The following is a 53394-nucleotide window of genomic DNA, read 5'->3' as shown; positions in this document are numbered from 1 at the left end:
GCGGTCGACTGGTCGCGCTTCGCCACCGTCGCCGTCGTCCTCCTCGTCGTCGTGTCGCTGGTCGTCGCCGTGGTGTCGCCACCGGACCCGTACACGCAGCTTCGCGGCCTGCTTCCGGGCGCCGCCGCGGCGCTTCTCGTCGCCCTCTTGGTCGCCCTCGGCGGCGGAGAATAGGGCCACTCCCGACAGTCTTACTTCGGGTCGGGCCACAGTCCGACCATGCGAATCGCGCTACTCGGCGGGACTGGCGACGTCGGCGAAGGCCTCGCGCTCCGGTGGGCGTATCACACCGACCACGAAGTCGTGATCGGCTCTCGCGACCCCGACAAGGCCCGCACGAAAGCCGAGGAGTACGAGACGGAACTGTCGAGTCGCGGCGTCGACTGCAAGATCAACGGCTTCGAAAACGAGATGGCGGCCGACCGAGCGCGCATCATCGTCCTCGCCGTGCCGGCCTATCACGCCAGCGACACGGTCGAGGCCATCGCCGACTCCCTCGACGACGACGATATTCTCGTCACGCCCGCGACGGGGATGCAACGCGACGACGACGGCTTCCACTACCACCGCCCCGGCGCCGGCAGCGTCACCCAACTCGTCGCCGACGCTGCCCCCGAGAACGTGCCCGTCGTCGGCGCGTTCCACAACCTCGCGGCCGGCCGGTTGGCCGACTTGGACGCCGACCTCGGCATCGACACCCTCCTCGTCGCCGACGACGACGACGCCAAGGACATCGTGCGCCTCCTCGCCGACGGCATCGACGGCCTGCGGCCCCTCGACGCCGGCGGCCTCGCCAACGCGCCCGAAATCGAGGCGTTGACGCCGCTGCTCGTCAACGTCGCCATGCACAACGACGGCCTCCACGACCTCGGCGTCCGGTTCGACTAGAAGCGGTCTTCGAGCTCGTCGCGCAGGTCCTCGACCGTCGCGTCGTTCATCGCGAGGACGACGAGCAAGTGATAGACCAAGTCGCCCGACTCCGCGAGCAGTTCCTCTCGGTCGTCGTCTTTCGCCGCGAGAATCACTTCCGTCGCCTCCTCGCCGACCTTCTCCAGCGCCGCGTTCTCGCCTTTCTCGTGGGTGAACAGCGAGGCCGTGTAGGAGTCGTCGGGGAGTCGGTCCCGCCGGTCCTCGATGGTGGCAAAGAGGGAGTCGAGAACGGCGTCCGTGTCGTCGTCGGTCATGGCCGAGTCGACGGCCGGCGGGACAAAGGGCCTGTCGTTACGCTTCGACCGGGAGGCGGTCGAACAGCGCGAGGCGGTGGAGTCGGTAGTCGTCGGTGAGTTCAGGGTGGAACGCCGTGGCGAGGACGGGGCCGTCCCGCACCGCGACGGGGCGGTCGTCCCACGACGCCAGCACCTCGACGCCGTCGCCCACGTCGTCGACGGCGGGGGCGCGGATGAACACTGCGTGGAAGGGATCATCCAGGCCGCGAACGTCGAGGCCTGCCTCGAAACTGTCAACCTGTCGGCCGAAGGCGTTGCGGTCGACGGCTACGTCGAGGATGTCGAGGGTCTCCACTCGGTCGTCTTGGGCGTCACGGGACGCGACTATCAGGCCCGCACACGTCGCGAGAATCGGCTTGCCCGCCTCGGCGTGGGCGACGATTTCCTCGTCGATGCCCTCCCGTGCCAGCAGCTGGGAGATGGTCGTCGACTCGCCGCCGGGAAGCGCGAGGGCGTCGCACTCGGGGACGGTGCCGGATTCGCGAATTTCGACGACGTCGGCGTCGTAGCCTGTCGCCGCCGCTGCGCGTTCGATTGCCGTCACGTGCTCGCTCACGTTGCCCTGGACGGCGACGACGCCGATCCGAACGGCCGACATTACAGCGAGACGACGTTCAGAATCTGCACCAGCACGCCGAAGAGCACGCCGAACGCGACCACGGTCTTGGGGTCGATGCGGATGGCGTTGCGGTCCTCAGCGTCGAAGTAGCGAACCAGCCCCGCACTCGACATCAGACCGCCGCTTTGACTGCCACTCATAGGCGTACGTGGTCGCCTCGCGCGCCTAAACGTTTCGGCTCGCCGATTGGCAAACCCTTATGCACGCCGCTCCGGTATCGAGTTGACGAATCATGACCGTTCGACTGCTCGATTTCTACGCCGACTGGTGTGGACCGTGCGACGCACAGGAGCCGATTCTCGAAGAAATTCTCGATGACTACGGGAGTGTCGAGTTCGAGAAAATCGACGTCGAACAGGACCAGGACACCGCCAACGCCTACCAGGTGCAGTCGCTGCCGACAGTCGTCGTTGAGAACGACGACGGCGTCGTCGAGCAGTTCGTCGGCGTCACTCAGCGTCCCGACATCGAGGACGCCCTCCAGCGCGCCGGCGCCTAGGAATCCCCATCGTTATGCCCGTCGAATCCTAATCCGGGTTTAAATGGGCATCCTCGAAGACAAGTCGCGGGCGCGGCTGTTCTACAAGTACCTCTCGAAGGTGTACGACCAGGTCAACCCCTTCATCTGGAACGAGGAGATGCGAGCCGAGGCGCTCGAACTCCTCGCACTCGACCCGGACGACCGGGTGCTTGACGTGGGTTGTGGCACCGGGTTCGGCACCGAGGGACTCCTCCAGTACAGCGACGACGTCCACGGACTCGACCAGAGCATCCACCAGATGGAGAAGGCGTTCGAGAAGTTCGGCAAGACTGACGAGGTGAACTTCTACCGCGGCGACGCGGAGCGACTCCCCTTCGCCGACGACAGCTTCGACGCCGTCTGGTCGTCCGGGTCCATCGAATACTGGCCTAACCCCGTCGACGCCCTCGCCGAGTTCCGCCGCGTCGTCAAACCCGGCGGCTCGGTGCTCGTCGTCGGCCCGAACTACCCCAGCAGCTCGCTGTTCCAGCGGCTCGCGGACGCCATCATGCTCTTCTACGACGAGGCGGAGGCCGACCGGATGTTCGCCGAGGCGGGCTTCGACGACGTCCAACACGTGACGATGGGCCCGTCGTACAACCCGGAAATCGCCATCACGACGCTGGCTCGCGTCCCCGACGCGTAGTCACGCCGTCGCCGACGCCGTCGTCAGGCGGTGCCCGTCGTACTTGAGGACGACAGTCACGCGAGCGCCGGGGTTGAGCTGTGGCCGGTTCGTCGCCGCCACGCGCACCGTCGCCGTCTCACCCACGCTCCACGTCGGATCGGTCGCCGGGTTGAACGGCCCCGTCGGCCCGCCCCGGAAACCGCGTGCGGCGAAGAACGGAACCGGTGGCTGGTGTCGGAGCGGCGTGCCGTCGACTCGAACCGTCACGTCGAGTCGGCGCACGTCGACGTCCTCGCCCGCGCGGTGGGTCAGAACCAGTCGGTCCCCGTTGACGGTCAGCGTCGCGGCGACCGTAGGTGACGAAGCGGGCGTGGCGGTGAGACACACCGCCGCGACGCTGACCCCGAGGACGACGGCGACGACGAGGCCGAGCGCCGACCCGGTGGTGACCGCGCGCGTCGCCATGTGGCCGCTGGCGTCGCTATCGGTGATAAGTTACAGTCTCGGTTCGAGTTCGGGTTGGGCACTCGAAACCTGCCCCGTCTCGTCCTTATTCGAACACCGCGGGGGTCGGAGTCGGCGTCGGGGTCGCCGTCGTCTCGTTGTCTTCCGTCTCGTTGTCGTCTCTCGTCGTCGGCTGCACTCGCGGCGGCGCGCCGGGTTCGATGGTCGCCTCGACCGTGTCGCCCTGTCGTTCTGCCGTGATGGTGTAGGGGCGGTACGGCGAGAGCGTCCAGAGCGTGCCGTCGTCGCCGGTTGGGTCGAGCGGGCGCTCGGCTCCCGTCTCGATGGTCATCGAGACGTTCGCGTCGACGGGACTTCCGGTCTGGGCGTCGACAACGGTCACTTCGACCGGGCCACCCGGATACGTGTGGTTGACGTGGAGGCGGAGTCCCTCGGCAGTCTGGTCCGCGCGCCGGTCGGCGACGAGCGAGGAGAGCGGGCGGCGCTGGTGTTCGGCGTAGACCACTCGGGCGTCGCTGTCGACGAAGGCCGTCAGGTCGCCGCGACTGTGGGCGATGCGGACGGGGTAGGTCTCGCCACCGCCGAACACCTGTGTCTGCTCGCGCGTGGTGTTCCAGATGACGGGGTAGCTCGTGGCCACGATGTCGAGGGCGACTTCGAGTTCGATGGCGTCCCCCTCACCGTTCCGCAGGTCGCCGCGGTACGCCTCGCGGTAGTAGGTGTCGTCGACGATGGTGGAGACGGTCACGCTCTGTGCTCCAGTCGCCAGGTAGTATCGGTGTGGCGCGGCGTCGCCTCGAATCACCTGCTCGGCGTGGGCGCGTACCGGACCGGTGAACGCCGAGAGGCGGTTGCCGATGGAGGCCATGCGCCCGCGGTCGATGGTGAACCCGGGCGTCTCGTCGGCCAGCGTTTCGAGGCGGCTCCGGCGGTCGCTCAGTTCCTCCGCGACGATGCTGACTCGGACGAGTTCCACGAGCAAGTCCTGTGAGCTGAGTTCGCCGCGACCGTAGGCCGCCACCGCGTCGGTCTGTTGCTGGTCGAGTTCGTTGGTCCGGGATTCGAGGTTTTGGAGCGCCGTCTGAATGCGCTCCGCGCGTTGGTCGCTCGTGTTCGATGCCTCGATACGCTCGGCCATCTCGATGGTTCGCAGGCGGTCGGTGGTCGCGTTCGTCGACAGCGCGACTGCGGGACCGAGGTCGACGTACTGCCGATTCACGTCCCACCGTTCGACCGACGTGGGCGGGATATCGAGTACGTTGACCTGCTGGAGGGATTCGTTGTCGGTTTGGGAGACGGTCGACCCGTCGACGGCTCGGGGCGCGTCGGTCGTCGAAGAGACGCCGGCGAGGCTGCCCGTCGCCCCGACCACGGCAGAGCAGACGAGAAGGGCGACCGCGAGGACGGGGAGGGCTCTCATCGCGCGATGGTACAGCCGCCTGCTACTAAAACACCTGCTTTCCGTCTCACGTCTGACAGACGCACCCTCCGTGAGAGGGCCGCTGTGCCGATGGAAAGCATTTTCCCGTCTCATTGCGACCCTCGAAATAATGCGGATCGCCGCGTCCTTCCTCGCCCTCCTCGTCCTCCTCGCCGGGACGGCCCCCGCGGTGGCACTCGCCGACGCCGGCTCCTCGCCGTCGTCCGGCGCCGACCAGCCAGCGCTCTCGGAATCGACGCCCGCTCGCATCGATGCGCCGACGCTTACCGAACTCTACATCGTGCCCGACCCGAGCGGCGACGCTCGCTGGACCGTCTCCGTCCGCTACGCGCTCGAATCGTCGTCCGACCGCGACGCCTTCCGCGAGTACGGCCGGTCGTTCGAAGCCGGCGACGCCGAGGCCGGTCCCGGAATCGACTTCTTCCGGATGCTCGCCAGCGAGGCCAGCGGGACGACCGACCGCGAGATGGCCATCCAGAACCCGACCCGCAACGCGACCGTCCAGAACGGGACGGGCGTGCTTCGCCTCTCGTTTACGTGGACGAACTTCGTCACCGACACCGACCGCGGCTTCGTGATTCGGGAGGCGGTGTTGATGCCTGGCAATCGAACGTGGCTGTCCTCTATCGGCCCCTCGCAGCGACTGGTCGTGGAGACGCCGGACGGCTACCAAGTGACTGATTCGCGGTTCGGCCTCGACAACGGTTCTGTCGTCGTCGACGGCCCGCACCGCTTCCGTGAACCGCTCACTATCTCCTACGAGCAGACGGAAGAGCCCGACCCGTCGTCCATCCCCTGGGAACTCCTCGTCGGGGCCGCTCTCCTCCTCGGCGGCGGCGCCATCGCGGCCGCGTACGCCCGCTCCCGCGGATTCGACGCCGATTCGTTGCCCACGACTGGCGACGATGGGCGGCCGCCGAGCACACCGGTCGACCCTGAGACGGACGCGGCGCCGTCCGACGGAGACGGTGACACGGACGACGCCGACGGGGACGACGCCGACGATGGCGACGAAGCGGCCGGGGTCGACCCCGAACTGCTCTCGGACGAGGAGCGCGTCGAACACCTCCTCGACCAGAACGGCGGCCGGATGAAGCAGGCCCAAATCGTCAAGGAGACGGGCTGGTCCGACGCCAAGGTGTCACAGTTGCTCTCGACCATGGCCGACGAGGGCAGGGTCGAGAAGCTCCGACTCGGCCGGGAGAACCTCATCTCCCTACCCGACGACGAGTCGTAAGTGGGTCTCGTCACCGGAGAGCGTCACGTACTTGCCGGGCCCGCCCCTCGTGTGGGGCGATGGAGTATCTGAATCGCCGCGTGGGGCTGGTGAACGACCGGCTGGAGTCCATCGTCGAGGCGGTCGAACCCCCCGAACTCGCGGCGGAACTCGACCACGTCGCCCTCGCGGGCGGGAAGCGCGTCCGCCCGGCGGTGACGGTGCTCGCGTGCGAGGCGGTCGGTGGCGCGCCGGAGGATGCAGTCGATTTCGCCGTCGGTATCGAACTCGTCCACAACGCGTCGCTGGTCATCGACGACATCATCGACCGGTCCGAGGTCCGACGCGGCACGCCGAGTGCGTGGGCCGAGTTCGGCTACGGCCCCGCCATCCTCGCCAGCGACGGCTTGCTCGGTGAGGCCTTCGCCCTCTTCTCGCAGAACGAGCGTGCGATGCGAATCGTCGCCGAGGCGATGGTGGAACTCGGCGAGGGCGAGGCGACGGAACTCGTCGCCCGCCCCGAGAACGAGGCGGAGTACATGGAGCTCGCGCGGCGCAAGACGGGCGTACTCTTCCGGGCCGCGGCGGAACTCGGCGCGGTGGCCGGCGGCGCCGACGCCGTCACCGTCGAATCTCTCGGCGACTACGCCGAACGCGTCGGCGTCGCGTTCCAGATTCGTGACGACGTGCTCGACGCCACCGCCGACGCCACTGACCTCGGCAAGCCGACGGGGCAGGACGCCGAGATGGACCGCCCATCGCTGGTGCAGGTGACGGGGCTGTCGCCGGAGGAGGCGAATCAGCGCGCACAGGCAACCTCCGACCGGGCGCTCGACGCCCTCGCGACGGCCGAGACGCGCGAAGTCGACGCCGTGGAGTATCTGCAAGACCTCGCGGAGTTCGTCGTCGTCCGCGAGCGCTAAGCGGGGTCGGCGGTGGGATACCGCGACTCCGCGATGGCGAACGCGAGCGTGCTCAACACGCCCAAGAGCGTCCCCGCCGTGAGCGCCACGGCGAGGTCGGTGAGGGTGAACGACGTTATTCCCGTGGCCGGCGGGAGGAGGAACCCCGAGACGGCGTAGAGGACGATGGCGATGGCGACGACGTAGAACGGCGCGTTCAGGTAGCGCCACTTGAACTCGTCGGCGAGACACTCGTCGGTCACCTGCCCGAGGCTACTGGTGATGCCGGCGGCCGCGAACCAGCGAATCGAGCCGTTGACCAGCGCCGCGAGCACCGTCACGGCGGAAGGTGGACCGGAGACTCCCGACTCGACGGTACGCAGTGTCTCGACGCCCTCGGCGCCGCCGACGATGAGTAGCGCCGCCGCGACGACGTAGGTGATGATGGTCACTCGGCCGGTGTAGAGGACGCTCCGGACGCGTTCGGCCACCTCGTCGACCGTCGACTCCAAGCCGAGGCCCCGGAACAGGGTGTAGAGGCCGAGCAGCGCGGAGATGAGGCCGATGACCGCCGCGCCCGGCACCTCGAAGAACGTCGCGATGGTGACGAAGGGATAGATGAGCAGGAGAATGCCGAGCGGCACCAAAAGCGTCCCCCGCGTCTCGGGGTCGTCGAGCACCTGCTTGACGGTGTAGTACATTGATTCGAGGTTCTGAGCCTGCCGGACGACGACGCGGCGGACGCTGTCGATGGGGACGCGAGAGCGGATGACGGGCAGCACCGACTCGTCCTGTGCGCCGTCGGTGATGACGATGGCGCGGACGGACTCGCCGGTCGAGAGTCCCGCGAGCACCGTATCGACCTCCTCGCCCACTTCGCGGGTCGCCCGCACCTCGCTCCCCTGCACGCCGGTGACGGCGGCTACCTCGACCTCCTCGGACTCGCTGGCGCGGAGTTCGTCGACGACGTGGACGCCCTGGAACATGACGTTCACGTCCGAGTCCTCGGGGTCCGCGGTGGCGAGGGCGACGGCCGCGTCGCTGACGGCGTCTCGGCCCACGACCGGCGTGTCGATGCCGGTCTTGCGACCGAGGTCGTCGTCGAGGTCCACACAGAGCACCAGGAGCACGAGTCACGGTACGCCGGCCGGCTATTTCTGCTTTCGGGGACTACGTCAGGAAGAAGATGAGGACGCTGACCGCCATCGCGACGAGGATGATGACTGCGGCGAGCGCGCCGCCCATCGAGACGACGGCGTTTGCGTGACTGGCCAGCGTCTCCGTCCGGTCGTTCCCGAACACGGTCACTGTCGCTCGCTCGGTCGCCAAGCCGGCCTCGACCGGTTCGAGGTCGTCGACCGCCTCGTCGACGAGTCGCTCGATGAGCGCGACGAACTGCGCGTGGTCGATGGCCGCGCCGACCTGATTGTCCGCCTCGACCGTGTTGACGATGTGCGTGTCCGTCGTCATCACCTCCGTCGCGTCGATGGCGTCCCGCGCCGTCACGGCGTCGACGACCCGGTCGCGAAGGCCGGGCACCATGTTGTTGCCGTCGACGAGGACGTACGCCGTGTGCTGGTCCTCGACTTCGACGACGGCGACGCGGACCCCGAGGGGACCGATGCCGTCGATGGGTTCCCACTCGGTGCGGTCCCAAGCGATGCCGAGACGGATTGGGCCGCTCGGTGCCTCCTGTAACTGCTGGCCCGTCCGCTTGGCGGCCGCCATCATGTCGAACGCGCGCTGACTGCCGGGCGTGACGTGGCCGAGGTCCTCGCCCTGCAGTCCGTTGTTGGAGTTGTGGGCGTCGACGAGGAGCACGTCGTCGAGCCCCGTCGTTCGCGCCTCCGTCGCCGCCGAGAGGCCGACGCCGTACTCCACGTCGTCGGCGAAGCCGGGCGCGTAGCTGGCGACGAGGAGTGCGTCGTCGCCGAACGCCTGCCCGAGCATCGTCGCCTCACCCGACTGCGTGCGGACGCTCCGGGTCGCCTCGGCGTCGTAGATGAGTTTCGACTGCGCCGCGTCGATGGCGTCGAGGACGTGGTCCACCTCGCGTTCGGTGACGAGGTTGAAGTCGTGGCCGGCGGTGGCGTGGGGTGGGAACACGAGGCCGTCGGTGTGTTCGGCGACCCGGACGGGGAAGTTCCCGCCGCCGATTTCGCCCATCGGTCCCGGGTGAATCATCGGGAGGACGAACCGCGCCTTCTGCGTGCCGTCCGGGCGCTGGAAGGCGAGGACCGTGACGGGGACTACCGCCTCCTCGCCCAGCTTCTCGAAGAACGTCTCGAGTTCTCGTGACCCCTCCGCGACGTGGCCGATGAACCCGCGGATGAAATCGAGGACGGAGACGCCGAGGCTTCGCTGCCACGGTCGGTCGATGACGCGGACGAACGTGTAGACGGCGCCGGCGTAGATGACGCAGGTAACCGCGAGCAGCTGGAAGTGGTGGGCGTCGATGACCCAGAGTTCGGGCGGCGCCTCCGACGCCCGAGAGAGGTAGGGCATCAGGTAGGCGTCGACGAGGGGGTCGCCGAGTTCGAAGTAGCGGACGGTCCCGCTGTAGACGAACAGGAAGAGCGCGGAGACGGCCGTCTGGAGGCTAGCCGGCACCGCGGCGATGAGGAGCGACGACTGCGAGACGGCCATGACGACCAACAGGCGGAAGGCGAAGATAGACGCGAGCGCGATGACCAGCGCGTCGTAGACGAACGTCTGCCCGAGCGGCGTCACCAGGCTGACGATGCCCGCGATGGTCACGATGACGACGAGGATAACCTCACAGAGCAGCGCCAAGAGCGACGACCGGTTGGGCGTGAGTTTCCCGCCCACGAAGTGGTCGACGCCCGTCGTCCCGACAGACGCGATGACGGTCGGCAGGCCGATGAAGAAGATGCCCTGCCACGCGTCTCGGCCGAGGATGAGCAGGTTGCGCCACGTCGGTTCCGTGTTCCCCGAGTCGAAGGCCGCGATGCCCGCCATGGCCGCGATGACGATGGCGAACCCGAGGCTGGCGTACCAACTGGGGGCCGTGAAGATGTACCGCGAGAGCCCCGCGAGGTCGGACTGGGTCGCCGTCATTCAGTCGCCCCGACGGCACGGGGCGTCGTAAATCTCTCCCTTCGGCTCGCAGTCGGCAACACCCGCCGGAACCGGCGGGTACGCCCCGAATTCACCGACAGCGCTCGATGAAGTTCGCGAACACTTCCTCGCCCTCCTCGGTGTGTGCCACCTCGGGGTGCCACTGGACGCCGTAGAGGTCACGGTCCGTGTCGCTCATCGCCTCGATGTCACACACGTCGCTCGTCGCCGTGTGGGTAAAGCCCGTAGGGAGCTCGGTCACCTCGTCGGCGTGACTCGCCCACACGCGCGTCTCGGGGGCGAGCGACCCGACGAGCGGGTCGTCCTCGTCGACGATTTCGACGTCCACGTCGGCGTAGCCGCCGTAGTCGCCGGCGTCGACGGTGCCGTCCAGTTTCGTCGCCATGATCTGCATCCCGAGACAGATGCCGAGAACGGGCACGTCCAGCTCCAGATACTCGTCACAGCGGCCGATGCGGTCCATGTCCGGGCCGCCCGAGAGCACGAGGCCGTCCACGTCGAGGTCCTCGGGCGGCGTGGTGTTGTCGACGATGTCGGTGTCCACGCCCGCGTCGCGGAGCGCTCGCTGCTCCAAGTGCGTGAACTGACCGTGGTTGTCGACGACGACGATGCGGGTCATTACGGCGTGATTGTCAGGTTGCGCCTAAAAACGGCTCGGATGTGGCTCATACGGAGTACTGTACCTGTTTTCCGGTGGTTCGCCGACCTGTCCCGGCGAATCATCGGTACTGACGTACAATACCCCGTCTCACTCCCGGTCGTCGCGTTCGGCCGCCGTCTGGAATCCGAACTCCGACTGCTCCTTGCTCCGGCGGGCCTCTCGCGCCGCCATCGCCTCGGCGTCGGGGCTCGCGTCGTCGTCGACCCGCGCCCACCCCTCGTGGACCTTCGCGTGACACCACCGACACAGGGCGACGGTGATTTCGTGGTCGGCGTCGTCGCCGCTCGACCCGTAGGAGAGGTGGTGTTCCTCCAGGAGTGGGCGGGCGTTCTCGTGGGCCATTCGTACCTCCTCCAGTCCGCATCGCCGACACTCCCGGCCGTCGGTCGTCGAGCGATAGTGCGGGCAGTCACACCAGTCGGCATCGCCGGCGACGACGCAGGCGTAGTCGTCGGCCCGGCGTGCGGCCGCGAACTCCGGGTCGTCGCCGGCGCGTTCGAGGGCGAACCGACACCGGCCGTCGTCGGTCAGGTGGTCGCACCGGTCCGCGTGCTCGTAGGGGTCGTCGACCCCGACTGGCGTCCCCGTCGGCGTCCGCTCCATGCCCGCTCTCGGGTCGTCTGGGGGTATGAATCCCTCGCCGACTGCGCTACCCCTCGTAGCCCGCGTACTGCATCAGCTGCGAGAACACGTCGGAATCCATCGCCGACTCGTAGACGATGCCGCCGACCATCCCGCCGGGGTAGGCGTCGCCGTTCATCGCGTGGCTGACCTTGTGACAGTGCATGAGGTAGATGCCGGGGTCGGCGTCCGCCTCGAATTCGATGGTCTTGCGCTCCGCGGGCGCCATGTCGAGGATGTCCTGTTCGTACTGCGCCGCCTCGGGAATCTGTGCCCCGTCCTTCTCGATCACCCGGAACCGGTGGTTGTGGGTGTGAATCGGGTGGTTCATGTAGCCGTTGTTGGCGAAGTGGACGCGGACGGTGTCGCCTTGCGAGACGAGGACCGGCGACCCGTCTTCGGGGTGGAGCGTCCGCGGCGCCGACCGGCCGTTGATGGTGAACACGTCGGGCTTGCGGTCACGGGGGCTGTAACTCACGTCTTCGCCCGCCATCTGCCGGTTGAGACGGGAGTCCCAGTCTTTCACCGTCATGAACAGTTCCTGGTCGGCCTGTTCGTACCCCTCCGGGTCGACGCGGAAGATGCCGTACATCCCCATGTCGATGTGCCGGTGGGTCTGGTAGTGACAGTGATAGAGGTGGGTCCCGGGGACGTTCGCCGGGATTTCGTAGGTGTGTTTCTCGCCGGGCATCACGGTGATGCCCGTCGTCGTCGGCACGCCGTCGTTCTCCCACGTCTTCCGCACGCCGTGGAAGTGGACGGTGTGGGGCATGTCGGCGTTCGTGTTGTCGAGGGTCACCTCGATGTCCTCGCCCTCCGTCGTCCGGATGATGGGGCCGGGGACGCTGGGTTCGCGGTCGTCGGCCTGCCACGCCCAGACCTTGGGCAACTCGACGGGACCCCCCATCGAATCGCCGGGGTGGGCGGGCAGCGTCGAGTTGACGGCCCGGAGCGTCACCTGATTGTTCTGCTCGGGCACGTCGACGACCTGTGGCTTGGCCGCGGCCGGGAGCGACGACGCCGACTGCTGGGCCGCCGTTGCCGCCTCGGCCTGTGACGGGTCCGTGTTGGTCGGGGCGGTACAGCCAGCGAGGCCGAGGACGCCCGCCGTCCCGGTCGCCTTCATGAACTGCCGACGCGAGAGGTCCGTACCGGGGGCGCCAACTTGCTTCGTCATAACAACTAGTCGTCTGGGGGGAAAGGGCAAACCACCCTCGCTGATTCTCACCGGCCGGCAACGACGGACCGAAACCCCGAACCTGTTCGGGTGTGATAAACGTATATCCGTCAGCGCCGGCCGCGCTCGTCGTCGGGAACGTCGCGACGAGCGGCGCGTTCGGCCTCTGAACGGCTCATCTCCTCGCGACGATCATGTTCGGCTCGAACCAGCCAGTAGAGGACGAGTGGGGCGCCGACGCCGAGGCAGAGAAAGAGGACGAGGACGCCCGCACCGCTCATCCGAGGAACACGTCGACGATGTCGCTCCCCCGCGACCCCGTGTCGCGGTAGAACTCCGAATATCCGCAGTTGGTACAGGAGACCACCTGGAAGGAGTTGGTCTGGATGTCGAACATCTTGCTCAGGCCGCCACCAGTCGTCGAAATCGTGCCCACGTCAGTCTCGGTGTGCCCGCACTTCGGACAGCCGCGTTCGTCGTCGTTCATACGCGACCTATCCGGGGCTATCGGCCAAAAGTTACCGAAGGCTGAGACGCGCGTTTGTGTGATTTGTTCACACGGCAGCGCGATTAGGCGTTCTGTTCGTAGATGGTCTCGGCTTCGTTGGCGCGGTTCGACGCGAGGCTGAGCAGATCGTCGCCGATGTCTTCGAAGGCGTCCGCGGCGTCCGAGAGGTCGGACAGTTGCCTGTCGAGCTGGTACTCGACGTCGCGCAGGAGGTCGAACGCCTGATTCGCGGTGCTCGCGGCGTCGTCCGTTCGGTCGTCGTCGAGCTGGTCACGGGCGTCGCTGATCAGACTCGAGCCTTCGTGGATGTCGCTGGCGGCGCTATTGAGGTCGCTCAGCACGCTCGTCTCCTCGCTCAGCTGCGTCACCTTCTGCTCGTACTCGTCGCTGCTGACGGCGTCGGTGACGGACGCGCTCTCGGGGTTCAGCTCCTCTTCGATGGTCGTGGTCGGTGTCGATACCTCGTCGACGGCGGCTTCGACGTCGTCGAGTTCGTTCGCGGCGTCGTCGAGTTCGAACTCGTCCAGTCGATTGTACGCGGCGGTGAGAGCGTCGTGCCCGTCGATGAGCCACGACTGCGCGTCGGTCGCGTGCGTGAGGAACCGCTGCATCGTGTCGAGGTTATCGACGGTCGCGCGCTGTTCGTCCGTCGTCGCCGCTGCCTCGGCGGCGTGGATGGACTGCTGGACGCGGTCGAGTCTGAGCAGTACGTCGCGCGCCTGAAACGACTCCGTCCCGGCCGTCACCGAGAGGAGGTCGTCGCTGACGCCGCCGGTGAAGACGTACACCGCCTCGGTGAAGCGGTCCTGTGCTTCGTCGATGTGCTGGGCCGCCTCGGGCGATGCCTCGGGCGTCGGCGTCGATGTCGGTTCGGGTGTCTCGGTCGCGGTCGGTTCGGGCGTCTCGGTCGCGGTCGACGTCGCCGTCGGGGTCGGCTCGCTCGGTTGGCCGCCGAAACAGCCAGCCGCGAGAGGGGTCAGGGCGACGAGGAACGTGCGGCGATCCATACCCACCCCAAACGTGTGGATTGGGTAAAACGTATCGATACTGTCAGACGTACGTTAGACGGCAGCGAGCCGGAAATGGCCATTTTGAGGGTGCTGTGCGACGTGCGTCAGACACATGTAAACTTCTGATAAAAAGGTATAGGTCGTCACCGACACACACCAGCTGACGATGACTCTCCTCGGAACGTCTGACGCCGCTCGGTCCCGAGCGGCCGCGCTCGTGGCGGCCTTGCTCGTCGCCGTCGCTACGTGGAACGTCCTGCTCAACACCCTCGTCGCCCGGACGGGGATCGCGTCGTCGATGCAGATCGTCTACGACCTGGTCGTGCCGCTCTCGAGGACCGGTGCAGCCGGTGGCCTCCTCGCCGCGACGGTCGCTATCGCCGTCCTCCTCGCGGCGTTGGCGCGGACGGTCGCCCCCGACGTCGACGCCCTCGGCGCCGGCGAGACGCCACTCGAGACGGCCCTCGCCTACGGCCGTGCCGTCGTCGTCGCCCTCGCCGGCACGCTCGCCGCCGGCCTCGGCCTCGCGCTCCTCGTCGTCCCCGGGCTCGTCGTCCTCGTCCACCTGCCGCTGGTGTTCGTGGCTGTCGCCACCGACGGTACTTCGATTCTACAGGCGGTCGAACGGACGCGGGCGCGCGCCCGCGGCTCTCGCCCCCGCATCGCGGCCGTCTGCCTCGCCGTCGTCGCCGTGCCGCTGGCGCTCGCGGTCATCGCCACGCTGACCGCGCTGGTCGCGCCGGTGGTCGAACTCGCACTCGGCGTCCTCGTCACCACCGCCGCCGCGGCCGCCGGCATCGTCGCGTTCACCGCGCTCGCCAACTCGCTCGGTGAGACGACGCCCGGCGGCTCTCGGACCGACCGCGTCGCTCCGGGTTCCTCCCGACAGCTCTGAGCGCCGACTGCGACGGCCACGCTCTTGGTCCCCGCGCCCGACGGACCGCTATGACGCGCCTCGTCCACCGACACGACGGCAACGAGTCCGTCCTCGCCACCGACGTGACGGTCGCCGACTCGTTTCTCCAGCAGGCTCGCGGGCTGATGTTTCGCTCGTCGTTTCCGGGCGGGTCCGCACTCGTCTTTCCCTTCGACCACGCTGCGAAGCGGACGCTCCACATGGTCGCCGTTCCCTTCGACATCGACGCGCTCTGGATTCGAGACGACCGCGTCGAACACGTCGCTCGCCTGTCGGCGTGGACCGGCATCGGCCGCGGTGTGGCCGATACTGTCGTCGAACTCCCCGCCGGCGCCGCCGACAGCGTCAGCGAGGGCGACGTGGTTCGTCTCGACGACTGATGCGGTTTTGTAGTCAGCACCGGTGGTTCGCTGCCCCGCCTCGGCGACACGAGTTTTATGTCCGTGCCCGCGTCGGATAGCGTATGGACATCCGTTCGAGCGAGGACGAGACGGCAGTCGAAGCGGTCCCGGACGTCTTCCTGTCGCAACTGGCCAGCGGTGACGAGATGAGCGTCCAGCAGTTCGTCATCGACCCCGGCGCGGCGGTGCCCGAACACAGCCACCCGCACGAACAGGCGGGGTTCGTGACCCAAGGCGAGGGCGTCTTCGTCATCGACGGCGAGGAACGCGTCGTCAGCGCCGGTGATTCCTACGTCGTCCCCGGCGGCGAATCACACCGCGTCGAGAACCGGGGCGACGTGCCCTTCGAGGGCGTCGACATCTTCAGCCCGCCCCGCGACGACCCCGCCTGGCGCGACTAATCCTCGCGGCGCAGGCGCTTGACGACGAACGCGTCGTCGAGTTCGCCGAGGAACTCCCCCAGTCGTGGGCCTTCGGTGTCGTCGAAGAAGAGCCGGTAGCCCGCGGCGAAGAAGTCGCCCACCTCGACGCCGTGGTCGCGCGCTGTCTCGTACATCTGGCCCTGAATCGCCTCGCCGTCGTGGCCCTCGGCCACGAAGTCGGCGAGGTCGTTGAGCGCCGCGACCACGTCGTCGTCGAAGTCGGTCTCCGGAAGCTCCGCCTGCAGGCGGTAGTTGTAGGCGTTGTCCATGCGCTCGGCCCACGTCCGCGCGCGTTCGACACGCTCCAAGGCTTCCTCGACGGCCCACTCGGGCGTGTCGTCGTCGATGAAGCCCTGATTGCGCGCCATCCGCACCCACAGGTCCCGGTCGTCCGTCATGCCGAGGACGGCCGCGAAGGTGTAGGGGAGGCGGACCCGCGCCTCCTGTACCTCGTCGACGAGGAACGGGTAGGCGCGCTCCGCGATGGGTTCGATGTCCTCGTCTTCCTCCTCGCCGAAGTAGACGCGTTCGAAGCGGTCGAACTCGTCGACCAGCAGGTCGATTCGCTCCACGTCGAAGTCTTTCGCGCGCTTCGGGTTGCGGACGAAGAAGTAGCGCAACACTTCGGGTTCGAGGAGTGCGAGCACTTCGTCCACGGTGACGACGTTACCCGACGACGACGAGAGGGGTTCGCCGTTGAGCGTGAACCACTCGTAGGTCATGGGGACGGGCGGTTCGATATCGAGGACACGCCGCGCGATGTCCTGCCCGCTCGGCCACGAGCCCTCGGCGTGGTCCTTGCCGAAGGGTTCGAAGTCGACACCGAGGACCGCCCACTGCGCGGGCCACTCGAAGCGCCACGGGAGCTTCCCCTCGCGGAACGTGGCGGTGCCCTCGTGGCCACAGCCGTCGATGTGGTCGCCGCCCGCGTCGAGGCCCGAACACCGGTAGTCGACGGTTTCGGAGTCGAGGTCGACCTCGCCCACGTCCTGCGTGAGGCGGCCACACTCCGAGCACCGGGGCATGAAGGGGACGTACGACTCGTCGATGCCCGCCTGATACTCGGCGAGCACTTCGCGTGCGAGGTCGGTTTTCTCCAGAACCTCACGCGTGACCGCCTCGAACTCGCCCGATTCGTAGAGGTCGGTGTTCGACACCAGCTCGATATCGACGCCCACCGCCTCGGCGCTCCGGGCGAGGAGGTCGGTGAAGTGAGCGCCGTAGGAGTCCGTCTCGCCGAAGGGGTCGGGGATGTCCGTGTACGGCTTGCCCAAATTCCGGCCCAGCGCGCCCGCGTCCACCTCGCCGAGGCCGACGAGGTTCCAGTCCGAGTCCGCGAGTGTCTGGGGGACGCCCCGGAGAGCGTCGCGGTCGTCACTCGTGAACACCTGGCGGACTTCGTGGCCGCGGTCGCGGAGGACACGCGCGACGAAGTAGCCGCGCATGATTTCGTTGAAGTGGCCGAGGTGGGGCACGCCCGAGGGGGAGACACCGCCCTTGATGACGATGGGGTCTTCGGGGTCACGTGCCTCGATTTCGTCCGCGATGTCGTCGGCCCAGAAGGCGTTGTGTCTGTCGCTCATAGGTCCGTGTCACAGCCGACGGGCACCACGTCGGTCCCCGTGTGGTCGCCGTCGAGGACGGCCCGCGCGATTCGGTCCGGGTCGGTGCCGTCGAGGACGATGGTCCGCATCGTCGAGCGCTCGATGAGTTTCGCCGCCAGCAGGTCGACGGGCGCCGACGCGCCGGCGCCGCGACTCATCGGCGCGACTAGGTCGACCAGTTCCGCCCCCGTGAGTCGCCCGTACTGCTCCGCGTCGGGGTCGTCGTCGGGGTCGGCGCTGAAGACGCCGTCGACGCTCGTAGCGTAGACGAGGAGGTCCGCGTCGACGTACTCCGCGAGCGCCGCCGCGACGGCGTCGGTCGTCTGGCCGGGCATCACGCCACCCATCACGGGCACGTCGCCGCGGCGGAGCGCCTCGCCCGCCTCCTCGTACTCGCGGGCCGGCGACGGCGCGGCCCGGTCGTCGAGTGCGGCGATCAACAGGCGCGCGTTGACTCGCGTCACGTCGATGCCGATCTGGTCCAGCTGTACCTCGTTGGCGCCGAGGCTTCGCGCCGCCCCGATGTAGTCACGGGCGGCTCCGCCGCCGCCGACGACTGCGCCGACCTCACACCCCTCGTCGACGAGGCGTTCGACCGCCGCCGCGTGACCCGCGACGCGGTCGGCGTCGAGGTCGGGCGCGAGAACACTCCCGCCGATAGAGATTACGACTCGCATTACTCGACGCGTAGCCACGAAGCACGCTTAAGGGTTGTTAAGCCGCCAGCACCGCACGCTCACAGCGCGCGGCGTGCGCGTCGAGACACAATTAAGGGTTCGCGTCCGCGTCGTACATCCATGAAGACGCTCAATCTCGTCGGCCCGAACGCGGTCGATCTGGCCGACCGGCTCGTTCCCCGTCTCGACGGGCGCGTGGCCACGGTGGAGACGCTCCCCGAGACGGCGGCCCGCGACACCGACGCCGGCGCGGCGTACGGCCTCTCGAACGACGGCTCGTGGATTGGTGCGGGCGACGGCGAGACGCTCTCCGGCCTCCTTGACTCGCTCGTCCCCGACTACGACATCACGCTCACCATCGGCTTCGACGCGCATCTCCCGACCGTCGCCATCGGCGACGCCGACCCCGTCGGCGACGTGGTCGCCACCATCTCCGACGCCGAGAGCGACCTTGACCCAGTCCTCGACACGATTCCGTCGCTCGACGACCGCGTGACCCTCGAATCGCTCGTCCAGGAGGCGAAGGCCTCGCCGCTGGCCGAACGCTCCGGTGCTATCGCCACCTTCACCGGGCGCGTCCGCGTCAAGGACTCGGCAGACGACACGCGGACCACCCACCTAGAGTTCGAGAAGTACGAGGGCGTCGCCGCCGACCGCATGCAGGCGATTCGGGAGGAGCTCGAGGCGCGCGACGGCGTCTTCGAGGTGCTCATGCACCACCGAACCGGCGTCATTCGCGAGGGTGAGGACATCGTCTTCGTCGTCGTCCTCGCCGGCCACCGCGAGGAGGCGTTCAGCACCGTCGAGGACGGCATCAACCGCCTCAAAGACGAGGTGCCCATCTTCAAGAAGGAGTCGACGACCGACGAGGAATTCTGGATTCACGAGCAGGCCTGACCCCCGAATCCACCCGTCGAACCGGGAGCCCGGGCCGTATTTAATTCTCTATAATATAAACGAAAGAATCTCTCAAAAGCGCGTATAAAATATCTCGCGGCTTCGTAAAACGTCCTGAAGGTTTCACAAACCCGGGTAAATTGATGAAACCGCCCGAACTGCTCCGAACGTTCTCTCCTTTATATAATCCTCCGGCTTGTACGGTGAATTGAGGCGACAACAAATGAGCGCAACCGCAGACCCCTCCACCGAAGCCGACGACAGTGTGTCCAAAGAGGAACGCCTGAAGCAGTTCCTGGTCTCGAAGGCACAGGACGGCGAGATGTACTTCAAGAGCAAGTTCATCGCCGACGAAGTCGGCCTGTCCCCCAAAGAAATCGGCGCCCTGATGGTCAAGCTCCGCGACTCCGCGTCCGACCTTGAGGTCGAGAAGTGGTCGTACACGAGCGCGACCACGTGGCGAATCGAGACGGCGTAGTCGGTCGCTACTGGTCCCCGCCACGCGCGCCGCCGCCTGCTTCACGGGTTTTATACCGCTGAGCGACGTACCCAGAATCGATGGACGGAGTCGACCGACCGCCGTCTGACGCCCTCAATTCCGTCTTTTACGTCCGCGACGTGGAACGAGACGGCGACCGGGTTCGATACTACGGCGAACCGCTCGTTCCCCGCGGCCAACTCGCCGACGAACTCCGCGACTCGTTCCGCCGCGCCGGCTACCGCATCGACCTCGAAGCGGGGCGAGAACCCTACGAAACCACCGTCGTCGCCACCCCGGCCGACGGCCGGATTCACGGCATCCCGTGGACGAACCTCGTTCTCTTCGGCGCGACGATGCTGTCGACACTCTTCGTCGGCGCACTCGTCTGGTACTACATCCCCTACAGCGACATCGCCGCCAATCCCTTGGTCGCCCTGCGCGCGTGGCCGTTTACCGCCGCCGTCCTCGGCGTGTTGACCGCGCACGAACTCGGCCACTACATCGCCGGCCGATACCACGGCGTCGACGTCTCGCTCCCCTACCTCATTCCCTTCGTCTTCCCCTTCGGGACGCTCGGGGCCATCATCCGCATGCGCGGGCGGATGCCGGACCGAAAGGCGCTGTTCGACATCGGCGTCGCCGGGCCGCTGACCGGTCTCGTTGCGACTGTCGTCGTGACCGCCATCGGCCTCTCGCTGGAGCCGATGACCCTCCCACAGCGCGTCGTCGAATCGTCCGGTCAGGTCATCATCTTCAACGACCCACTGTTGCTCGACCTCATCGCGACGGCGCTCGGCCAGCCGACGAGCTACGCCGACCCGACCAAGACCGTCCACCCCGTCATCATCGGCGGCTGGGTGGGGATGTTCTTCACCGTCCTCAACCTGCTTCCGGTCGGCCAACTCGACGGCGGCCACATGGTGCGAGCCATGCTCGGCCGGCGACAGGAGACGCTGGCCTCGTTCGTACCGCTCGCGCTCTTCTCGCTCGCGGGCTATCTCTACTACGTCCGTGACCTCGCCATCAACGAGTCCGTCGGGCTGTGGGCGCTCTGGGGCGTGTTCGCCATCGTCATCGCGTACAACGGCCCGGCCCACCCCGCCGACGAGACACCGCTCGGCTGGAAGCGCCAGCTCGTCGGCCTCCTCACCTTCGGCTTGGGCGCGCTCTGTTTCCTCCTCGTTCCCGTGCAGCTGCTGGGTTAGTGGGTGTACCCCCGGTCCGGGAGCGAGTCACCGTCGGCGACGACTCCAGCGGCTGTCACGTCGCCGATGCGCGTGACTGGCGTCGAGAGGTCGACCGACTCAAGCGCCGATGGCGGCGCGGTGAACACGAGTTCGAAGTCCTCGCCGAAGAAGGCCGCGAGCTCGCGGCGGTCCGCCGCGTCGGTAGCCACGTCCTCGACGCTCGAATCGACCGGGAGGCGGTCCCACGAGATATCGAACCCGCAGTCGCTCGCCTCGGCGAGCTGGTGGAGTGAGCGCGCGAGGCCGTCCGAGGAGTCCATCATCGCGGTGGCGACCGGTGCCAGTGCTTGTCCGGCGTCGACGCGCGGTTCGAACCGAAAGAGGGCGTTGCCCTGCTCGTCGTCGCCGCGCTCGAACGCGCGAATCGCGGCGCCGGTCCGCCCGAGCGTTCCGGTGACGTACACCGCCTCGCCGGGCGACGCGCCCGACCGGGGGACGGGGTCGTCGGTCCGGCCGACGACGGTGCTGGCGACGGTGAACTCGTCGTGACTGTCGAGGTCACCGCCGACGTAGCGGGCGCCGGTCAGGTCGCACACGTCGTTCGCGCCGTCGACGAACGCCCGCACTTCGTCGGCGTCGAACGTTGGCGCCCCGTAGGCGGCGACGGCCGCCGTCGCGTCCGCGCCCATGGCCGCCACGTCCGACAGCGAGGCGCCGACTGCCCGCCAGCCCGCCGTGTATCGCGTCGTCCCCGGGGGGAAGTCCGTCCGCTCGTGGAGCATGTCCGTCGTCACGACCAACCCGTCGACTACCGCGGCGTCGTCGCCCGCCGCCCCGACGGCGTCGGCGAGCATCCCCAACGCGCTCCGTTCGTCCATGGACGGCGTTCTCGGTGTCGGCATAAAAAATCCCGAGCACGTCGCTTCCGGTGGGTTAATGCCTCGGCTCCCCTTCGCCCGTCGTATGGCCGGCGGTCGTACGCGTGCGACGATACTCGGGTTCGTCGGCGCACTCGTCGTGTTCGCGGTGCTCTTCACCTTCGCCGGCGTCGACAAACTCGTCGCGCAGCTCCGCGCCGCCGACGTTCGTCTCGTGGCGCTGGTCGTCCTCGTCACCCTCGGGTGGCTCGCGGCGTGGGCGTTCTCGCTCCGCGTCGTCCTCGACGTCCTCGGCGTTTCGCTCTCCGTCCCGCAGGCGTTCCTGGTCTTCACCGGCGCCATGTTCGCCAACAACGTCACGCCGTTCGGACAGGCGGGCGGGGAACCCATCACTGCCCTCCTCATCTCGCGCGTGACCGACACCGAGTACGAGACGGGCCTCGCCGCCATCGCCAGCGTCGACACGCTCAACTTCGTCCCCTCCATCACCATCGCCCTCGTCGGCGCCGGCTACTTCGTCACCGAGACGGCCTTTGGGGCGAATCGCCGCCTCGAATTCGCCCTCGCCGCGGTGGCGGTGCTCGCCATCGGCGTCCCGTCGCTGGTCTATCTCGGCTGGCGCCGACGCTATCAGGTCGAAGCCCGCGTCGTCGGCGTCCTAACGCCGGCCATTCGAGCGATTGCGACCCGCCTGCCGCGCGTGCCTGTTCCGACTGTGGGCGGTATCGAACGCCGCATCAACGGCTTCTTCCGCGCCATCGAACGCGTCGCCACCAACCCGCGGGGCCTCGCACTCGCGCTCGGGCTGTCGGCTATCGGCTGGTTCTTCCAGATGGTCGGCCTGTGGCTCGCCTTCCGCGCCATCGGCACGCCCATCCCGCTCTCCATCGCGCTCTTCGTCGTCCCCATCGGCGCCATCGCGGGCGTGACGCCCCTGCCCGGCGGCGCCGGCGGCATCGAGACGGTGCTGGTCGTCCTGCTGGTCGCGGCGCCGCTGCCCGCCGTCACCGAACCCATCGCCCTCGCCGCCGTCGTCGTGTTCCGGGGCGCTGTCTACTGGACGCCGACGGTCCTCGGCGGCCTCGTCGTGGGCTCGCTCGGCCTCCGCTCACGTGTCTAATACGATGGGTTTAAACGCCGTCCGCGGGAACCTTGCGCCAATGGTAACCCTCTACGACGTGCCGGCGGACGCGCTCATCGAGGCGCTCGCCGACCGACTCGAGGACCGTATCGACGAGCCCGACTGGATCAACTACACCAAGGCCGGCGTCAGCAACGAGCTCCCGCCCCAGCAGGACGACTTCTGGTTCGTTCGCGCGGCCAGCCTCCTGCGGAAAGTCGCTGTCGACGGCCCCGTCGGCGTCGACCGACTCTCGACGGCCTACGGCGACCGCAACGAGGGCTCGACGCGCTACCGCGTCGCCGCCCCGCACGCCGAAACCGGCAGCAAGAAGATCATCCGAACGATCCTCCAGCAGCTCGAAGACGAGGGTCTCGTCTCCACCGCACAGGGTGAGGGTCGCGTCGCCACGCCGGACGGGCAGAGCCTCCTTGACGAAGTCGCGGCCGACGTTCTCGACGACCTCGACCGCCCCGAACTCGAGAAGTACGCGTAACCCTCCGAAATCGTTTTCACCGCTTCGACGGCTAGTGACTCCCATGAGTGGCAACCCCGACGACGAACGCATCGAAGAGCTTCGACAGCAGAAGATGCAGGAGCTGAAAGAGCAGGCCCAGGAGGGCGGCGACGGCGCCGGCGGACGCGCCGACCAGCAGGCTGCTCGGGAACAGGCCGAAGCCCAGAAGCAGGCCGTCCTGAAACAGAACCTCACTGACGGCGCCCGACAGCGTCTCAACGCCGTCCAGATGTCGAAACCGGAGGTTGCCGAACAGGTCGAACAACAGATCGTCGCCCTCGCCCGTAGCGGCCGCATTCAGGACCGCATCGACGAGGACCAGATGCGAAAGCTCCTGAAAGAACTAACCCCCGACAAGAGCTTCGACGTCCGTCACCGCTGAATGGGCGTCGCCCTGCTTTACAGCGGCGGCAAGGACTCCACGCTCGCAGCCCTCCTCCTCGACCGGTTCTACGACGTGACCCTCGTCACCGGCACGTTCGGCGTCACGGACGACTGGCGCCACGCCCGCGAGGCCGCGGACCGCCTCGGCTACCCCTTCCGACGACTCGACCTTGACCCCGCCGTCGCCGACGACGCCGTCGACCAGCTGCAGGCCGACGGCTACCCCCGCAACGCGATTCAGACCGTCCACGACCACGCCCTCGAACGCGCGGCCGCCCTCGACGCCCGCGCCGTCGCCGACGGCACGCGCCGCGACGACCGAGTGCCCACCGTCGACCGCCCGGCCGCCCAGAGCCTCGAAGACCGCCACGGCGTGTCGTATCTCGCCCCACTCGCCGGCTTCGGCCGGCAGGCCGTCGACGCGATGGCCGACGCCGCCCTCGACGTGGTTTCCGGGCCGAGCGAGGCCGTATCCCGCGCCGACTACGAGGCCGAACTCCGCGACCTCTTGGTCGACCGCGCCGGTCCCGACGCCGTCGACCCGGTGTTCCCACCGCACGACCAGACCCACGTCCGCGGCATCGACCCCGAGTGGTCGGGCCGCCCCGATACGCCGAAGTGACTGGGCGTGGAAGCCGCGCTATGAACCTCGTCGAGGCGCTGGCCGCCGACGCGCCACTCGTCTGTGTCGTCGGCGCCGGCGGCAAGAAGACGACGCTGTACACACTCGCGAACCGCCTGGACCGCGCCGTCGTGACCGCGACGGTCCGCATCCCCATCTTCGACGACCAAGTCGCGGCCGTCGAGGTCACGCCCGACCCCGTGGGTGCGCTCCGCGAGGCGACGGACTGGCCGCTCGGACTCGTCCTCGAACAGGAGCGCGACGACCGCTATCTCGGCTACGGCCGCGAGACGGTCACCGCCATCCGCGCCACGGACGGCCACGGCCCGGTGTTGACGAAGGCCGACGGCGCCCGGACGCGCCTGCTGAAAGCGCCCGACGAGCGCGAGCCACAGATTCCGGCGACGGCCGATACCGTCGTCCCCGTCGCCAGCGCGCAGGCCGTCGGGAAACCCCTCGCCGAGGAGCACGTCCACCGCCCCGAGCGCGTGGCCGCCCTCACAGACCTCGAACTCGGCGACACCATCACGCCCGAGGCGGTGGGCACCGTCCTCGCGAGCCGCGAGGGTGGGCGCAAGCGCGTCCCGCCGAGCGCGACGGTCGTGCCACTAATCAACATGGTCGACGACGACGAGTTGGCCGAGACGGGGCGGGCCATCGCCGACGCGATTCACGCCCGCGCCGACGTGTCTCGGGTCGTCCTCGCGCGGATGCTTGACGCCGAACTCGTCGACGTCATCGAGTAGCGCCGCTCAGCTCTCCAGTCGACGCGCCGCGTCCTCGAAGTCCGTTTTCGTGTTGCAGTTCTCGAACGTCCGGGGGTGGCCGTGTTCGTGCACCTCGTCGGCGTCGAGGACGACGAAATCGAGGTCGAACAGCGGGGCGACGATGCGGTTCTTGCCGGCTTCCAGCGCCGCCTCGCAGGCGTCGGCCATCGCCGCCGCTCGGTAGACGGCGTGTGTCGTCTCGAACCACTGGTCGGGGCGGGGGACGGCGGCGTCGTGACCCGCCGCTCGCTCGAAGAGGTAGTCGACGAATTCCGCTTCGACGAGGGGCATGTCGCAGGCGACGACGAACGCGTACTCGCTCTCGACGGCCCGCAGGCCCGTCGCCATCCCCGCCATCGGCCCCTCGTCAGGGTACTCGTCTTCCGCGAACGTCACGGGGACGGCGGCGCCGTCGACGGCCTCGCGGATGGCCGGTACCTGCGCCGCCCGGCAGTTGACGACGACGGCGTCGACGACGGGTGCGATTCGATCGATTACGCGCCGAATCATGGGCGTCCCCGCGAGGTCGGCGACGGCCTTGTCCCCCTCGCCGAACCGCGTCGACCGCCCGCCCGCGAGCACGACCGCAGTCCGCTCTGGCATACCGCCGGCTACGCCGTCCCCCCGGAAGTACCCCCCGGTCAGCGCTCGGTCACGCCTTCGGCCACCTCGCCGGCGACGCGGGCCGTCACGAGTCCCTCGACTCGTCGCTCGGCGAACACCTCGCGGGCGCTCGCCACCGCGTCCGGGTCGGGGTCGAAGGACACGCCCGGATACGTCACGTCGACGAGGACCAGCGGCGTCGCCGGCGCCGTGGCGACGCCCGCCGGGCCGTCGAGTGGCTCCGGACCCAAGACGCGGTCGACTCGGTCGAGGTCGCTGGCGCCGCTCCCCACCGCCCGCACCAGCGAGACGATGCGCCGGACCATGTGCCGGGCGAACCCGTCAGACGCGAGTGTCAGGACGAGGAAGTCGCCGTCGCGGACGCAGTCGGTTTCGAGTCGCCGGACGGTCCCCTCGTCGTCCGTCGTCAGGTTGTGGAAGTCGCCCTCGCCGCGCAGTCGGTCGAGCGCCGCCTTCGCTCGCGCGTCGTCCAGCGTCGGCGCGTGCAGGTGATAGCGGTAGGTGCGCCGACTGGCGTCGTGGGTGGCGTGGAAGTCGGGGGGCACGTCGGCGCTCGCCCACGCCCGAACCGCGCCCGGGAGTTGGCCGTTCAGCGCGGCGGGCGTGAGCCAGTCGGGAACTTCGAACGCGACGGTCTGGCCGAGCGCCGACACGCCCGCGTCGGTGCGGCCGGCGGCGGCGTAGTTCGTGGGAGTGTCGCCATCGAGGACGCCCAACTTCCGAAGCGAGTCGAAGAGCGTGTCCTCGACGGTGGGAACGTCCGGTTGGCGCTGGAAGCCGGAGTACGGGCGGCCGTCGTACGCGACGCGGAAGGCGCGCATCGACCGGTCGGCGGCCATCCGTCAGGCGAAGTCGTCGTAGGTCGGCCGGTCGCGCTCGCCGGGGAAGTCGTCGACGGGCGCGGTGGTCTGGTCGCCGCTCCCCATCTCCTTGACCGTCACTTCGCCGTTCTCCAGGTCGCGCTCGCCCACGATGACGACCGTCTCGGCGTTGACGCCGTCGGCGTAGGACATCTGCGCGCCGAAGCTCCGCCCCGCGAGGTCCGTCTCGACGACGTGACCCCGGTCGCGCAGGTCACGCGCCACGCGCGACGCCGTCGCCCGCGTGTCGCCCACGGAGAGCACGTAGTAGTCCGTCGACAGCGCCTCGTCGGGCCAGACGCCCGCTCGCTGGAGGAGCAGAGAGAGGGTGGCGTGGCCGGGGGCGACGCCGACGGCGGGAGTGGGCTGGCCGCCGTAGCTCTCGATCAGGTCGTCGTAGCGCCCGCCGCCGAAGACGGCGCGGGACACCTCGCCCTGCGTGTCGAAGCACTCGAAGACGGTGCCCGTGTAGTAATCGAGGCCGCGCGCCGTCTCCAGCGAGACGGTGCAGTAGTCGCGGACGCCGAAGTCGTCCGCGGCGTCGAGGACGTTCTGGAGGTTGCCGACCGCCGCCTCGACTTCGTCGGTGCCCGCGAAATCCGTGAGCTCGGAGAGGTCGTCGGTGCTCAGCAGGTCGTCGAACGTCTCGGCCTGGTCGTAGGCGAGGCCGGCGTCGTTGAGCAGGTCGTAGTACTCGGCTGGCTCGATTTTCTCCGACTTGTCGACGGCGCGAATCGCGTCGCGGACGGCCACGTCGGCGTCGAAGGCACGGAGGAGGCCCCCGAGGATGTCGCGGTGGGAGACGCGGAACTCGAAGTCCGACCCTTCGAGGCCGAGCGTCGTCAACGCGTCGGCGGCGTAGGACAGGATTTCGGCGTCGGCCTCGGGTTCCGCGGAGCCAAAGATATCCACGTTGGTCTGGTAGAACTCGCGGAAGCGACCCTGCTGGACCTGCTCGTACCGCCAGAACGGCCGGGTCGACATCCACTTGATGGGCTTCTGGAGCTCTTGGCCCTTCGCGACGACCATCCGCGCCACCGTCGGCGTCAGTTCCGGCGTCATGGCGACGTGGCGGCCGCCCTTGTCCTCGAAGGCGTACAGTTCGTCGACGATGTCCTCGCCGCTCTTGTCCGTGTAGAGATCGACGGCCTCCAGCGTCGGCGTTCCAATCTCGCGGAAGCCGTACTGGCGGGCAGTCTCCTCCAAGGCGTCGGCCACGGCCCGCCGGGCGGCCATCTCCTCGGGGTAGAAGTCGCGGAACCCCTTGAGTCGGTCGTACATACCGTCTCGTTGACGCAGGCGTCGCTTGAAACCTGCCTTTTCGGACTCGCTCCCGCCGACTGCCTCCGCATTCGGGCTGTCGCCGCTTCGACTCGGCAGCATCGTACTCCCCGTCTCTCCGACTGGCGGCCGCATAACAACCGTTTAGTCCGCCCGCGCCGCGCCTACGCCCATGTACGTCGACCTCGGGAACGCGCTCAACGGTCAGCCCCGCCTCACGCGCGAGGCGCTGGACCGACTGGACGACCGCGTCGCCGACGCTCACGAACGCATCGCCCGCGGCCGCGCCGACGCTGACCACGGCTACGCGGCGCTGAACCTCCCCGACACCGTCGACGCCGACGCGGTTCGGGCTGCCGTCGCCGACTTCGACGACCCCGAGACGGTCCTCACCGTCGGCATCGGCGGGAGCGCCCTCGGCGCCGCGACCCTCACCGAAGCGCTCGGCGGCGATGTCGACCACTACATCCTCGACAACGTCGACCCCGCGCACGTCGGCACGCTCCTCGACTCGCTCTCGCTGGCCGACACCGTCGTCCACGTCGTCTCGCGGTCGGGCACCACCGCCGAGACGCTGTCGAACTTCCTCGTCGTCCGCGAGGCCATGACCGACGCGGGCGTCGACTGGACCGAGCGCACGCTGGTTACGACGGGCGAGGCCGGCAACCTCCGGTCGCTCGCCGAGCGCCACGATCTGCCCGCCCTCGACGTGCCCGCGGGCGTCCCTGGTCGCTTCTCGGCGCTCTCGACGGTCGCGCTCCCTGTCGCGGCGCTCGCCGGCGCCGACATCGAGGGCTTGCTCGACGGCGCGCGCGCCGAGGCCGACCGCCTCTCCGGGTCGCTGTTCGAGTCGCCGGCCTACGCCTACGGCGCCGCCTGTTACGCGCTCGAACGCCGCGGCGCGGGCGTCAACGCGATGATGCCCTACGCCGAGTCGCTGGAGTACTTTGCGGAGTGGTTCGCCCAGCTCTGGGCCGAGAGCCTCGGGAAAGACGCGGTGGGGCAGACGCCCGTCCGCGCCCTCGGCGCCACCGACCAGCACTCCCAGTTGCAGCTCTACCGCGCCGGCCCCCGCGACAAACTCGTGACGCTCGTCCGACCTCGAGAGCGACCCGAGGTCCCCATTCCCGAAACCGACCTCGACGGCCTCTCGTATCTCGGCGGCGAGAGCCTCGGCGGCCTGCTCGATGCGGAGTTCGAGGCGACGGAGGCGAGTCTCGCCGCCGCCGACTGCCCGAATATCCGCGTCGAAATCGACCGGGTCGACGCCCACGGTATCGGCGAACTCCTCTACGGCATGGAGGCGGCCTGCGTCCTCTACGGCGAACTCGCGAACGTCTCGACGTTCACGCAACCGGCCGTCGAGTGGGGTAAGCGCGCCGCGCGCGGCCTGCTGGGCGGCGGTGACTTCCCCGAGGCCGACGCGGTGGGCGAGAAGCGAGAGTTGCTCGTCGAGTGAGGTCAAAGGGGACGATACTTACTTCCGGCGCGCCTTGCGGCGGTAATGGCAACCGAACTCCTCGTCGTCGCCGCGATGGCACACGTCCTCGCCGGACTGGTGCTCGCGGCGCTCGTCTACCAGGACGCGTCGCTCCGCGGGAGCGACCGGGCGTGGGCGCTCGCGGCCGGGACGCTCGTTCTCGGCCTCGTCTTCGCCGCCGGCTACTACCTCGCTCGGGAGCGGTTCGGCGCCCTGCCGCCCGCCGCCGAGCGCACCCGTGCCCCGCTCTCCGCCCGTCTCGGTGACCTCCTCCGGAGCCTGCTTCTCATCGTCGGCGCCTTCCTCTGTGCCGTCGTCGTCGTCAGCCTCGTCGCGCCCGCGCTCGTCGAAGCGGGCGTCGTCGCCCGCGATACGCTCGAATTCCAGGTCATCAGCTCCGTCCTCCAGTTCGTCGGCTTCGGCGTCGCCGTCGCCGGCTACCTCTACGTCACCGACGACTGGGGCCTGATTCCCGTCGAACGCCCGTCGCTCCGCAACGTCGTCCTTATCGCGTTCGGCGTCGGCACGCTCGTCGCCGCCCAACTCGCTATCGCACGTATCCTGACCGCCATCGGCGTCTCCGTCGCCCAGAATCAGGTCGTCGCCACGGGCCAACAGGACCCGCGGTACTTCCTCTATATGATTCCCGTCGCCATCTTCCTCGTCGGCCCCTTCGAAGAACTCGTCTTCCGCGGCGGCGTGCAGGGCATCCTCCGGCGAACGTGGGGACCGACGGTCGCCATCGCCCTCGCCAGCGTCCTCTTCGGCCTCGTCCACTGGGTCGCGCTCTCGGGTAGCACCGGCGCGCGCCTCCCCTACGTCACCGTCGCCGCGGTGCTCGGGTTGGTGCTCGGAGCGCTCTACGAACGCAGTCGCAATCTCGTCGTGCCGGCCGTGGTGCACGGCCTCTACAACACGGTCCTCTTCGGCGCGCAGTATCTTGCTGCGACGGGCGGTTAGCGCACGTCGATGTCGTGTTTCTGGAACTGCGCCTGCACCAACTGCTCGACGGTGGCCCAGTCGACCGGCGGTTCGAGCCCCGAGAGCGCCCCCTCGAACTGGTCGAGCGAGTCCGCGACCCCCGCCCGCTTCGACTCGAAGTCGTCGATGGCGTCGGCGGCCTCGTCGAGGCGGCGTGAACACGCCTCGTGGCGCGTCGCGAGGGCGTCCAGTCGGTCTCTGAGGTCCGCCACGTCGTCCCCGTAGTCGCCGTCCTGACCGTCGAGCCACGATTCGAGTTCCGACACGTCCGCTCGGAGCTCGGTGAAGACGACGTCCATCACCTGCTGGAGGTGGTAGGCCGCCAGCCACGCATCGAACGGTTCCGGACTCTGCCCGGATTCGACCCGTTCGAGGAGCGCCTCCGTGTTCTCGAGATACTGCTCCGACCCGCTGATTTCGTCGTCGAACTCCTCGAGTCGTCGCTCGGGGTCGTGGAGCCACGTCTCGAAAATGTCGACCTCATCCGAGAGGTGATGGAGGGCGTGGCCTACTTCGTGGGTGGTCCCCGCACAGCGGCGCAGGTCGACGGCCGCGTCGTAGATGGCCGTCGGCGACGCGGGTTCGCGCGGCGTCTCCGCTAGCAGGTCGGCCGCGGCGTCGAGCTCGTCGCGCAGGCGGTCGAACTCCGCCTCGTACTCCTCGACGCGCGACTGGACCTGGTTGTTGGCTTGTTCCTCGGGGTCGAGGTCAGCAACCAGGTCGTGGATGTCCGCCTCCACCGCGTCGATTGCGCCGGCTCTCGATTCCCGTTCCTCCCGACGTTCTCGGTGCCACTCGGCCATCGCCTCGGGGGTCACGCTCCCCGATTCGGCCCACTCCTCGATGGCCGACAGGACGTTCTCGTCGACGTCGCCGTCTCGTTCTTCGACCCGGTCACGGACGGTCGACACCGCGACGCGCCGGTCTCGGTCGTCGCTCATCGGCGGCAGTTCGACCGGTCGGCATTTAGGTCATTCGAGGTCGGCCGAGCGGCATCGAAGACGCCATTAGCCTCCCCGTCGAGACGTGGCACATGAGCGGGAATGCGGGCGACGGTGGCAGCCACCCCAACGCCGAACAGGAGGTCATCGCCGTCGACGCCGACGACACGGAGCAGGGTACGGTCAATCGACTCGACGCCCACACGGGCGACGGGGTCCGTCACCGGGCGTTCACCGCCCTCGTCTTCGACGGCGAGGGGCGCGTCCTCTTGGCTCAGCGCGCACCGAACAAGCGACTCTGGGACACGCACTGGGACGGCACCGTCGCCTCCCACCCCCGGCCGGGACAGGGACAGAAGGAAGCGACTCGGGAGCGGTTGGTCGACGAACTCGGCATCACGCCCGACCAGTACAGCGACCTCCGAATCACGGACAAGTTCGAGTACAAGCGCTACTACGAGAACGCCGGTCTGGAGTGGGAGGTCTGTGCCGTCCTGCAGTGTACGCTCGACGACGTGACTATCGACCCTGCCGAGGAAGAGGTCGCCGGCCGCCTCTGGGTCGACTACGACCACCTCCGCGAGAGTCCGGAGTCGTACCGCCAGCTGCGCCTGTGTCCGTGGTTCGAAATCGCGATGCGCCGGGACGAGTGATGGTGTTTATTGGAACTGTTCACCGGCGTGTTGCCGAACGGGACGGCAACACGCTGGAACTGACTTCCGATAATCACTATACGTGGCCGTGACCGACGACGCTCTCGTCCTCGATGCGACCACGCGCGACGCCCTCCTCGACCACGCTCGCGAGGGTGCGAACCGCGAGCGCCCCGCCGAAATCTGTGGCGTCCTCGGCGGGACGCGCGGCCCCCCGGACCACGTGACCGACGCACGACGGGTCCCGAACGTCGCCACCCACCCCCGGACGGAGTACGAACTCGACCCCGCCTCGACGATGGAGACAATCGACCGCATCGAAGACGCGGGCGGGGAGGCGGTCGGCTTCTATCACTCTCACCCCGAGTCCGACCCCGTACCGAGTGCCACCGACCGCGCCCGGGCGACGTGGACTGGTTACGTCTACGTCATCGTCTCGCCCGTCGCCGACGCCATCCGCGCCTATCGCTTCACCGGCGACGGCTTCACCGAGATTCCGGTCCGCGTCGATTAGGACAGGTCGCTGTACGCGGCCCACGCCGCGTCGACGCTCGGCGCCTCTATTGCCTCGTCGTCGACGGTGACGCCCTCGCCGTCGGTGACGCGCCCGACTCGCGCCGCCGACGCCCCTCGTTCGTCCAGCGCCGACAGTACCGCCTCGGTCCCGTCCGGGTCGACCGTCAAGACGAGCGACCCCGACGCCGTGGCGGTCCACGGGTCGATGCCGAGGGCGTCACACGTCGCTTCGACGCCCGGGCGAATCGGAACACGGTCGCGGTCGATTTCGAAGCCGACGCCGGCGCTCGTCGCCATCTCGACGAACGCGCCGTGGAGGCCGCCCTCCGTCGCGTCGTGCATCGCCGTCACCGGGCCGGCCGCCGCGGCGGTCATGGCGTCGCGGACGCAACTCGCCTCGTCGAGGCGGGCCTGCGCCGTCGCGAGTGTCTCGGCGTCGAGGTCGATTTGCTCGGGAAAGAGCGTCGTCAGCAACCCCGTCGTCTCGACGGCGGGACCGTTCGTCACGAGTACGTCGTCGCCGGGCCGGGCACCGTCGGGGCGAATCACGTCGGCGGCGTCGCCGACGGCGAGCGCCGTCGCGCCGCCCACCCACGGGAACGAACACCCCTCGTAGCGGGCGGTGTGGCCGGTTACGACGCTGACGCCGAGGTCCTGCGCCTCGGCGTGGACGCCCTCCCACACCGCGGCGAAGTCGTCGTCCGTCATCGACGGCGGGAGCGAGAAGGAGATGGCGAGATGCGAGGGTGGGAGGCCGCTCACCGCCACGTCCGCGAGGACGACGTCGAGGGCGAAGCGCCCGGCGCGTTCGAAGCCGAGTGGCGGGAGAATCGAGACGGGGTCGGTCGCGATGGCGACGGCCCGGTCGCCGATATCGAGGAGGCCGAAGTCGACGCCGGGCGTCGGGCCGAGGCGTACGTCGTCGCGCTCGGCGCCCAGACGCGGGCGGACGTGCGTCTCGAAGAAGTCGCGGTCTATCTTTCCCAAGTCGGCCATACCGCCGTTCGCGGCTCGTGGGGCAAAGGCGTGCCGCTCCGTTTCACTGGCCGCTCACGCCATCCACTCGTCCAGTCGGTCGGCCAGCCACCCCGGGCGCTCCCGGTGGAGCCAGTGGGTCGCGTCGTCGACGAGGACGGCCCGCCCGTCCCGACAGTACGCGACGCTCTCGCGGGCCATCGACGGTCGGAGGTACGCGTCGTCGACGCCCCAGCAGACGAGGGTCGGTGGCTCGACTGGCTCGGTTCGAACCGCCGGCGGGTGTCGCCCCGCGGCGCGATACCAGTTCACCATGCCCGTGAGCGCGCCGGGCGCCGCCCACGCCGCACGGTAGCGGTCGAAGTCCGCGTCCGCGAAGGCGTCCGCCCGACTCGACGACCGCATCGTGCGCTCGAACAGTCGGTAGTCGCCCACGCGGGCGAGGCGTTCGGGGAGGACGGGCACCTGAAACAGCGCCATGTACCAACTCCGGCGGCGCTGGTCCCACGACCGCCGGAGCGTCCGCCGCATCACCGTCGGATGCGGGACGTTCACCGCCGTCAGCGTCGCCACGCGCTCGGGGTGGTCGAGCGCCAGCCACCACGCCACCGCCGCGCCCCAGTCGTGGCCGACGACGTGGGCCGCGTCGTGTCCGAGGCGGTCGACGAGGGTCGCGATATCTTCTGCCAGCGTGGGGAGGCGATACGCCGACACGGCGCTCGGTTTCTCGCTGGCGTTGTACCCTCGCTGGTCGGGGACGAGCACGCGATACCCGTCGTCGGCGAGACGGCGGGCGACGGGCAGCCAGCCGTACCAACACTCCGGAAATCCGTGGAGCAAGACGACGGGTGTTCCCTCTTGCGGCCCGAGGCGGACGACGTGCAGGTCGACGCCCACGTCGACGGTCGTTGAGGACCCTTCGTCGGCCCGCGGGCGAAGTGGCGGTGATGCGTTCGCGGCGTCCATACAGTAGCCCGTGGCCCCGGGCACAAAATCAGTTGGTGAGGGGGTCACCGTACCGTCGCTCGACCATGAGCAGAGCAACGAGGCCGAGAATGAGGACGGTGTAGGCGACGGACGCGAAGAGGGCGTTCTGCGGGCTGCCGTACTCGCTCACGCGGAAGATGATGGCCTTCCGGACCATCGCGATGACGCCGGTGTAGATGACGAGTCGGACGATGCGGCGCGTGTCGCTCTCCTCGGTGTAGGCGATGACCGTCTCGTACACCTCGACGATGATGAGGAGGAGGAGGCCGGTGTCGATGAAGCCGATGACGACCAGCGGGTCGGTGATGCGGCCCGCCCGCGTCGACTGCACGATTTGGATGACGAGGTCGACGACGCCGATGGCGAACAGCGCGGCGAACACCGCAGCAGCGACGAGTTCGACCGCGTGGACGAACCGATTCGTCATCGCGGCGAATCGGCTCGAGGCATCGGATACCGCCCGGCTCTCCAGTTCGTCGCCGTCGTCGCTCATCCGTCCTCCCGTCCCGGTCTCGAACGCTTCGTCATACCGGCCCGTCGTCGCCGTCCCATATAGTGGTGGGGTCGTTCGACCGAAGGTATAGGTGAGTCCGGTGGCAACACACGGCACTCGCCGCCGGGCATCGCCGCCCGTCGGCCCGCTAGCCATGACGGACGCAGGTTCCCCGAAATCCGAGTCGGACGCGCTGTCGACGACGGCCGCCGCATCGCTCGCCGACCGCATCGTCGAGAACGTCGAGACGGTCATTGTCGGCCACGGCGACGCCATCGAACACATCCTCGTGGCGATGCTCGCCCGCGGCCACCTCCTCCTCGAAGACGTGCCCGGCGTCGGCAAGACGGTCCTCGCGCGCGCCGTCGCCACCTCCGTCGACTGCTCGTTCAAGCGCGTCCAGTTCACGCCCGACCTCCTCCCCGCCGACGTGACGGGCGTCAACGTGTTCAACCAGCAGACCCGCGAGTTCGACTTCCAGCCCGGTCCCCTGTTCGCGAACGTCGTCCTCGGCGACGAAATCAACCGCGCGCCGCCGAAGACCCAAGCCGCCCTCTTGGAGGCGATGGCCGAAGGGCAGGTGACCGTCGACGGCGAGACGCGCACCCTTCCCCAGCCGTTCACCGTCATCGCGACGCAGAACGACGTCGAACCCGGCCGCACCTACGAACTGCCGATGGCCGAAGTCGACCGCTTCATGAAGAAACTCCGCCTCGGCTACCCGAGCGAGGACGAGGAGACGGTCCTTCTCGGCCGCGTCGCCGGCGAGCACCCCCTCGATTCGCTCGACGCCGTGGCGATGCTCGACGACCTGCGCCGCGCCCGCGAAACCGTCGCTGGCGTCACGCTGAGCGAGGCGGTCCGGCGGTACGTCTCGCGGCTGGCGGCCCACACCCGCGAGCACGCCACCCTCGGCGTCAGCCCGCGGGGCGCCATCGCCCTCGTCCGCGCCGCGCAGGCGCGGGCGGTCCTCGACGGCCGCGACTACGTCGTCCCCGACGACGTACAGACCGAGGCGCCGAGCGTCTGGAGCCACCGCATCGACGCCGACCGCGACGGGGCCGCCGTCGTCGACGACGCCCTCGAAACCGTCCCGGTCGAGTGAGATGTTCGGCCTCCGCCCGACCCGCCGCGGTCTCGCGGTCCTCGCGCTGACGGGCGTCGCCGTCGCGATGAGCGTCGGGTTCGGCCCGCGGTCGCTCGACGCCGTGATTCTCCCCGCCGCCGTCGCCCTCGTCGCCGCGGGCGTCCAACTCGCCGTCCTCGACCCGCCCGCCGTTGAGCGCACCGTCCCCCCGCCGGGCGACCCGGGCACGACCGGCACCGTCTCCCTCGCGCTCACGACCGACACGCCCGCCACCGCGACCGTTCGCGACCGACTGCCCGCGGGCCTCGACGGCGACGCGCGCGCGACGGTCGTCACCGGCGGCGACCCGTTCACCTACGAGGTGACCTACCGCGAGCGCGGCGCCCACGCGCTCGGCCCCGTCGTCGTCCACGCGCGGGACGTACTCGGCCTCGTGCGCCGGACGTTCACCGTCGATTCCGAGAACACTATCCTCGTTTACCCGCGCGTCTGCACGCTCTCGCCGGCCGTTCGCGAGCGATTGCGGGCGCTCGCGGCCCCCGCTGGCCACGCCGGGCGCGGGACGTTCAACCACCTCCGGGAGTACACCCGGAGCGACTCGCTCCGCGACGTTCACTGGAAGTCGAGCGCCAAGCGCGACGACCTCGTGGTGCGGGAGTTCGCCGACGAGGACGACGCCTCGACGGTGACGGTGACGGCGAACGCCGCGCCCGGTCACGCCGACCGGATGGCGGAGGCGGCGGCTGCCGTCTGTGTGGCCCTCCTCGACGAGGGCGTGACCGTCGCGCTCACGACGCCCGACGGCCACGTGACGGTGGCTCCCGGCGACGCCGCGGACGCCCTCGCACATCTCGCCCGCGTCGGCGACGGACAGGTCGAGGACCACGACGCCGACGTGACTGTCGATGCCGCCGCCGAGACGACGGTTCGCGTCGCGGGCGCGACGCTGCGGTTCGACCCTGGAGAGCGTCGGTCGCTCGCCGACCACGCGCCGGAGGTGGTCGCGTGAGCGACGCCGTCGCCGACCGCCTCCGGGTGGCGGCCGGTCTCGACGCCCGCCACGTCGCACTCGCGGCGCTCGGCCTCCTCACCCTGTCGTACGGCAGCGTCTTCTATCACGTCACGGACGTGGTGGGTGGCTCCGAACTCATGCTCGCGGCGCTCGTCGGGCCCGCGGCGCTCGCGCTCGTGGTCGGGCGCGTCCTCCGCGTGCGGACCGCGCTCGGCCTGACGGCGCTGTTGCTCGCGGGCGGCGTAGCGGTGTACTTCCTGTCAGTGCCGGCGACCCAGCGCGCGCTCCTCTCGCCGGGGCGACTCCTCTCCGACACCGTGGCGCTGCTCACCGGGCTGTCCGTGTTGCGACTGACGCAGGCGAACGTCTGGGCGCTCTCGGTTGCGCCCGGCCCGGTCTTTCTCTCCTGGTATCTGGCCGTCCGACGGCGGTACGTCTGGAGCGCCGCCTGTGGCGGCACCGCGCTCTCGCTGGTCGTCCTCACCGGCGACGCGGGGACGGCCACGACGCTCGCGGGCGTCGTCACCGCCGCGGGCCTCGTCGGCTTCGGGACGCTCGACCGCCACGGCGGGATGGCGTCGCAGGCCGACACGCTGGTCGTCCTCCTCGTGGTGATGGTCGTCGCCGCGACGACGCTCTCGGTGGCGGCGCCGGCCCGTGGCGGCCCCGTCCTCCCCGACCGCTCGTCGTCGACGACGGGCGTCGCGAGCTTCGCCGATACGGGCGACAGCGTTCGCATCTCGGGCGCTATCAGCCTCTCGCCACAGCAACAGTTCACCGTCGAGAGCCCCCGACGCAGCTACATGACCACGGGAACCTACGACCGCTACACTGGGTCTGGCTGGGTGCGCTCCGGCGACACCCGGCCGTACGCCGGTCAGTTGGACGACCCGCCGGGCGAGGGCGACGAACTCCGCCAGACCGTCACCGCGACGACGGAGCTCGGGTCGATGCCGGCGGCGTGGCGCCCAGTCAGCGTCGACGGGATTGCGGACTCGCGCGTCCGCGTCACGTCGCAGGGGTCGATTCGCCCGACGACGACGCTTGACCCCGGTGAATCGTACACCGTGACCAGCCGCGTCGTCGAGACGCCGAAAGACGACGAGGGGACGGCCACCCCCGAGTACCCCGACGGGCTCCGCGAGACGTACACGCGCTTGCCCGCGTCGACGCCCTCGCGCGTCGGGGCACGCGCCGACGCGGTGACGGCCGACGCCGAGACACCCGTCGCGAAGGCGCGCGCCGTCGAGACGCATCTGGAGTCGACCAAGCGCTACTCGCTGTCCGTCGACCGGCCCGAGGGCAACGTCGCCGACGCCTTCCTCTTTGAGATGGACGCCGGCTACTGCACCTACTTCGCGACGGCGATGGTGGTGTTGCTCCGTGCGGAGGACGTGCCCGCACGCTTCGTCACCGGCTACACGCCGGGCGAACGCGACGACGGCGAGTTCGTCGTCCGCGGCCTCGACTCGCACGCGTGGGTGCAGGTGTATCTCCCCGACGAGGGGTGGGTCCGCTTCGACCCGACGCCCACCGTCTCTCGCGAAGCCGCGGAACAGACGCGCCTCGCCGACGCGGGGGTGGGCGACCCCGCGGACGACACCGCGGCGAACGACTCACCGACGCCGACACCCGGCGCCGACGCGACGCCTACCGCGACGCCCCCGGGCGGCCCGAACACGCCCGGCGCCGTCGGTGACTCGGGCGCTGGGGCGGGTCCACAGACTGGCTCCGGCCCGACGCTCCCGTCGCGGTCGACGCTTGCCTTCTGGGGGGTCGTGTTGATTGGCCTCGGCGCGGCGCTGCGACGCACGGGAGCGGTTCGGCGCCTGCGACGCGCGGTGTGGCTTCGCCGTCGCGGGCCACGCCGCGACCCCGACACCGACGCGACGCGGGCCTTCGACCGCCTCGCGTACCTGCTGGAACAACGGGAGCGCCCCCGCCGTCCCGGCGAGACGCCGCGGGCGTACGTCCGCTCGCTCACGACTGACCCGCGCGCTCGGCGGGTTCTGACGGCGTACGAACGCGCCCGCTACGGCGACGGGGTCGACCGCGACACTGCCGACGACGCTCTCGACGCCGTCGACGAGCTGGTTCGGGAGCGCGCGCTCCCGTGGCGACTCCGCGACCGCTGAGCGAGTGCGCTCGGTCGTCTCACCGGCTCGGTTGCGACCGGTTCGGCGTCGCGACTGACAGCTGTCCGGGTCGGACCGAATCGGGCGTCCCGACACAATTTAATAGTCCCATCGAGTAGCCTTAGGCTGTAATGTCGGAAGTCTGCTCGACGTGCGGGCTCCCTGAGGAACTCTGCGTCTGCGAAGACGTCGCCAAAGAGTCCCAGGAGATCAACATCCGCATCGACGAGCGCCGTTACGGGAAGGAGGTAACGATCATCGAAGGGTTCGATCCGAAAGACGTCGACATGGACAGCCTGTCGTCGGACCTCAAGTCGAAGTTCGCCTGCGGCGGAACTGTCGAAGACGGCTCCATCGAACTCCAGGGGAACCATCTCGGCCGCGTGGAGGACTTCCTCCGCGATAAAGGGTTCAACGTCGCGTGATCGTCACCTAACCTGCGTCTGCGGTTCGGCCGACCCACGCCCGCTCGTCGGGTACGTATTTTTTTAGAACGGTGATTCGGGAGCCTCGCCGTCAGTCACCAACTCGCCCTCCCACGCCTCGAGGCCACCGATCATGCTCTTGACCGTCGCGTCCGCCGTCCCCTCGTACGACCCGATGAGGCGGGCGGCCTGCACGCTCGCCTTGCCGTGCGGACAGACGGTGACGATGTGCTCTGCGTCCGCGAACTCCTCGATGCGGTCGGGCAGGTCGCCGAAGGGCACGTTCTCGCTGCCGGGGATGTGTCCCTGCGCGAATGCGCCGGGCGAGCGAATGTCGATGATTCGCGGGCGGTCCTCACTCTCCAGCGACGCCTCGACGTCCTCGGGGCTGATTTCGCCGTCCATATCGGTTCCACGGGCGTGGTGTGAATAAGCGTCCGGGTCTCCGGTCACCGTTCCTACGAGCTGATAATCGACTACACGTTTGTGGGAGTGGCGTCCGTCAATCTACGCATGGACTCCGTACCCGACCTGTATCGACGTGCCCTCTGGGACTCCATGGACCGCCTCGGCGTCGACGAATCGATAGAGCGGAAAATCATCGCGGCGGTGGCCATCCAGTTCGGTGTCGCCGTCGTCCTCGCACTCCTCCCCTTTGTCCTGACCGGCGTCGTGCGCGCCGCGGTGACGGCCGCGCTCCTCGGCGGCGCCGCAGTCGCGTGTGCAAACACGCTTCTCATCGCCCGCCACGACTTCGTCGAACCCGTCCGAGCCTTGGAGGACGCAGCGACGACCATCGCCGCCGGCGAACTCGACGCCGCGACGGTCGAGACCCACGAGCAAGACGACGAACTCGGGAGTCTCGTCCACGCCTTCGACGAGATGCACGCGTCGCTCCAGACGATTTCCGCGCAGGCCGACGCCCTCGCTCGCGCGGACTTCGACGCCGCCGTCCTCGACGAGGACGTGCCCGGGTCGTTCGGCGACGACCTCGACCACATGACCGACAACCTGCGGGCGAACACCCGCGAACTCGAGGCGTTGACCGACCGCCTCGAACGCACCGCCGACGAGTACGGCGAGGTCATGGCCGCCGCCGCGGACAAGGACCTCTCGGTGCGGATGGACCCCGACCCCGAGAGCGAGGCCATGGCCGCCATCGCCCGGTCGTTCAACCGAATGCTCGACGACCTAGAATCGACGGTCGGCGAGGTGTACGCCTTCGCCGACACCGTCTCCGAGCGCACCGTCGACGCCTCCGCCGACCTCGGCGAGGTGGCCCGCGCCAGCGAGGACATCAGCGACGCCACCGACGACATCGCCACCGACGCCGAAGCCCAGCGCGACCAACTCGAGCAAATCGTCGCCGAGATGAGCGACCTCTCGGCGACCATCGAGGAGATTGCCGCCTCCGCCGACAGCGTCGCCGAGGTGGCGACCCGCACCGCCGAGCGAGGCGACGAGGGCCAGCAAGCCGCCGTCGAGGCCATCGAGAAGATGGACGCCATCGAGACGCAGGCGACCGAGACGATGGCTCAACTCCGCGAACTCGACGACCGGATGGACCGCATGGGCGACATCGTCGCCACCATTTCCGACATCGCCGAGCGGACGAACCTCCTCGCACTCAACGCCTCCATCGAGGCCGCGCACTCCGGCGACGACGCCGACGGCTTCGCCGTCGTCGCCGACGAGGTGAAGTCGCTCGCCGAGGAGGCACAGGCCGAAGCGACGGACGTGCAAGAGATAATCGACGGCGTCCAGCGACAGACCGCGACGGCCGTCGAGGGGATGGAGCGGACGACCGACGAGGTGTCCGAGGCCGTCGACACCGTCGAGGCCGCCATCGACTCTCTGGATACCATCGCGGAACTCGCCCACGAGACCGACGAGGGCGTGCGCGAAATCACCGATGCGACCGACCAGCAGGCCGCCTCGACCGAGGAGACTGTCTCCACCATCGAACGGGTCGAGACGACGAGCGAGGAGACGGCCGCGGGCGCCACCCGCGTCGCCGACGCCGCCCGCGACCAGACCGACTCGCTCGATGCCGTGGCGACCCGGGTCGACGAGTTGGCGGAGCAAGCCGATACTTTGCTGGGACTGCTGGAGGAATTCGACCTCTCAGAGTATGCGGGGACCGAACTGGCCGCCGCGTCGACGGGGGGTGAGGCAGAGGTTATGTCGGACTAGATTGGTGAATTAGTGTTGGCGAGACGAAAGAGCCGATCTAACCGAACCAAGCGCGTTCTTAATGCAATGGCTTCCCGTTAATATTTCCAGGCCCATCGGATTGTCTTCTTCTCCGGGCCGACGGGTGTTGGGAAGACGACGCTGATGAACGCCTACATCTAATAACTACTAGTAAACCTTCGATCAGGTCTATAAGCAGTAAGACCAATTTAGATGAAAATGAACGATTCTGGATCCAATAACCCACAATCAATATTGAGATTCATCAGTATACGCTGGGTTGAACTCTTGGGTTTTATATTTCTCATCGCAATTGCAATTGATCACGGGATATATGCCGGAGATAAATTCATAAACAGCGTTACCACTTGGGCCAGTGAAAACAATGGTCTCGCCTCGGTTATCCTTTCTACAGGCCTGCTCTTCGCCTACCTCCTTCAATTCCGCTCCCAAGATCGGCAACGAGTCTTGATGGAACAACAAAAACAGATTATGAATGCTGGATATACTCCTCTTATCGGCGTTATACAACAGGACCTCGAAGACCACAGTACCAACCCCAAAACCTCTGAAACCGAATCACTGAAACTCACTATAGTTAACCGCGGTAATTCATTGGCGACAGATCTTGAAGTTCACTTTCTAATTACCTATGACGCTCATAATCAACGTTACACCAATCATAGTGGTCCACTCAGAAGAACAGAGGACGGCGTATGGTGGAATTCTGGATCTGGTGGTAGTCTATCTCCAGAAGAAAGCGAAGTGGAATTCCATATACCAGTGGAAGTCACCGATACAAAATGCAGTCAAAACGAACCTACTGATATTGCTGATGCTATCAACGATATCTTTGATTCAGGAAATAGCATTGACGAAATAGAAATCGCAACGCAACTCCGCTATCAAGATGCAAAAGGCAACCAGAAAGAAATCGACCTTACAATATACACGATTCAGTCTCCTAACGGAGACATCGAGTTGAAACTATCCTCAGCTGCTGACGAAAGGCCTGTAAGAGAGTCCAAATATTCGGATGAAGTAGATAGAATCAGGACATGACATTGCCCTACCCTATCGTACATATCCATCGTACATCTTTTTGTTCCTAGCGAAACGAACCCCACTAATGGCAGTCCTCTCTCCCCCCTCGAACACCACACGTACCACAGGCTAACCTTTGCCACTATGAAACCAAATCTGGATAACTTAGCTGGGGAAGATATCAACACAATCGTCGGTAAGCTTGTGGACTTCGTAACCCGAACTGGCGAAGAGATCTCTGAAGAAAAAAGGAACAAAACCACAAAAACCCCTGAGCTGAAATTCTTTATAGCCCGTAGCCACGCATACCAACTCGGAAGCTTGGAGGATATCGTTGAAACTCAGCTTCGAGATGAGTCTTTGAATGACTATGAATACAATTTCTTTGAAAATCATCTATTCAAGGAACAAAAACTAAATGAGAATATATCCTACGTCCGGATTAGCACACCAGAATATGACCGTCACGATGACTTCATTTTCTATCTCGAAGACGACTACCTCCGGGTATTCACAGTCGAACGACGACACTGGACAAAACGGACGGTCGAGAAACTAATCCGTTACCTCCCCTCATTAGACAGGATCTTTCTCTCCTCAGAAGATCTCGTTGACATCGTTAACGGAGTTGACGGTGACGTAGATGGCTTTACTGCAAAATACGACACGGTCTTTGACGATCGAGATATGAGCATCCAGCTGCACGGCGGGGAGGAACGATATCTAGAGGATTTGGAGGCTGATTACGGAGTTCAACCTACACGACTTGAGTTCAGTAAGACGAACAGCCCGCGAATAGAAGGAACAGCTAACCGTGATGGATACGGATCAATTCCTCGTGTCCAACAATCAGAACCGGGTTTCGGAAACGACACCACGATAGAACTTACCAATCAGTACGTTCAGAAGGATCAGGAAAACTTCGAAGTTGAATATGCTCCGAGGAAACTGTCATATACAGACGAACAGGCTATTGCAGATCTTTCTGATTTCGATGTAGAGGAGTCGAAAGATGTACCGACCCCCGTTGATGATGATACCCCGGACTCTGTAGCAGCTGACGGTGGATTCTCTATTGAAGGCTACACCACAGTCGAATTAGTTGAACACATACCCAATAAGAAGACGGATCCAGATCAGGAATCCCCGTCATTTGAGCAACTCGTTGAGGGACTCCGAGAAAATATCCTTGACAAAAAACGGCGGTACGACTTCTCAGAATGGGAGGAAGGCAACTTTTTCGTATTCGATGGAGAACGGAATGAACCATTCGAGATCACCATCAACGAGACGAATATCCTCCTTCACGCCAAGGCCACCACAACTGCGGCCAGCCTCAGTGACTTCTACTCCATAATCCACAACGAACTCAGCACTAACTACCAAGTCAGGAAGCACTCGGAGAAGATCTCAATCTAACTATGGGGTGGCTGGAACAAAAGGAGAAAATAGATGCCCTCAATCTCTTTCATTCTGCGATAAAAAGTGACACGAGTAATGAAGGGATCGCATCTCAGGGATACAAACTTGTCGGCCCATTTCTCCCAGTCCCTGACAACAGAAATGATGTGTTCACACGACCGGAATTCACCTTCTATAGCGGCGATACTGTCATATTCGTCAACGTCGAGCCAGACGACCGAGTTACTGAAGAACATCGGCGCCGAGCAGAAGACTACGAACGGCTAAACTTGGAAGCTGTGGAAGACTTCATCCGGAAGAAAGGCAGAGCAGACGAAATCAATCTCTCTACCCGTGATCTCAATCACTTTGAACACCATCTTGTCTTCGATAAACACACCGTAGATTCTGTTAGAGCGGGCGGGCCTGGCGCTGACATCTACGACGACATCAAGGACAAATGCGGTATTCTTTCCCAGAGTAGAGGCGGAGAACTCCGTTTCGAGGGAGGATTAGCGCAGGATGATTCCTTCCATAGTATTGTTTCCGCCGGAATTGATCTACCTCCAACTCCAAGCAAGGAATTCCTTCTGACCGGCGAAATCAAGCCGGAGAGCTTGGCGGTATCGCTTGCGCAAGTAATCCTCCCAGAGCAATTCAAACAACATAAGACTGTGAAGATGACTCCTCGAAGAGTCCCCCATTACTACGACCGAGAGATGGATTTAGATATGGTGAGAGATACTTTGGAATACCTTCGGTACCGAGGTGCGTGCGACGATATTGGCACTTACGAGTATTCATTTAGCCGAGAAAACGTCTCCGAGCTTTATGAAGTGGAAAATCACCTTCGTGACACCACTATTCAGGAATACTTGGACAAACAAGGTGGAAAGCAATTTTCAATGGAAGAGTATCTCGACTAAGCATTAGTATTGCATCTCCAGACGTAACTTGAAGATCGACGCCCGATACTGCCGCTCAATATGCGCGTAATTCGGATGCAGATAGTCGTCGATTGCATCCGGGAAATCATCTAACGGCGCAACTCGATCTCCACGCATATACTGCACGTGCTCACGATCCAGACCAACATTCAGTCGCCAGTGTGAACTGAACCAGTGGCGACCGAAGTGACTCGTAATAGCCTGCGTGTCCTCAGTCTCAGCGTACTCCGGATGGAACTCGCGCTTCCAGAGGTCGTTCACGCCCTTCGAACGCAGCTGCGTGTAGGTTCGCTCCGAGAGGAATAGCCATGGCTCACCAACGTTTGGTCGGACCAGTAGATATCGGAGTAAGAGCCACCGCAGCTCATCATCGACCGGAAGCAACCGCGGGTTCGAGGATTTGTTCCCATCCCGATCATGCGGGATGTACAGCACGTCCGAATGCTCTCCCAGAGCCGCGTGCGTCCCCAATTTGTCATACTGCGATTGCAACTCACTATGATCGATATCGAGGTCCTCTATCCGAATGTTACAGACCTCCCCAGCGCGAGCGCCGAGTTTCAACTGCAGTCCGATTACGGCTCGGCGCTTCAGGTTCTCGATGCCGCTGAACACCTCTCGTAACTCCTCGAGGGAGAGATTCGGGAACTCTTTGTCCGGATTTTCTCCGAGGTCGGTCGTCTCCTGTGCCAGTTCAAACGGATTGTAATCTGGCGGGTGGGGGAACGCCTCGTCGGACTGCCAGAGTTGGTAGGCCTGCGAGAGCCGATTCAACTTCCCAGCAATAGTACTCCGGGCGTTCCCGTGGACGTCGCGACGCCACTCGATGAACGACGCGACGTGTTCGGGACTCGGACAGGCGAAGTGGCGGTCCATCGACGCCATGTGCTCGCGCCACTGCCGATAGGTTAGCCGGTAGACCTTGATTGTCTCCTCACTACTGACCGACTCTCGATTCTGTAGTGCCGTTTCGATGAAGTACTCCAGCGGATCGTACAGCCCGTAGGAGTCGTCGCTGAACTCCTTGAGTGGGTCGGCCGAACGGTCGAACGCATCCGCGAATGTCTGCCTGATTTCGGCGCGTTGCGGCGGCGTGGCCGCGTCGTCGGTATTGTTACTCACGGTCGACCACCTCCGGGCGATTCTCGATGCGATACCGCCAGACCTGTTCGGCGTAGTCATGCTCGATAGCCGCGAGTAGTAGCGGATTGTAGACGTGTGGGTGCCCGCTCGTCTGCACCATGTGGTCGTAGAACTGGTAGATACGGACGAAGTAGTGCTCGTAGCACGTTTTCTTCGACCGGCCGTCGAACAGGTCACGACACCACGCCTCCGCGTCTACGGGCCGTGCAAGCGCGTGATGGCGCTCTCTGTTGTCCATGTGTTCGCGCCACGACTCACCAGCGAGTCTGATGCTCTTCTGCATCGAATTGCTCACCGGCTCGTGCGTGGGCACGAGGACGTCGTCGACGTACTCCTGCCACGTATCTTCGCCCTCGTACTGCGAGGCGTAGGTTTCGAGTCGATATCGTTCGGGAATCTCGTCGTATCGCTGGTAGACTCCTGCGTACTGTTCGGGATGGATGCCCTTGCGTCGGCTCATTTGGTGGCCTCCTGGTCGGTGAGTTCGGTGGTGTCGGTCCTCGTCGATGCCTTGGGGTCGTCTTCGGCGTTGGCGTCAGAATCGTCAGTATCACTCTCCGAATCACTACTCTCGGGCTCGTCGAGGACGTAGTACTGCCCGTCACGTTCTCGCAGCGAGCGCCCATCGAGTGCATCGAGTAGGCCAATGGTTCGGCCGGGAACTGTGTCCGCGGCGTGTTGGACGATTTCGGGCGTCGTAGCCCCTGGATTTTCCTCGATGAACGCGACGATATCCGTGCGCGCCGTCCGGTCCAGCTGGCGTTCCAGTTCTTCGACGCGGGCGCGCTGGCGACGCACTTCGTTTCGGAGGTCGTCACGCTGGTCGCGCAGTTCCCGAATCGAGTCTGCCGCGTATTCCTCCAAGTCGATCTGCTTGCGCCCTGCCTCGACCATCTCGATGATGAACTGGCTGATTGGCATATCGAGTTCGTCCGCGTGGTCGCTCCACGACTCATAGAGCGCCTCCGGAGGATACGCCGCTGCCATCTGTTTGTCTGCGCTGATATCAGGCATTGGTCTGTGCAGGTGCCGGTCGCTGGATGGTTCCAAAATCAATCGCCGGTTGCGTGTGTCGGCGGCTCATCTGTCACCCTCCGTGTCGATGGCGTCGACGACGAGTCGTCCCGTATCGTCGACGTGGAACTCGATGGCGTCCGCAGTCTCGGGGTCGACGTCGAGGTCGCGGAGGTCCTCAGGCGTGAGGTAGAGGCATGCGCCGAGCGTGTCGTCGTCGTGGGTGGAGAGTTCGGCACGGCGCGTGTCCTCTGACGGGCTGAGATTCTCCTCAGACACCGTCATGCTGACACCTCCCTACCAGCATTCGTGTCAGCGCTGGAGATTTTAAATACCAAGGCGGGGCCAAGCCTTGATAGGACATGACGGAACCCAACTCCCGTACCGATTGCAAGCTGGCCGAGAGTAGTATTCTGTACAGAGTACTTAACCGATCTATGATGTGGACAGCCTTGGCTGCCCACATCATACCTTGCTATATCTACTCTGTACAGAGAGCAAGTACCCCCTTCAATGTACACCGCTATTCGCGGGACATCAAGGGCGCAATTCAATCATATCTGACCGAGTGGCGAGCCACGTCATCTCCGTCGACGGAGGGCTCGCGAGGCGTACGTCAATCATATTTACTTGGCAATCGGCGTGACGCGCCTCAATCATACATCGTTGCGCGACCCTCTGGAGGTGGTGTCGGTGGGTGACCTTCAATCATATCTCGCCGTGAGAACGATTGAAGCAGTTCAATCATATCCGGTGAAAATCGCGTTCGCACCAGACGGCTTCACGCCTGAGGCAGTTCAATCATATCTGGTCTTGGCGAGCGTGCTGGCCTTTGTGGGGCTGGCCGCCCAGAATGACCTCACCACATTCCTCGACGACGGTGACGAGGAGTCGACGTCCCCGGATACAGAATCAGATACTGATTCTAGCGCCACCGAGACAGACGGCGGGCAACCGCGGGGAGTCATCTATGCGCGAGTAAGTAGCCAGCGGCAGGCAGAAGACGGGCACAGTCTTCGCGAACAGGAAGAGAACCTTCGCCGGATCGCCGAGGAGCGCGACATCAACCTCGTCGCGAAGCCAATCAAAGATGCGGGGGAAACGGGGACGAACTTCGACCGTCCAGGGATACGGAAGGTACGACGCCTTGCGTGCCAGGATGAGATTGAATATGTGCTCGTCGACGCTATTGATCGGGTCGGTCGGACTGCCGCAGAGACGACCTACTACCTCCACGAGTTGCGGACCCAGTGTGGTGTGCGAGTTATCACAGCCGAATCGGGTGAATTGGATGTCTCGAAGTTCGAGGATCTTGTGCCTATAGTGCTCGATACGTTGATGTCACAACGATCGAACGAAACCCGCGCACGACGCGCTCGGATGGGACGGATTGAGCAATTCAGTCGGAAGAATTGGTCTGCGTTCTACAGTTCCGCACCTCTTGGCTACCAGTACGTGGACGACGATTGGTTGGCAGTTGATTCGTCCGAGGTCGAAACTGTTCTCCGGCTCTTTGAGACGTTTCTTGAGGTCGATATCCAGGGCGCGTACAGTGCGACGGAGGCCCGTGTTGCGGGCTACTCTCCCTCGAGTTCACACGCTCTGAAGCGACTCCTCCAAAACCGGGTATATATCGGCAAGCCTGGAATTGATGCCGAGCATCCCGAAACGGGTGAGCGTGTCTTCGTCGAGGATAGCGATCTGCAGATCGTTGAGGAGGAACTCTTCGAGCGCGTTCAAAAGAAAATCGAGGTAATCCAGGAACGGTATTCGACAGATTCCGGTGAGTCGGATAGTCCAGATGGTCTCGAAGATGTGGTGGCCGAGTTTGGACTTGAGCCCGTCGTCGATTCGTGTGAGATGGCGCAGTTGCACTGCATGGACTGTGGTGGCGACGTCGTGAAGAACGGTCAGCGGACGCTTACGGACCGTACTGTTCACAATTACAAGTGTACTGAGTGCGGTCGACAGCGAAAATTCCCGACTGAAAACGAACTGAGCCAACTTCGAGAATCTGTTTCATAGTCCCTAGACCGAGACGCTCGCTGGGCGTTCTTCGGAGGTATATCTCAATCAGCGAGAGAGGGAGAGAGGAATGAGGGGGGAAAGGGGTGTCAAAATCTCCCTCTGGCTGATGGGCTTCCGGACTGCGTCACGGAGTCCCGATGCCCGTTCTGGGAGTGAATACAATCTATAATAAAACTATCACCGCTGGCGAAATTGGTGTTGTGACATCACTTAGTTATCCTTCTCAGGATGGGGTGGATAACCCTGTTTTACTCTGTCGAGAAGTCTATATTCGGCTCCCTCGACAGACTACTAATGATCGAGGATGTCGCACACCGCATCACCGCATATCTCCGCGATCAAATCGACGAGATCAATCGAACCGTCGTAGCGGTCAAGTAGCTGTCGAACCAGATAGGTTGCTATTTGCGGGCTAACTCCTGCGCTCTTACCACTCTATCTGCCGCTCTTCCCGCTCTTCGTAGTCGAGTTCGAGGATTTCACCATATTCACTGGCGTCTTCTGTGAATCCTTCTGACCGCCCCTTCAGACGTTGCCACACCGGATTTTCCATCTCTGGCTTATACATAATCTGTTCTTTTGCTGGTCCGTTGTGGAAGATGCGGATCTGGTAGTCCCCATCCTCCCATACCCTGGTTTCGAGTGTTTGGGGGTGCGGAATTTCTTCATCGGCGATTTCACGAAGACGATCAATCAGCGGTACCAGTGACGCCATTGGAGGCATTTCGTTTTCGGTCATTGCTGAGTCCCCGGTCTCACCAGTCGCGACAGATACTCTACGCGACAGTGTATCGGTGTAACGCACGCTACCTTCACCGACCGATAAGAGCGACAGAGGCTGCCACGACTGGCTAAGAACGGAACGCTTTGTGGTGCTGGCCGGTGGTGAATAATACTATCGACGCTCACTCCTTGAGGTGGTTTCACAAACTGATTTTTTTATACTATGCCCATTCCAGTGTAATTGTAGGGTTACCCCTACACAGGACGTCAAACCAGAACTCATTGGGGAGTCTACGGGGCGTCCTGTCTTCTCTGAGTTACGTAGTGAATCCATTTCAGTCGTCTTCTGGGCCCCGCGTGAGGAGTGAGGAGATGTGCCTATTTCCTCACGCTGCGAACGACGTCGACTGGTTGTGACGTCGGATTCTCAATGGTGTCATCGAGAGGGGAGCACTCGTCCTTCCTCTACAACTATTTCAGAAGATATCTGTCGTGTTTGAACATACGAGTATAGGAAGCGATATTCAGGCTTGGATTTAAATTGTAGTATACTATTTAACAGATAATGGCTCTATTCGCAAATTCGTTCGAGATTGAGGTTCCGAAACTTTCTGCAGCAAAATATAGTATTGATCCTCAGCCTTCGAGCAGTGATCCCTGGAAACAGCTGGACAACTATGAACGAGCCATAAAATCAGAGTGTAGTGGATCTGCTCAGCGAATTAATGAGGATGGGAAGTGGTACATATTATCCATAGGTTCCCACGACTCCAAACCAAGTGTAACAACGAATGATGGAACAGAATTAACCAAAATTGGGGATACGACTGTAGGAGGCGAATCTGGGAAATATCAGGAAGCTGTGATACAATCTCTTCGAGATTCACTAGGGTGGTTCGTAACGACCCAGCTGGATTACTGGGAATTAGGGAACAGTCAAAGATTCTATGAGTGGAACCCCTCCGATATTGTCGATGGATACGACACATATCACGGGTATAGTACTTCTATCGAATTTAACGACGGATACTACTTGACGATTGATCCGACAGTTAAGTTCATCTCAGACCTATCAGTATATGACTATTTGAAAAAATTTGGCTCGAAGAAAGTTGAGAACCTCCTATTGGATCGGAACTGTACTTTGATGTCGAATGATCGCCACACGGTTGAGCTGGTTTCGATTGCAGATGACTTGTCTGTATCTGACAAAACTATGACTCTTGATGGTGAGGATACATCTGTATATGAATATATACAAAACAATGACAATTACTCAGATGAGCAGGCAGAACGTGTCGATCCTTCCGAACCTCTTGCACGCATACAGTTTTATTGGAGCGATGAACCGGTTGATTCTGCACCGTCATTACTCCATCCCCATCCTGAGGAAATCGAACCTTCGATGACCGGGTATGCGTCACGATCATCTCGTAGTAGGTGGGGAGATACAGAGAGATTTGCGCAGGATATTAACTATATTCAAGTTTTCAACACGAAGTGCCCCGTATCGGATAGTCCTCGCCAGGATGGTAGTTTTTCGCTTAATTATCCGCCGCTACAGTTCGGTGGTGGAAATGAGATGGTCCCTGGACAAAATAATGCGATAGAACCAGATCAGATTATCCATGAGAGAAATTGGCGATACGTCCTACGAGATTATTTAGAAGAATTCGGCCCCGTTTCAAAACATCGTGGAGCCGCACAAATAGATCTCCTTCATCCGGATGGCCGAGAAGATACCGCTCTCGAAATGTTTGATAAACTCCAGTCATACGCCAACGAGTACGTCGGCATTACTATTCAGGACCGCCCGGGGACGGTATCTCATCAAGACTATCAAGAATTACGTGAATGGATTCGACGGCATAGGTCTAATTCTGATGGAGTTATCGTTCTCTTAGACAGCCATTCTGAGGAGTACCATGATATACTAGCTGAACTTGATGGGCTTCCTGCACAAGCTATTCAACTTAAAACATATCGTGAGTCGTTCGGATCTGACGGCTTTAGCAACTCACTATACAATGTCGTCTGTGGCTTAGCCACGAAGATTGGGACTCGACCTTTCTTATTGTCGTCTCCACTGGAGGCCGATCTGTATCTCGGTATGAGTGTAACGGGTGATGAGGTCAATAGCGCTGCTGCAGTTTTGATATCTGGATCAAATGGTGACCTCATCCATCAAACTACCAATAACTTGGCTACTGGATCGAGTACCGTCACTAATTTCGAGGTCTCTCGAAGGATAGTACGGCAATTAATAGCAGAAGCGATTGATCGGGGATTGATCGAAGACCCTCAGTCTCTCATTATCCACCGGAACGGACAGTTTGGTGATGCAGAAATTGACGGAATCAGAGACGGTATCTCTGAATTACAGGATAGTGGCCACATTAACGGTTCCTTTGATTGGCAGGCTATTGAAATATCTGAAAGTTCTGGTCACCGGTTGTATTCGGATACAGGAAACCGAACTTGTGAGACTGGCGCAGCTATGAGATTGGACTCACAGAATGTTATTGTAAGCACCTATGGGAAGCCGGAGATACATCAAGGATCTCCATCACCATTGCACTGTTCAGTTTCGGTTGATAACGGAGATATCTCTGTAGAAGGAATTGCCTCTGATGTGTTTAAATTATCCTTCCTCAATTGGGGGTCTCCAATGATGAAAATGAAACATCCCCTAACGACCCAACTCCCGTCTCAAATGCACGATATTCTCTCTAGTGGTATTCCTCTATCTTATCCGCCGTTTTGATGCCCAATATATGCTTATTCACCTCTATCCGTCGTGACCGGCAGGGAGAGATTTCACTCTCTCCGAGAGTTTCCTCCATTAATTCTTTAATGTCCAGATTAATATAGTCGAGAGAAATTGTTTCAATAATTGATAGGATTTCTGGGTCAATCCAATCATCGTACTCAGTAGGCTTAGATTCTTTAGAGATTTCCAAATGTTGGTCAAAATTAGAGATATGCCTATCCAATACATCCATCTCCCAATCGGCCAGTCGTTGATCTAATAATTGCCTCACGAATCTATATCTTAACTCATCAGGAGGATGCTCGGTTCCAGCAATCCCTTCCGGAAGATTATGAGGATAAGAGGACAATAATCGTCGAGTTAATATAACCAAATATGCTGGACCGAAAGTGAGTGCCCCACACGCATCACATAGAAGCTCGTAAAACCACTCTCTCCATGCAGTACGAACGATCTCTCTTTGGCGTGGTTTAAATTCTGAGGCAAGAGATTCCACTCTTCTCTGGAAATTTCTCTTATCTTCTCGCTGCAAATGATCTGCGACTGCGTGGCCTAGTTCATGTCCGAGGATCGGAGCCCCCAATATCGGCCTATTATCTCTGGGAATGTGGATTGCATAGAAATCTTTCCGCACAATATCGAACGCTGCATATGCTGACCAAATGACTGGGAGATATTCTGCCTCAATTTGAAATCGCTTGTTTAGTTCATCACA

The 53394-nt window shown here is 64.7% G+C and carries 61 protein-coding genes (2 of these 61 running past the window's edge); 31 read left to right on the top strand and 30 right to left on the bottom strand.

Annotation, left to right across the window (positions count from 1 at the left end; all coding sequences use genetic code 11):
- Together BLU18_RS14800 and npdG are read left to right on the top strand one after the other, a co-directional pair.
- Positions 1–174, top strand: partial view of a hypothetical protein gene (locus BLU18_RS14800; RefSeq protein ID WP_176791187.1) — the 3' portion only. The gene continues 3 nt to the left of window position 1, outside the view; 174 of the gene's 177 nt are visible here — the last part of the coding sequence; its start codon lies beyond the left edge, outside the window; its stop codon occupies positions 172–174.
- Positions 175–219: 45 nt separating this feature from the next.
- The gene (gene npdG, locus BLU18_RS06435; protein WP_092633084.1) at positions 220–888 is read left to right on the top strand and encodes an NADPH-dependent F420 reductase; all 669 of its coding nucleotides are present in this window, start codon (positions 220–222) and stop codon (positions 886–888) included.
- Here npdG and hisE read toward each other — a convergent pair.
- From hisE to BLU18_RS06420, 3 genes are read right to left on the bottom strand one after another with little or no spacing between them, the layout of a single operon-like run.
- Positions 885–1184, bottom strand: a complete 300-nt coding sequence (gene hisE / locus BLU18_RS06430; RefSeq protein ID WP_092633082.1) for a phosphoribosyl-ATP diphosphatase — start codon at positions 1182–1184, stop codon at positions 885–887. The two genes, npdG and hisE, sit on opposite strands and share 4 nt — an antisense overlap.
- Positions 1185–1221: 37 nt before the next feature.
- Entirely contained in the window at positions 1222–1824 is a 603-nt protein-coding gene (gene pdxT / locus BLU18_RS06425; protein WP_092633080.1) for a pyridoxal 5'-phosphate synthase glutaminase subunit PdxT, read from the bottom strand.
- On the bottom strand, positions 1824–1985 hold the full coding sequence (locus tag BLU18_RS06420; protein ID WP_049935049.1) for a preprotein translocase subunit Sec61beta: 162 nt from the start codon (positions 1983–1985) through the stop codon (positions 1824–1826). The genes pdxT and BLU18_RS06420 overlap by 1 nt, the downstream gene beginning before the upstream one ends.
- Before the next feature lie 92 nt (positions 1986–2077).
- On the opposite strand from BLU18_RS06420, the gene BLU18_RS06415 reads away from it, so the two are divergent.
- Both BLU18_RS06415 and BLU18_RS06410 read left to right on the top strand, forming a co-directional pair.
- Positions 2078–2344, top strand: coding sequence for a thioredoxin family protein (locus tag BLU18_RS06415; protein WP_092633078.1), 267 nt, complete (start codon positions 2078–2080; stop codon positions 2342–2344).
- A 43-nt stretch (positions 2345–2387) separates the two neighbouring features.
- The gene (locus BLU18_RS06410) at positions 2388–3011 is read left to right on the top strand and encodes a methyltransferase domain-containing protein (protein WP_092633075.1); all 624 of its coding nucleotides are present in this window, start codon (positions 2388–2390) and stop codon (positions 3009–3011) included.
- On the opposite strand, the gene BLU18_RS06405 is transcribed toward BLU18_RS06410, so the two are convergent.
- Both BLU18_RS06405 and BLU18_RS06400 read right to left on the bottom strand, forming a co-directional pair.
- Complete coding sequence (locus BLU18_RS06405; protein ID WP_092633073.1) at positions 3012–3458, bottom strand: hypothetical protein; 447 nt, start codon at positions 3456–3458, stop codon at positions 3012–3014.
- Between the two features lie 85 nt (positions 3459–3543).
- Positions 3544–4878: a DUF7096 domain-containing protein gene (locus tag BLU18_RS06400; protein WP_092633071.1), complete on the bottom strand. Its 1335-nt coding sequence runs from the start codon at positions 4876–4878 to the stop codon at positions 3544–3546.
- Between the two features lie 130 nt (positions 4879–5008).
- On the opposite strand from BLU18_RS06400, the gene BLU18_RS06395 reads away from it, so the two are divergent.
- Positions 5009–6136: a helix-turn-helix transcriptional regulator gene (locus BLU18_RS06395; RefSeq protein ID WP_092633069.1), complete on the top strand. Its 1128-nt coding sequence runs from the start codon at positions 5009–5011 to the stop codon at positions 6134–6136.
- A 59-nt stretch (positions 6137–6195) separates the two neighbouring features.
- The gene (locus BLU18_RS06390) at positions 6196–7038 is read left to right on the top strand and encodes a polyprenyl synthetase family protein (protein WP_092633067.1); all 843 of its coding nucleotides are present in this window, start codon (positions 6196–6198) and stop codon (positions 7036–7038) included.
- Here the strand turns inward: BLU18_RS06390 and BLU18_RS06385 are convergent.
- From BLU18_RS06385 to BLU18_RS06355, 8 genes are all read right to left on the bottom strand, one after another.
- Complete coding sequence (locus tag BLU18_RS06385; RefSeq protein WP_092633065.1) at positions 7035–8147, bottom strand: DUF373 family protein; 1113 nt, start codon at positions 8145–8147, stop codon at positions 7035–7037. The two genes, BLU18_RS06390 and BLU18_RS06385, sit on opposite strands and share 4 nt — an antisense overlap.
- A 40-nt stretch (positions 8148–8187) precedes the next feature.
- Positions 8188–10095 carry a DUF2070 family protein gene (locus BLU18_RS06380; protein ID WP_092633063.1) on the bottom strand — a complete coding sequence of 636 codons (1908 nt, stop codon included), beginning with the start codon at positions 10093–10095 and terminating at the stop codon, positions 8188–8190.
- A gap of 91 nt (positions 10096–10186) precedes the next feature.
- Positions 10187–10735 carry a GMP synthase subunit A gene (locus BLU18_RS06375; RefSeq protein ID WP_092633061.1) on the bottom strand — a complete coding sequence of 183 codons (549 nt, stop codon included), beginning with the start codon at positions 10733–10735 and terminating at the stop codon, positions 10187–10189.
- A 129-nt stretch (positions 10736–10864) separates the two neighbouring features.
- Complete coding sequence (locus BLU18_RS06370) at positions 10865–11380, bottom strand: DUF7097 family protein (RefSeq protein ID WP_092633059.1); 516 nt, start codon at positions 11378–11380, stop codon at positions 10865–10867.
- Positions 11381–11426: 46 nt separating this feature from the next.
- On the bottom strand, positions 11427–12575 hold the full coding sequence (locus BLU18_RS06365; RefSeq protein ID WP_092633057.1) for a multicopper oxidase domain-containing protein: 1149 nt from the start codon (positions 12573–12575) through the stop codon (positions 11427–11429).
- A gap of 110 nt (positions 12576–12685) precedes the next feature.
- Positions 12686–12856: a DUF8143 family protein gene (locus BLU18_RS14795; RefSeq protein WP_176791186.1), complete on the bottom strand. Its 171-nt coding sequence runs from the start codon at positions 12854–12856 to the stop codon at positions 12686–12688.
- Positions 12853–13062, bottom strand: coding sequence for a zinc ribbon domain-containing protein (locus BLU18_RS06360; RefSeq protein WP_092633055.1), 210 nt, complete (start codon positions 13060–13062; stop codon positions 12853–12855). Before BLU18_RS06360 ends, BLU18_RS14795 begins: the two co-directional genes overlap by 4 nt.
- A gap of 83 nt (positions 13063–13145) precedes the next feature.
- Positions 13146–14090 (bottom strand): hypothetical protein, encoded by a 945-nt coding sequence (locus BLU18_RS06355; RefSeq protein WP_092633053.1) that lies wholly within the window; start codon positions 14088–14090, stop codon positions 13146–13148.
- A gap of 169 nt (positions 14091–14259) precedes the next feature.
- Here BLU18_RS06355 and BLU18_RS06350 point away from each other — a divergent pair, with 169 nt between their 5' ends.
- The 3 genes from BLU18_RS06350 to BLU18_RS06340 all read left to right on the top strand — a co-directional run bounded on the left by BLU18_RS06350 (position 14260) and on the right by BLU18_RS06340 (position 15811).
- Positions 14260–14988, top strand: coding sequence for a hypothetical protein (locus tag BLU18_RS06350; protein WP_092633051.1), 729 nt, complete (start codon positions 14260–14262; stop codon positions 14986–14988).
- A 50-nt stretch (positions 14989–15038) separates the two neighbouring features.
- Positions 15039–15389: a DUF192 domain-containing protein gene (locus BLU18_RS06345; protein WP_092633049.1), complete on the top strand. Its 351-nt coding sequence runs from the start codon at positions 15039–15041 to the stop codon at positions 15387–15389.
- Positions 15390–15472: 83 nt separating this feature from the next.
- On the top strand, positions 15473–15811 hold the full coding sequence (locus BLU18_RS06340) for a cupin domain-containing protein (protein ID WP_092633046.1): 339 nt from the start codon (positions 15473–15475) through the stop codon (positions 15809–15811).
- Here BLU18_RS06340 and lysS read toward each other — a convergent pair.
- Positions 15808–17415, bottom strand: coding sequence for a lysine--tRNA ligase (gene lysS, locus BLU18_RS06335; RefSeq protein WP_092633044.1), 1608 nt, complete (start codon positions 17413–17415; stop codon positions 15808–15810). The two genes, BLU18_RS06340 and lysS, sit on opposite strands and share 4 nt — an antisense overlap.
- The gene (gene pyrH / locus BLU18_RS06330) at positions 17412–18113 is read right to left on the bottom strand and encodes a UMP kinase (protein WP_092633042.1); all 702 of its coding nucleotides are present in this window, start codon (positions 18111–18113) and stop codon (positions 17412–17414) included. The genes lysS and pyrH overlap by 4 nt, the downstream gene beginning before the upstream one ends.
- Before the next feature lie 120 nt (positions 18114–18233).
- Here pyrH and BLU18_RS06325 point away from each other — a divergent pair, with 120 nt between their 5' ends.
- The 3 genes from BLU18_RS06325 (at position 18234) to BLU18_RS06315 (ending at position 20696) form a co-directional block, all read left to right on the top strand.
- Positions 18234–19010 (top strand): molybdopterin synthase, encoded by a 777-nt coding sequence (locus tag BLU18_RS06325; RefSeq protein ID WP_092633040.1) that lies wholly within the window; start codon positions 18234–18236, stop codon positions 19008–19010.
- 223 nt (positions 19011–19233) lie between these two features.
- On the top strand, positions 19234–19488 hold the full coding sequence (locus tag BLU18_RS06320; RefSeq protein ID WP_092633038.1) for a DUF7123 family protein: 255 nt from the start codon (positions 19234–19236) through the stop codon (positions 19486–19488).
- An 80-nt stretch (positions 19489–19568) separates the two neighbouring features.
- Positions 19569–20696, top strand: coding sequence for a site-2 protease family protein (locus BLU18_RS06315; protein ID WP_092633036.1), 1128 nt, complete (start codon positions 19569–19571; stop codon positions 20694–20696).
- On the opposite strand, the gene thiL is transcribed toward BLU18_RS06315, so the two are convergent.
- Complete coding sequence (gene thiL, locus BLU18_RS06310; RefSeq protein ID WP_092633034.1) at positions 20693–21556, bottom strand: thiamine-phosphate kinase; 864 nt, start codon at positions 21554–21556, stop codon at positions 20693–20695. The two genes, BLU18_RS06315 and thiL, sit on opposite strands and share 4 nt — an antisense overlap.
- An 85-nt stretch (positions 21557–21641) precedes the next feature.
- On the opposite strand from thiL, the gene BLU18_RS06305 reads away from it, so the two are divergent.
- From BLU18_RS06305 to yqeC, 5 genes are read left to right on the top strand one after another with little or no spacing between them, the layout of a single operon-like run.
- The gene (locus BLU18_RS06305) at positions 21642–22676 is read left to right on the top strand and encodes a lysylphosphatidylglycerol synthase transmembrane domain-containing protein (protein WP_092633032.1); all 1035 of its coding nucleotides are present in this window, start codon (positions 21642–21644) and stop codon (positions 22674–22676) included.
- A 40-nt stretch (positions 22677–22716) separates the two neighbouring features.
- Positions 22717–23172, top strand: a complete 456-nt coding sequence (locus tag BLU18_RS06300; protein WP_092633030.1) for a 30S ribosomal protein S19e — start codon at positions 22717–22719, stop codon at positions 23170–23172.
- 43 nt (positions 23173–23215) lie between these two features.
- A complete protein-coding gene (locus BLU18_RS06295; protein WP_092633028.1) occupies positions 23216–23575 on the top strand; it encodes a DNA-binding protein in 360 nt (119 codons plus the stop codon).
- Positions 23576–24199, top strand: a complete 624-nt coding sequence (locus BLU18_RS06290) for a DUF7411 family protein (RefSeq protein ID WP_092633026.1) — start codon at positions 23576–23578, stop codon at positions 24197–24199.
- A 20-nt stretch (positions 24200–24219) separates the two neighbouring features.
- Positions 24220–24945, top strand: coding sequence for a selenium cofactor biosynthesis protein YqeC (gene yqeC / locus BLU18_RS06285; protein WP_092633024.1), 726 nt, complete (start codon positions 24220–24222; stop codon positions 24943–24945).
- A 6-nt stretch (positions 24946–24951) separates the two neighbouring features.
- On the opposite strand, the gene BLU18_RS06280 is transcribed toward yqeC, so the two are convergent.
- From BLU18_RS06280 to hisS, 3 genes are read right to left on the bottom strand one after another with little or no spacing between them, the layout of a single operon-like run.
- Positions 24952–25569 (bottom strand): molybdenum cofactor guanylyltransferase, encoded by a 618-nt coding sequence (locus BLU18_RS06280; RefSeq protein ID WP_092633022.1) that lies wholly within the window; start codon positions 25567–25569, stop codon positions 24952–24954.
- Positions 25570–25607: 38 nt separating this feature from the next.
- Positions 25608–26411: a tRNA pseudouridine(38-40) synthase TruA gene (truA, locus tag BLU18_RS06275; RefSeq protein ID WP_092633641.1), complete on the bottom strand. Its 804-nt coding sequence runs from the start codon at positions 26409–26411 to the stop codon at positions 25608–25610.
- Between the two features lie 21 nt (positions 26412–26432).
- Positions 26433–27731: a histidine--tRNA ligase gene (gene hisS / locus BLU18_RS06270; RefSeq protein WP_092633020.1), complete on the bottom strand. Its 1299-nt coding sequence runs from the start codon at positions 27729–27731 to the stop codon at positions 26433–26435.
- A 172-nt stretch (positions 27732–27903) separates the two neighbouring features.
- Here hisS and BLU18_RS06265 point away from each other — a divergent pair, with 172 nt between their 5' ends.
- Both BLU18_RS06265 and BLU18_RS06260 read left to right on the top strand, forming a co-directional pair.
- A complete protein-coding gene (locus tag BLU18_RS06265) occupies positions 27904–29190 on the top strand; it encodes a hypothetical protein (RefSeq protein ID WP_092633018.1) in 1287 nt (428 codons plus the stop codon).
- 45 nt (positions 29191–29235) lie between these two features.
- On the top strand, positions 29236–30171 hold the full coding sequence (locus BLU18_RS06260; RefSeq protein WP_092633016.1) for a CPBP family intramembrane glutamic endopeptidase: 936 nt from the start codon (positions 29236–29238) through the stop codon (positions 30169–30171).
- Here BLU18_RS06260 and BLU18_RS06255 read toward each other — a convergent pair.
- Positions 30168–31133: an FUSC family protein gene (locus BLU18_RS06255; RefSeq protein ID WP_092633014.1), complete on the bottom strand. Its 966-nt coding sequence runs from the start codon at positions 31131–31133 to the stop codon at positions 30168–30170. The two genes, BLU18_RS06260 and BLU18_RS06255, sit on opposite strands and share 4 nt — an antisense overlap.
- A 92-nt stretch (positions 31134–31225) precedes the next feature.
- On the opposite strand from BLU18_RS06255, the gene BLU18_RS06250 reads away from it, so the two are divergent.
- A complete protein-coding gene (locus BLU18_RS06250) occupies positions 31226–31786 on the top strand; it encodes an isopentenyl-diphosphate Delta-isomerase (protein ID WP_092633012.1) in 561 nt (186 codons plus the stop codon).
- A gap of 88 nt (positions 31787–31874) precedes the next feature.
- The gene (locus BLU18_RS06245) at positions 31875–32300 is read left to right on the top strand and encodes a desampylase (protein ID WP_092633639.1); all 426 of its coding nucleotides are present in this window, start codon (positions 31875–31877) and stop codon (positions 32298–32300) included.
- Here the strand turns inward: BLU18_RS06245 and BLU18_RS06240 are convergent.
- The 3 genes from BLU18_RS06240 to BLU18_RS06230 are packed head-to-tail and all read right to left on the bottom strand — an operon-like array spanning position 32297 to position 34757.
- Entirely contained in the window at positions 32297–33298 is a 1002-nt protein-coding gene (locus BLU18_RS06240; protein WP_092633010.1) for an AIR synthase family protein, read from the bottom strand. The genes BLU18_RS06245 and BLU18_RS06240 overlap by 4 nt on opposite strands.
- A gap of 54 nt (positions 33299–33352) precedes the next feature.
- Positions 33353–34243 (bottom strand): alpha/beta fold hydrolase, encoded by an 891-nt coding sequence (locus BLU18_RS06235; RefSeq protein WP_092633008.1) that lies wholly within the window; start codon positions 34241–34243, stop codon positions 33353–33355.
- Positions 34244–34271: 28 nt separating this feature from the next.
- A complete protein-coding gene (locus BLU18_RS06230; protein WP_092633006.1) occupies positions 34272–34757 on the bottom strand; it encodes a phosphate-starvation-inducible PsiE family protein in 486 nt (161 codons plus the stop codon).
- Between the two features lie 154 nt (positions 34758–34911).
- On the opposite strand from BLU18_RS06230, the gene BLU18_RS06225 reads away from it, so the two are divergent.
- The 4 genes from BLU18_RS06225 to yciH all read left to right on the top strand — a co-directional run bounded on the left by BLU18_RS06225 (position 34912) and on the right by yciH (position 39416).
- Positions 34912–35862 (top strand): AAA family ATPase, encoded by a 951-nt coding sequence (locus BLU18_RS06225; RefSeq protein ID WP_092633004.1) that lies wholly within the window; start codon positions 34912–34914, stop codon positions 35860–35862.
- Position 35863: 1 nt separating this feature from the next.
- Complete coding sequence (locus BLU18_RS06220) at positions 35864–36853, top strand: DUF58 domain-containing protein (RefSeq protein ID WP_092633002.1); 990 nt, start codon at positions 35864–35866, stop codon at positions 36851–36853.
- A complete protein-coding gene (locus BLU18_RS06215) occupies positions 36850–38991 on the top strand; it encodes a transglutaminase TgpA family protein (RefSeq protein WP_092633000.1) in 2142 nt (713 codons plus the stop codon). Before BLU18_RS06220 ends, BLU18_RS06215 begins: the two co-directional genes overlap by 4 nt.
- Before the next feature lie 131 nt (positions 38992–39122).
- Positions 39123–39416 (top strand): stress response translation initiation inhibitor YciH, encoded by a 294-nt coding sequence (yciH, locus tag BLU18_RS06210; RefSeq protein WP_049935096.1) that lies wholly within the window; start codon positions 39123–39125, stop codon positions 39414–39416.
- 63 nt (positions 39417–39479) lie between these two features.
- Here the strand turns inward: yciH and BLU18_RS06205 are convergent, their stop codons facing one another.
- Positions 39480–39821 carry a rhodanese-like domain-containing protein gene (locus BLU18_RS06205; protein ID WP_092632999.1) on the bottom strand — a complete coding sequence of 114 codons (342 nt, stop codon included), beginning with the start codon at positions 39819–39821 and terminating at the stop codon, positions 39480–39482.
- Positions 39822–39929: 108 nt separating this feature from the next.
- Between BLU18_RS06205 and BLU18_RS06200 the strand changes: the two genes are divergently transcribed.
- The 4 genes from BLU18_RS06200 to BLU18_RS06175 all read left to right on the top strand — a co-directional run bounded on the left by BLU18_RS06200 (position 39930) and on the right by BLU18_RS06175 (position 44980).
- Positions 39930–41609 carry a methyl-accepting chemotaxis protein gene (locus tag BLU18_RS06200; protein WP_092632998.1) on the top strand — a complete coding sequence of 560 codons (1680 nt, stop codon included), beginning with the start codon at positions 39930–39932 and terminating at the stop codon, positions 41607–41609.
- Between the two features lie 219 nt (positions 41610–41828).
- Positions 41829–42671 carry a hypothetical protein gene (locus BLU18_RS14555; RefSeq protein WP_143025241.1) on the top strand — a complete coding sequence of 281 codons (843 nt, stop codon included), beginning with the start codon at positions 41829–41831 and terminating at the stop codon, positions 42669–42671.
- 126 nt (positions 42672–42797) lie between these two features.
- Positions 42798–44072, top strand: a complete 1275-nt coding sequence (locus BLU18_RS06185; protein WP_092632995.1) for a hypothetical protein — start codon at positions 42798–42800, stop codon at positions 44070–44072.
- Positions 44073–44074: 2 nt separating this feature from the next.
- Positions 44075–44980 carry a hypothetical protein gene (locus BLU18_RS06175; RefSeq protein ID WP_143025240.1) on the top strand — a complete coding sequence of 302 codons (906 nt, stop codon included), beginning with the start codon at positions 44075–44077 and terminating at the stop codon, positions 44978–44980.
- Positions 44981–44983: 3 nt separating this feature from the next.
- Here the strand turns inward: BLU18_RS06175 and BLU18_RS06170 are convergent, their stop codons facing one another.
- The 4 genes from BLU18_RS06170 to BLU18_RS06155 form a co-directional block, all read right to left on the bottom strand.
- Positions 44984–46123 (bottom strand): tyrosine-type recombinase/integrase, encoded by a 1140-nt coding sequence (locus BLU18_RS06170; RefSeq protein ID WP_218124058.1) that lies wholly within the window; start codon positions 46121–46123, stop codon positions 44984–44986.
- The gene (locus BLU18_RS06165; protein WP_092632991.1) at positions 46116–46604 is read right to left on the bottom strand and encodes a hypothetical protein; all 489 of its coding nucleotides are present in this window, start codon (positions 46602–46604) and stop codon (positions 46116–46118) included. The genes BLU18_RS06170 and BLU18_RS06165 overlap by 8 nt, the downstream gene beginning before the upstream one ends.
- Entirely contained in the window at positions 46601–47158 is a 558-nt protein-coding gene (locus BLU18_RS06160) for a hypothetical protein (RefSeq protein WP_092632990.1), read from the bottom strand. The genes BLU18_RS06165 and BLU18_RS06160 overlap by 4 nt, the downstream gene beginning before the upstream one ends.
- Before the next feature lie 66 nt (positions 47159–47224).
- Positions 47225–47443, bottom strand: coding sequence for a hypothetical protein (locus BLU18_RS06155; protein WP_092632989.1), 219 nt, complete (start codon positions 47441–47443; stop codon positions 47225–47227).
- Between the two features lie 408 nt (positions 47444–47851).
- Here BLU18_RS06155 and BLU18_RS06150 point away from each other — a divergent pair, with 408 nt between their 5' ends.
- Complete coding sequence (locus BLU18_RS06150) at positions 47852–49183, top strand: recombinase family protein (RefSeq protein WP_176791185.1); 1332 nt, start codon at positions 47852–47854, stop codon at positions 49181–49183.
- A gap of 430 nt (positions 49184–49613) precedes the next feature.
- Here the strand turns inward: BLU18_RS06150 and BLU18_RS06145 are convergent, their stop codons facing one another.
- Positions 49614–49925, bottom strand: a complete 312-nt coding sequence (locus BLU18_RS06145) for a hypothetical protein (protein ID WP_092632987.1) — start codon at positions 49923–49925, stop codon at positions 49614–49616.
- Positions 49926–50474: 549 nt separating this feature from the next.
- Between BLU18_RS06145 and BLU18_RS14550 the strand changes: the two genes are divergently transcribed.
- A complete protein-coding gene (locus BLU18_RS14550; RefSeq protein ID WP_143025239.1) occupies positions 50475–52673 on the top strand; it encodes a Piwi domain-containing protein in 2199 nt (732 codons plus the stop codon).
- Here BLU18_RS14550 and BLU18_RS14545 read toward each other — a convergent pair.
- On the bottom strand, positions 52639–53394 hold the 3' portion of the coding sequence (locus tag BLU18_RS14545; RefSeq protein WP_143025238.1) for a hypothetical protein. The gene runs 351 nt beyond the window's last position; only the last 756 of its 1107 coding nucleotides appear in the window; its start codon lies off the right edge, out of view — the gene reads right to left on this strand; its stop codon occupies positions 52639–52641. The two genes, BLU18_RS14550 and BLU18_RS14545, sit on opposite strands and share 35 nt — an antisense overlap.

Origin of the sequence: Haloplanus vescus (assembly GCF_900107665.1) — an archaeon.
In the GTDB taxonomy this organism is placed as follows: domain Archaea; phylum Halobacteriota; class Halobacteria; order Halobacteriales; family Haloferacaceae; genus Haloplanus; species Haloplanus vescus.
The sequence above is the reverse complement of the archived record's forward strand: the minus strand, read 5'-3'. Positions and strand labels throughout refer to the sequence as shown.

What these genes read in the sequence shown, in the direction of transcription:
- npdG (WP_092633084.1), top strand. Translation starts at nt 220, where the DNA reads ATGCGAATCGCGCTACTCGGCGGGACTGGCGACGTCGGCGAAGGCCTC.
- hisE (WP_092633082.1), bottom strand. Translation starts at nt 1,184, where the DNA reads ATGACCGACGACGACACGGACGCCGTTCTCGACTCCCTCTTTGCCACC.
- pdxT (WP_092633080.1), bottom strand. Translation starts at nt 1,824, where the DNA reads ATGTCGGCCGTTCGGATCGGCGTCGTCGCCGTCCAGGGCAACGTGAGC.
- BLU18_RS06420 (WP_049935049.1), bottom strand. Translation starts at nt 1,985, where the DNA reads ATGAGTGGCAGTCAAAGCGGCGGTCTGATGTCGAGTGCGGGGCTGGTT.
- BLU18_RS06415 (WP_092633078.1), top strand. Translation starts at nt 2,078, where the DNA reads ATGACCGTTCGACTGCTCGATTTCTACGCCGACTGGTGTGGACCGTGC.
- BLU18_RS06410 (WP_092633075.1), top strand. Translation starts at nt 2,388, where the DNA reads ATGGGCATCCTCGAAGACAAGTCGCGGGCGCGGCTGTTCTACAAGTAC.
- BLU18_RS06405 (WP_092633073.1), bottom strand. Translation starts at nt 3,458, where the DNA reads ATGGCGACGCGCGCGGTCACCACCGGGTCGGCGCTCGGCCTCGTCGTC.
- BLU18_RS06400 (WP_092633071.1), bottom strand. Translation starts at nt 4,878, where the DNA reads ATGAGAGCCCTCCCCGTCCTCGCGGTCGCCCTTCTCGTCTGCTCTGCC.
- BLU18_RS06395 (WP_092633069.1), top strand. Translation starts at nt 5,009, where the DNA reads ATGCGGATCGCCGCGTCCTTCCTCGCCCTCCTCGTCCTCCTCGCCGGG.
- BLU18_RS06390 (WP_092633067.1), top strand. Translation starts at nt 6,196, where the DNA reads ATGGAGTATCTGAATCGCCGCGTGGGGCTGGTGAACGACCGGCTGGAG.
- BLU18_RS06380 (WP_092633063.1), bottom strand. Translation starts at nt 10,095, where the DNA reads ATGACGGCGACCCAGTCCGACCTCGCGGGGCTCTCGCGGTACATCTTC.
- BLU18_RS06375 (WP_092633061.1), bottom strand. Translation starts at nt 10,735, where the DNA reads ATGACCCGCATCGTCGTCGTCGACAACCACGGTCAGTTCACGCACTTG.
- BLU18_RS06370 (WP_092633059.1), bottom strand. Translation starts at nt 11,380, where the DNA reads ATGGAGCGGACGCCGACGGGGACGCCAGTCGGGGTCGACGACCCCTAC.
- BLU18_RS06365 (WP_092633057.1), bottom strand. Translation starts at nt 12,575, where the DNA reads ATGACGAAGCAAGTTGGCGCCCCCGGTACGGACCTCTCGCGTCGGCAG.
- BLU18_RS14795 (WP_176791186.1), bottom strand. Translation starts at nt 12,856, where the DNA reads ATGAGCGGTGCGGGCGTCCTCGTCCTCTTTCTCTGCCTCGGCGTCGGC.
- BLU18_RS06360 (WP_092633055.1), bottom strand. Translation starts at nt 13,062, where the DNA reads ATGAACGACGACGAACGCGGCTGTCCGAAGTGCGGGCACACCGAGACT.
- BLU18_RS06355 (WP_092633053.1), bottom strand. Translation starts at nt 14,090, where the DNA reads ATGGATCGCCGCACGTTCCTCGTCGCCCTGACCCCTCTCGCGGCTGGC.
- BLU18_RS06350 (WP_092633051.1), top strand. Translation starts at nt 14,260, where the DNA reads ATGACTCTCCTCGGAACGTCTGACGCCGCTCGGTCCCGAGCGGCCGCG.
- BLU18_RS06345 (WP_092633049.1), top strand. Translation starts at nt 15,039, where the DNA reads ATGACGCGCCTCGTCCACCGACACGACGGCAACGAGTCCGTCCTCGCC.
- BLU18_RS06340 (WP_092633046.1), top strand. Translation starts at nt 15,473, where the DNA reads ATGGACATCCGTTCGAGCGAGGACGAGACGGCAGTCGAAGCGGTCCCG.
- lysS (WP_092633044.1), bottom strand. Translation starts at nt 17,415, where the DNA reads ATGAGCGACAGACACAACGCCTTCTGGGCCGACGACATCGCGGACGAA.
- pyrH (WP_092633042.1), bottom strand. Translation starts at nt 18,113, where the DNA reads ATGCGAGTCGTAATCTCTATCGGCGGGAGTGTTCTCGCGCCCGACCTC.
- BLU18_RS06325 (WP_092633040.1), top strand. Translation starts at nt 18,234, where the DNA reads ATGAAGACGCTCAATCTCGTCGGCCCGAACGCGGTCGATCTGGCCGAC.
- BLU18_RS06320 (WP_092633038.1), top strand. Translation starts at nt 19,234, where the DNA reads ATGAGCGCAACCGCAGACCCCTCCACCGAAGCCGACGACAGTGTGTCC.
- BLU18_RS06315 (WP_092633036.1), top strand. Translation starts at nt 19,569, where the DNA reads ATGGACGGAGTCGACCGACCGCCGTCTGACGCCCTCAATTCCGTCTTT.
- thiL (WP_092633034.1), bottom strand. Translation starts at nt 21,556, where the DNA reads ATGGACGAACGGAGCGCGTTGGGGATGCTCGCCGACGCCGTCGGGGCG.
- BLU18_RS06305 (WP_092633032.1), top strand. Translation starts at nt 21,642, where the DNA reads ATGGCCGGCGGTCGTACGCGTGCGACGATACTCGGGTTCGTCGGCGCA.
- BLU18_RS06300 (WP_092633030.1), top strand. Translation starts at nt 22,717, where the DNA reads ATGGTAACCCTCTACGACGTGCCGGCGGACGCGCTCATCGAGGCGCTC.
- BLU18_RS06295 (WP_092633028.1), top strand. Translation starts at nt 23,216, where the DNA reads ATGAGTGGCAACCCCGACGACGAACGCATCGAAGAGCTTCGACAGCAG.
- BLU18_RS06290 (WP_092633026.1), top strand. Translation starts at nt 23,576, where the DNA reads ATGGGCGTCGCCCTGCTTTACAGCGGCGGCAAGGACTCCACGCTCGCA.
- yqeC (WP_092633024.1), top strand. Translation starts at nt 24,220, where the DNA reads ATGAACCTCGTCGAGGCGCTGGCCGCCGACGCGCCACTCGTCTGTGTC.
- BLU18_RS06280 (WP_092633022.1), bottom strand. Translation starts at nt 25,569, where the DNA reads ATGCCAGAGCGGACTGCGGTCGTGCTCGCGGGCGGGCGGTCGACGCGG.
- truA (WP_092633641.1), bottom strand. Translation starts at nt 26,411, where the DNA reads ATGCGCGCCTTCCGCGTCGCGTACGACGGCCGCCCGTACTCCGGCTTC.
- hisS (WP_092633020.1), bottom strand. Translation starts at nt 27,731, where the DNA reads ATGTACGACCGACTCAAGGGGTTCCGCGACTTCTACCCCGAGGAGATG.
- BLU18_RS06265 (WP_092633018.1), top strand. Translation starts at nt 27,904, where the DNA reads ATGTACGTCGACCTCGGGAACGCGCTCAACGGTCAGCCCCGCCTCACG.
- BLU18_RS06260 (WP_092633016.1), top strand. Translation starts at nt 29,236, where the DNA reads ATGGCAACCGAACTCCTCGTCGTCGCCGCGATGGCACACGTCCTCGCC.
- BLU18_RS06255 (WP_092633014.1), bottom strand. Translation starts at nt 31,133, where the DNA reads ATGAGCGACGACCGAGACCGGCGCGTCGCGGTGTCGACCGTCCGTGAC.
- BLU18_RS06250 (WP_092633012.1), top strand. Translation starts at nt 31,226, where the DNA reads ATGAGCGGGAATGCGGGCGACGGTGGCAGCCACCCCAACGCCGAACAG.
- BLU18_RS06240 (WP_092633010.1), bottom strand. Translation starts at nt 33,298, where the DNA reads ATGGCCGACTTGGGAAAGATAGACCGCGACTTCTTCGAGACGCACGTC.
- BLU18_RS06235 (WP_092633008.1), bottom strand. Translation starts at nt 34,243, where the DNA reads ATGGACGCCGCGAACGCATCACCGCCACTTCGCCCGCGGGCCGACGAA.
- BLU18_RS06230 (WP_092633006.1), bottom strand. Translation starts at nt 34,757, where the DNA reads ATGAGCGACGACGGCGACGAACTGGAGAGCCGGGCGGTATCCGATGCC.
- BLU18_RS06225 (WP_092633004.1), top strand. Translation starts at nt 34,912, where the DNA reads ATGACGGACGCAGGTTCCCCGAAATCCGAGTCGGACGCGCTGTCGACG.
- BLU18_RS06220 (WP_092633002.1), top strand. Translation starts at nt 35,864, where the DNA reads ATGTTCGGCCTCCGCCCGACCCGCCGCGGTCTCGCGGTCCTCGCGCTG.
- yciH (WP_049935096.1), top strand. Translation starts at nt 39,123, where the DNA reads ATGTCGGAAGTCTGCTCGACGTGCGGGCTCCCTGAGGAACTCTGCGTC.
- BLU18_RS06205 (WP_092632999.1), bottom strand. Translation starts at nt 39,821, where the DNA reads ATGGACGGCGAAATCAGCCCCGAGGACGTCGAGGCGTCGCTGGAGAGT.
- BLU18_RS06200 (WP_092632998.1), top strand. Translation starts at nt 39,930, where the DNA reads ATGGACTCCGTACCCGACCTGTATCGACGTGCCCTCTGGGACTCCATG.
- BLU18_RS14555 (WP_143025241.1), top strand. Translation starts at nt 41,829, where the DNA reads ATGAACGATTCTGGATCCAATAACCCACAATCAATATTGAGATTCATC.
- BLU18_RS06185 (WP_092632995.1), top strand. Translation starts at nt 42,798, where the DNA reads ATGAAACCAAATCTGGATAACTTAGCTGGGGAAGATATCAACACAATC.
- BLU18_RS06175 (WP_143025240.1), top strand. Translation starts at nt 44,075, where the DNA reads ATGGGGTGGCTGGAACAAAAGGAGAAAATAGATGCCCTCAATCTCTTT.
- BLU18_RS06165 (WP_092632991.1), bottom strand. Translation starts at nt 46,604, where the DNA reads ATGAGCCGACGCAAGGGCATCCATCCCGAACAGTACGCAGGAGTCTAC.
- BLU18_RS06160 (WP_092632990.1), bottom strand. Translation starts at nt 47,158, where the DNA reads ATGCCTGATATCAGCGCAGACAAACAGATGGCAGCGGCGTATCCTCCG.
- BLU18_RS06155 (WP_092632989.1), bottom strand. Translation starts at nt 47,443, where the DNA reads ATGACGGTGTCTGAGGAGAATCTCAGCCCGTCAGAGGACACGCGCCGT.
- BLU18_RS06145 (WP_092632987.1), bottom strand. Translation starts at nt 49,925, where the DNA reads ATGACCGAAAACGAAATGCCTCCAATGGCGTCACTGGTACCGCTGATT.
- BLU18_RS14550 (WP_143025239.1), top strand. Translation starts at nt 50,475, where the DNA reads ATGGCTCTATTCGCAAATTCGTTCGAGATTGAGGTTCCGAAACTTTCT.